We start from the raw sequence: 42,740 nt of genomic DNA, 5'->3' as shown, positions 1-42,740 counted from the left end.
TTCCGAACAGAGAAGTTAAGCCCACTTGCGCCGATGGTACTGCAATGCAATGCGGGAGAGTAGGTAGCCGCCTCCTTTTTTCATCAAGGCCTCAGGTTTCGAAAGATTCCTGAGGCTTTTTTGTTTTTCCACCCTGTTCACGCTGATGCTGCAATTCACGATAATGAAGCAGCTCTTGTTGATAATGCAGTTCTTGCACGTATCTCTTGCTGACAAGGTTGCTCGCGCCGCTTTCGCTTATAGCACATAGTCTTTCCATCATTGTTCTTTTCAAGTTCATGCAGGTGATTTCTGATTCATTCATTTTCTATTCATCAGTGACTATTTTTATAATTTATCTATGAAAAGTTGATTGATTTAAGTCAAAGAATAGTGTTATAAAGTGTTTAAGAATTTAAATTACCGCTGATAATCAGTGAATTACTTGTGAGATTCTTTTTTTTTTCGTATCTTTGCAAACGATAAGAATAAGGATAACAGTTTCTTATGTTTTTTCGTATAGACTGGTATCCGTTAAGGTATCTAACGGAACTGAGATGAGCAACCGTTCTTTTTCTCAAAAGTTGCCATCGCGAAATCACTGATGTTGTAGTTCAGCTTTTCAGGTTCCATAAAATAATTAATATGAAGAGAATAACAATGTTGATGGTCAGCATTCTCATGCTGACGCTGAATGTAGACGCAGCATCGGCTGCAACGATGTCTAAACAAAATGTTTCCTCTAATGAGTTTGATTGGAATCCAGTGATGGAGGCGATAATTCAGGTAGAGAGTGAAGGAAATCCAAGAGCAAAGAGTGGTAATTCTGTTGGCGTGATGCAGATAACTCCAATCTTGGTAGCAGAATGCAATAAGATCTTGAAACGTAAGAATAGTAAGAAGCGTTACAAGTTGTCTGATAGATACAGTATCTCTAAGTCTAAGGAGATGTTCCTGTTGATGCAGTCTGTTTACAATCCTCTGAATAGTATTGAGCAGGCCATCCGTGCCTGGAATGGTGGTAACCATTACAGCGTCAAGAGAACGCAGCGCTATTTTGAGAAAGTAATGAAGCTATTGAAAAAATGAAATGGTTTTATACTATCCGGTTATTCCAATGGAGTAACCGGATTTTTTGTTTTATAACTTGTTCTTTCTGTAATGTTTTTCTGAGATTGCTGAAATTGCCGAATGATTCGTCTTTTAGTGCTTTTTCATGGGTTTAAATAGCGACCTCGCCATTCCCTTTATCGTCTGGATCCGTCCTTATTTAAATGAAAAATCGGATAAGAATGTTGAAAATCAACTTCTTACCCGATATTAGTTGCGGCGGCAGGACTCGAACATGCGACCTCCAGGTTATGAGCCTGGCGAGCTACCAACTGCTCCACACCGCGATATAATAAACTCATTTCTGAATTGCGAGTGCAAAGGTACTAACTTTTCTTGAAATGACCAAATGTTTTCTGTATATTATTACCGTTTTAACGGATTTTAAAGTTTATTATTTGCTTATATCGAATTAAAGCACTAAATTTGCACACAGATAATTTATTGTGCAACTAATAATAACAGGGGGACTTTGATATGTCAATATCCAAAACTCGACAGAAACTGGTAGACGTTGCTCGGCAACTTTTTGCAAAGAATGGTATAGCCAACACGACGATGAATGACATTGCTGTGGCTTCGGGCAAGGGAAGACGAACGCTGTATACTTATTTTAGTAGGAAAGAAGATGTATACTATGCGGTTATAGAATCAGAGTTGGAACGTCTTTCCGACAAGTTGGATGAGGTGGCCGCATGTAAGATTCGCCCCCAAGATAAGATTATCGAATTGATTTATACCCATTTGAGTATGATCAAAGAAACCGTGGTTCGAAACGGTAACCTTCGAGCAGAGTTTTTCCGTAATATCTGGATGGTAGAAAAGGCTCGCAAGAACTTTGATGAAGACGAGATTGAACTTTTCAGAAAGGTTTATACTGAAGGAAAGGAAGACGGTGAGTTTGACATAGAGAACGTAGATTTGGTTGCCGATATCACCCACTATTGTATCAAAGGTTTGGAGGTACCCTTCATCTATGGTCGTCTGGGACATGGCTTGACTGAAGAGAGCAGCAAGCCTTTAGTTGCCAAGGTGGTGTATGGTGCTTTAGGAAAGTCTGGACTAAAATTGTAAACCGAAATTTATATTTAATGTTGTCAATGTCGAACATGCTATATATAATAAGGTGTATAGTCAGACTCTAAGCAGAAAGTATTCAATATATCCAAGTAGATAAATTTATAAACACATCATAAACTATAAAACAAAACAAAATGGGATTATTAACAGGTAAGACAGCCCTTGTAACAGGAGCTGCCCGCGGCATCGGAAAGGCTGTCGCAATGAAATTCGCCTCAGAGGGCGCTAACATCGCATTTACAGACCTCGTTCTTAACGATGACATGGCTGCCGGTTTGGAGGCAACACGCAAGGAAATCGAGGCTCTTGGTGTTACTTGTCGTGCTTATGCAGGCAATGCTGCCGATTTCGAGGAGACAGAGAAGACAGTTAAGCAGGTACAGGCAGACTTTGGTTCTATCGATATCTTGGTAAACAATGCTGGTATTACCAAGGATGGTTTGATGCTTCGTATGTCAGAGGCTCAGTGGGATGCAGTTCTGAATGTAAATTTGAAGTCTGCGTTCAACTTTATCCATGCTTGTTCTCCTATCATGCTCCGTCAGCGCAGTGGCTCTATCATCAACATGGCTTCTGTAGTAGGTGTTCATGGTAATGCTGGTCAGTGTAACTATGCTGCTTCTAAGGCAGGTATGATTGCTTTGGCTAAGTCTATTGCCCAGGAGTTGGGTCCTAAGGGTGTACGTGCTAATGCTGTAGCTCCAGGTTTCATCGAGACAGCTATGACAGCTCAGTTGCCAGAGGATATCCGCAAGGACTGGATGAAGAAGATTCCTTTGCGTCGTGGTGGTCAGACTGAGGATATTGCAAATGTTTGTCTCTTCCTCGCCTCTGATATGTCCAGCTACGTTAGTGGTCAGGTTATCCAGATTGATGGTGGTATGAATATGTAATCTATCTGTATTAGAACGTGCAAGTAGTTTACGAAGATAATCATATAATTATTGTCTCAAAGAGAAGTGGTGAAATCGTGCAGGGCGATAAGACCGGCGACGAGCCTCTCTCTGAGACGGTAAAACAATATATCAAGGCGAAGTATCAGAAACCGGGAAATGTGTTCCTGGGTGTGGTACATCGCCTTGATCGTCCTGTATCAGGACTTGTTGTTTTTGCCAAGACTTCCAAGGCGCTCAGCAGATTGAACAATATGTTCAGAGACGGCGAGGTGCACAAGACCTATTGGGCCATAGTGAAGAATAAGCCCCGTTTGGAAGAGGCTGAGCTGGTGAATTGGATTGTGAGAAACGAGAAGCAGAACAAGAGCTACGCCTATGATCATGAGGTGAAAAATTCGAAGAAGGCGATTCTGCGTTACAAGATGATAGGTTCTTCCGACCATTACTCATTGCTTGAGGTGAATCTGTTGACAGGACGTCATCACCAGATAAGATGCCAGTTGGCAAAGATGGGATGTCCTATCAAGGGAGATTTAAAGTATGGTGCTCCTCGCAGCAATCCCGACGGCAGCATTTCATTGTTGTCGCATAGGGTTGAGTTCGTTCATCCTGTATCTAAGGAGACTATCGTCGTAGAGGCTCCTTTGCCCGATGACAATCTATGGAAGGCGATAGCGCCATAACCGATAGAATCCATATCACTGATACCATAGGCGATGGTTAGTAAGAAATTGACTTCAGTTTTACAATATAAAACTTAGAATCCATGTCTACAAAGAAAAAATGCGGAATTTGGGCAGCAGTTATCGTATTTACCCCGATATTGCTGATAGCTTTGCTGACTTTGTTGCTTTATCTGCCACCTGTGCAGAACTGGGCAGTGAAGCGCGTGGCTGCCTATGCTTCCGAGTCTACAGGCATGGATATTACAGTAAAGCACGTGGAACTGGTCTTTCCACTGCGATTGGGTGTTGAGGGTGTGAAGGCGCTTCAGCCCATCGATTCGTTGAAAAACAGTAATGATGTAACTCTCAGAAATAAAAAAGATACAGTTGCTGATATAGAAAAAATGGTAGTTGACATTCAGTTGATGCCTTTATTCAAGCAGCAGGTAATGGTGGACGAGTTGGACTTCAGACGTATGAAGGTCAACACCACCAACTGGATACACGAGGCGCGTATCAAGGGTGATGTCGGGCAGATGGCATTGCGTGCCCATGGCATCGACCTGAGCAAGGAACTTGTCCATGTAGATGACGCCTTGTTGTCGGATGCCCGTCTGTCGGTAGAACTGAGTGATACCGTACCTCCCGATACTACGCCAAAGACCAACAAGTGGAAGGTGAATATCCAGAAGCTCAAGTTGAAAAACACAGCTTTGGCGCTTCACATGCCAGGAGATACTCTCAGGGTAAATGCCTATATGGGTGATGCTACGGCTCATGGTACCTACCTCGATCTCTTCAAAGGACTTTATCAAGTGCGTGCCCTCGACTGGCGAAAGGGCAGGGTAACTTACGACAATTATCAGACAGAAATGCTGGCTGGTAAGAATATCTCTGTGCTTCGTCCGGCAGAAGGTCTGGACTTCAACCACATTGCCTTGTTGGATATGACCTTGAAGGCAGACTCATTCTATTTCTGTGACTCGAAGATAGATGTAAAGATTCGTCAGGCACAGTTCAGAGAACGCTGTGGTCTGAACGTACAGCAGATGTATGGCCGGTTTGTGATGGATTCATTGAAGTTGCAGTTGCCTGACCTCTGTCTGCGAACTCCTTCCTCCACTCTTCAGACCATGGTCGACATGGACATGAATGCCTTTGCCGACAGCGCTCCTGGCAAGTTGACTGCTATGATACGAGGCAGTATCGGCAGAGAAGACCTCATGCTTTTTGCCGGTGCATACATGCCTCAAAAGATGCGTCGGAACTGGCCTTATTATCCTATGGAGGTTGCCGGTACAGTAAAGGGAAACATGCAGCATCTTAGCTATTCGGGTTTGAAACTCAATTTGCCTTCAGCCTTCCAGTTGTCCTCCGATGGTTGGTTGGCACATCTCAACGATATGTCTCAGATGAAGGCGAAAATACATTTTGATGCGCGTACCTATCATTTGGGATTTGTTACAGCGATGCTTGATCCGGCTCTAATGAAGGATGTGCGTATCCCTAATGGCTTGATTCTGAAGGGAGATGTCGCAGTGGACGGCTCTAAGTATGCCACCAAGATGACCTTGTGGGAGGGTCGTGGACGAATGAATGTAGAAGCATCTGTTGTTACTCATACAAAGAAAGACGGAAGTCTCGACATGAACCACCTGGCCTATCGTGCCAAGGTGCAAGCCCATCAGATACAGGTGAGTCATTTCCTGCCTCATCAGGAACTTTACTCTTTTACAGGATCGATGGAAGCCCAGGGCGTGGGCACTGATTTCTTGTCCAACCATACTCGACTCAACGCCAAGGCAAAGGTGGTACAGCTGCATTATGGCAAGTATCACATCAACAACCTGTTGGCTGTTGCCCATGTAGCAAATGGTAAAGTACATGCAGATATCGACAGCAATAATCAGTTGCTCAAGGGATTGGTGAGCTTGGATGCGCTGACCAACAGCAAGAATCTGGAAGGAACAGTAGTAGCTGATGTCAGGAATGTGGACCTTTACCTCATGGGACTCACCAAGGTGCCTATGAGAGCAACTGCCTGTGGACAGGTAGACCTGAAGACCAACCTGAAGGAGGACCACTACCTGCAGGCTATGTTGGGCAGTATCGTCATCAAGACTCAGCAGAAAGAATATCGTCCCGTGGATATTGTTGCCGACGTGTTGACTCGTCGCGATACAACCCATGCCGTACTCAATTGTGGTGACTTCCATCTTCGTATGGACACCCATGGAGGTTATAAAAAGTTGCTGTCAAGACTTGATGAACTGCAAGGCGAGGTGATGAGTCAACTCAAGAACCGACGTATCGACCAGGTGGCTATCCGTCGCGAGTTCCCCTTGGGTCGCATCACTCTTACCACAGGAAAAGACAATTTCATCTCCCGTTTTATCGAGTACAACGGCTATCATTTCAAGACGGTGGACATGGATCTTCGTACCTCACCCATATCAGGTCTGAACGGTCATCTTAATATCGACTCTTTGGTGGCACAAGGTGTACGGTTGGATACGGTTCGTGCCAACGTGATGACCCAGGGCGACACCATCCGGTATACGGCGAGGATTGTGAACAACAAGAAGAATCCGCAATACGTATTCCAGGCATTGGTGGATGGAGAGTTGGCAGAGCGAGGCTCCGATATCGCTGCCCGCATCTATGATGCCAACGGCAAGTTGGGCGTGCGTGTAGGTTTGGCGGCAATGATGCAGGAAAACGGCATCAAGGTGAGTCTTACCGATACTCATCCTATATTGGGATATAAGAAATTTACAGCCAACGATGACAACTATCTGATGCTGGGACGCGATATGCGTATCTCTGCCAAGCTTCAGCTGGAGGCCAGCAAGGGAATGGGTGTGCGTATCTACTCTAACGACGACAATGAGGATGCCCTGCAGGACATCACTATCGGCATGACCCGTTTTGATTTGGACAAGGTACTGAGTGTCATACCTTATATGCCTGATGTCTCAGGTATCATGAATGGCGATTTCCATGTCGTGCAGACCAAGGAGGCCTTGTCTGTATCGTCCAATCTATCGGTCGACAACTTGGTTTACGAGAATTGCCCGATGGGTAATGTCGGCTCCGAGTTCGTGTATATGCCTATGAGCGATGGCACTCATGCCGTCGACGGAATACTGAAATACAACGGTGAGGACGTAGCTACCATCAAAGGTACTTACCAGTCGGAGGGCGAGGGCTATCTCGACGCTACTGTCGGCATGGACAAACTGCCGCTCCACTTCATCAATGGATTTGTGCCCGACCAGCTTGTTGGTCTGGAAGGTTGTGGTGAGGGAAGTCTTACCGTCAAGGGCTCGTTGAGCAAGCCACAGGTAGACGGCGAGATATACATGGACTCTGTTTATTTAGTGAGTGTGCCTTACGGACTGAGGATGCGTTTCGACAACGACCCAGTGAGGATAGCCGGCAGTAAGTTGCTCTTCGAGAACTTCATGATGTATGCCAACAATGAGAGTCCGCTCAACATACAGGGCTATCTGGATTTCTCCAATCTCGATAAGATGATGCTTGATGTCAGGATGCGTGCCCAGAACTTCCTCCTGGTAGATGCTAAGGAGAATGCCCGTTCCGAGGCTTTCGGTAAGGCGTATGTCAACTTTTTGGGAAGTATGCGTGGCGCCTTGTCTAATCTGAAGATGCGAGGTAAGCTCGACGTGCTGGGTAATACCGACATGACTTATATCCTGCGAGAGTCGGAACTCACCACTGATACTCAGCTTGAGGAGTTGGTGAAGTTTACCGATTTCAAAGACAGTAAGCAAGAGACGGTGGTGCGTCCAAAACTCGAAGGCTTCGATATGCTCTTGGGTATGTCGATAGATGAGTCTGCCCGTATTCTTTGTGCGCTGAATGCCGACAAGTCCAATTATATTGACCTTGTGGGTGGAGGCGACTTGCGTATGACTTACAATCCTGCCGATAATCTGCGTCTGTCGGGTAAGTATACATTGAGTAATGGCGAGATGAAATACTCCTTGCCTGTCATTCCACTGAAGACCTTTACCATTCAGGACGGAAGTTATATCGAGTTTACGGGCGATCCTTTCAATCCTACGCTCAACATCACGGCTACTGAGAAGATCAAGTCGACCGTGAATGAAGGGCAGGGTACAGGCCGATCGGTAGATTTCGAGTGTGGGGTGAAACTGTCGCAGACACTGAATAAACCTGGTATACAGTTTATCATCTCAGCACCTTCCGACATGAACGTCCAGGATGAGTTGAACACGATGAGTGTGGATGAACGTGGCAAGGTGGCTATCACCATGCTGGCTTCGGGCATGTATCTTGCCAACGGCAATACCAATTCGTTCTCGATGAACAGTGCCCTCAGCTCGTTCCTCAATTCCGAAATCAACAACATTGCAGGAACCGCCATGCGCTCCATGGGACTTGATATAGGCATGACTGTCGACAACTCTCTCAATGCTGCCGGTGCATTGCATACTGACTACAATTTCAAGTTTGCCAAGCGATTCTTCAACAATCGTCTGAGCTTCAGTGTGGGCGGTCAGGTTTCTTCGGGAGCCGAGATGGAGAATGCTGTCAACAACGATACCTTCTTTAATAATGTGGAGATACAATATCGACTCAACGATGGAGCCAGTCAGTATATCCGAGGTTTCTACAACAACAACATCTACGACTGGTTAGAGGGTCAGATCGGCGAGTATGGTGTTGGTTTCATGTGGCGCAGAAAATTGCAGCGCTTCAGTGACATCTTCCGCTTTAAGACCGAGAAACAGGCTTTGCCACGTGCTGCAGCCGACACCCTGAAGGCTGTGCCTGCAGCTGTTCAACAAAAATGAAAAAGCAAATGATGAAAAACAGAAAGTGCATTCCCTATAATCATTCCCGCGGCTTCCGCCTGTTGGCTATGGTATTTGTTGCCATAGTGGTGGTTGCCGCAGGTACATCTTGTTCTTCCACGAGTGCTCTCAAGGAAGGCGAGCAGCTCTTCACGGGTCTGAAGAAAATAGAATATACCGATTATGAGCCAGGCGGTTATGCCGATTCTACGATTCTCGAAATGGAGTCGGTACTGGCTTCTGCCCCTAATGGAGCCCTCTTCGGCAGCAGTTATTATCGCACGCCTTTCCCTGTTCGCCTTTGGGTTTGGAATGCTTTCTCGCAGTCGGATGGCGCCATAGCCAAGTGGATTACCAAGGCATTCGGCTCACGTCCTAAATTGATGGGCAATGTGAATCCACGATTGCGTGCACAGGTAGCAGAGAACCAGCTTGCCAAGTATGGCTATTTTCATGGCAAGGTAAACTACGAGATTCTGACCCGGAAAAATCCCAAGAAGGCCAAGTTGGCTTATCATGTGTCTTTGGGTCCGTTGATGACCATTGATACGTTGCAGTATGTCAATTTCCCATCAGTAGTCTCTGCTTTGATTGATTCCACCCGTCAGGAGGCTTTGGTACATACGGGCAGCCCATTCAATGTACCTCGCCTGGAAGGTGAGCGTCAGCGCCTTACCCGTCTGTTCCGCAACAATGGCTATTATTTTTATCAGAATGGCTATGTCTCCTATCTTGCAGATACCTTAGATGTGCCAGGCAAGGCAAGCATGAAGATGATCATGGCCGACAGCCTCGACTCGCAGGTCACCCGCCAGTGGTATCTCGGCAATATCAATATCAACTTCCGCAAGCAGTTTACAGAAGAGCTTACCGATTCTTTCTGTCGCCGTTACCTCAATATCCGTTATCATGGCAAGAAGATGCCTATCCGTGCGGGTGTGGTGTTGCGCGACTTGAACTTGCGTCCCCGACAGCTATACAGGGTAGAGAACGAGGAGAAGGCGCGCCAGCATTTGCAGTCGATGGGAGTCTTCAACTATACCAGCCTTCAGTTTACTCCTCGTGACACCACAGCTCAGTGCGATACCTTGGATGCCACACTCGACTTGATTTTCGACAAGCCTTATGATTTCTATATAGAGACCAATGTCAAGGGCAAAACCACAGGCCGTGTAGGTCCCGAGTTGGTTGTAGGTTTTACCAAGCGCAATGCCTTCCGTGGAGGCGAGAAGCTCGATATCAATCTGCATGGCTCTTACGAGTGGCAGACAGGCGAGAAAGGCAACGGAGCCAGCTCCAACCATATCAATTCCTATGAGTATGGTACGGATGTGTCACTCTCGTTCCCAAGCATCGTCACCCCGTTCAATCTATTTACGACCATGGCACAGCGTGAGCGCCGTTTCCGCAAAGGTCATATTCCGCGTTCATTCTATGGCGTTCCTTCCACCACAGTGAAGGCCTCGATGAATGTGCTCAACAGGGCAGGTTATTTCCGTCGCCATGTGGTGTCGGGTGAACTTACCTACGACTGGGCTACCTCAGCCAAGCATCGCCATTCGTTCAGTCCTTTAGTGTTGTCGTATGAGTTTATGAACAGCCGTACCGCAGCCTTCGATGAGGCCATCTCTGAGAGTCCTTATCTGCAGATAGCCATGCGCGACCAGTTTGTACCCAAGATGAGCTACACCTATACTTATACCAGTCCGGCGAAATACCGTCATCCCATCATCTGGTCGACGACTGTCAGCGAGGCAGGCAACATCCTGTCGTTGGGTTATCTCTGTACTGGCAAGAAGTGGAACGACGAGGACAAGGAGATGTTCCGCAATCCTTATTCCCAGTTCCTGAAGTTGGAGACTGATTTTGTGAAGTACTGGCGCATCGCCGAGCATTCCACCTTGGTGGGTCACCTCAATGCGGGTGTGGTATGGAGTTATGGCAACAGCGAGAAGGCGCCTTATTACGAGCAGTTCTACATTGGCGGTGCCAATAGTGTGCGTGCTTTCAATGTGCGAAGCATTGGCCCCGGTCAGTATCTGCCTACAGGCAGCAAGTATTCCTATATCGACCAGACAGGCGACATTAAGTTTCTTGCCAATATTGAGTATCGTCCTCGCATCTGGGGCGACCTGTATGGAGCCTTGTTCCTTGATGCCGGCAACGTGTGGACACTTCGCAGCGAGGAGCACAGTCCGCAGGGACAGTTCAAGTTCCGAAAGTTCTTCAAGCAGATGGCTGTGGGCACGGGTGTGGGTGTGCGCTATGATATGGGTATGTTCGTCATCCGTGTAGACTGGGGTGTGGGGCTTCATGTGCCTTACGAAACCAGCAAGAAGGGCTTCTACAATATCGATTCCTTCAAAAACTCGCATAGCCTCCATCTGACTGTGGGTTATCCTTTCTGATTTTTGCCGGTAGTCGCATAGATGTAGACGAATGAAATATAAATCGCCAAAAAAAAGTGATAAAAATTGTGCAGCAGTCATTTTTTTTATTACTTTTGCATACTGTTAGATAAAATCAACTATTAAACAAATAAAATATGAAACCTACATTATTGCTTTTGGCGGCTGGTATGGGTAGCCGCTATGGTGGTTTGAAACAGCTCGATGGTCTGGGTCCTAACGGCGAGACCATTATGGACTACAGTATTTACGATGCCATTCAGGCAGGATTTGGCAAGATTGTCTTTGTCATCCGTAAGGATTTTGAAGACCAGTTCCGAGAGAAGATACTTGCCAAGTATGAGGGACATATCCCAGCAGAACTCTGCTTCCAGTCACTCGACGCTCTTCCTGAAGGATTCTCAGTTCCCGAGGGTCGTGAGAAGCCATGGGGTACCAACCATGCTGTATTGATGGCAAAGGACATTATCAAGGAGCCTTTCTGTGTCATCAACTGTGATGACTTCTACAATCGTGACTGTTTCAAGGTCATAGGCAAGTTCCTTTCCGAACTTCCAGAGGGCAGCAAGAACAACTATGCCATGGTAGGTTTCCGTGTAGGCAACACCTTGAGCGAGAATGGTACTGTGGCTCGTGGCATCTGCTCAAAGGACGATGCTGAGAATCTGACCACAGTCGTGGAGCGTACAGAGATTATGCGCGTAGACGGCAAGGTGTCTTACAAAGACGAGGAAGGCAAGTGGGTAGCTGTTGAGGACAACACTCCTGTATCTATGAACGTATGGGGCTTCACTCCCGACTATTTTGAGTACAGCGAGGCTTACTTCAAGGAGTTCCTCAGCGATCCTAAGAATATGGAGAACCTAAAAGCTGAGTTCTTCATTCCATTGATGGTCAACAAGCTGATCAACGACGGCACAGCTACCGTCAAGGTACTCGACACCACAAGCAAGTGGTTTGGTGTCACTTATGCTGCCGACCGTCCATCAGTAGTAGCAAGAATTCAGAGTCTGATAGACGAAGGCGTTTATCCAAGCAAACTCTTCTAAATGAACGTAAATATATTGAGTTCACAAGAAGCCGCTACCCTCCAGGAGATGATAGCGGCTTCTCAGCATATTGTGATATGTTGTCATAAGTCGCCCGACGGAGATGCCATCGGCTCTTCTTTGGGATGGCGTGGCTTTTTGCTCTCGCAGGGCAAGCAGGCACAGGTATGTATGCCCGACATGATGCCCGACTATCTGCAGTGGCTGCCCGACAGTCAGACCATTCTGCGTTATGACAAGCATCCTGCCGAGGTGCAGCGTGCTTTCGATGAGGCCGATTTGGTGTTCTGTCTCGACTTCAATGGCGCTGGTCGTCTCGACGAGATGCAGGATGTGCTTACCGGCTGTCGTGCCCGTAAGGTGATGATCGACCATCATCTGGCACCCTGTATGGATGTCGATCTTCAGATTTCTCAGCCCCACATGAGCAGTGCCAGCGAGTTGGTGTTCCGCATCGTGTGGCAGTTGGGAGGCTTCGGGCAGATGGACCGCAAGTGGGCTGCCTGTGTATATTGTGGCATGATGACCGATACGGGCGGTTTTACCTACAATTCCACCGATCCTACCATCTATTTTATTATCAGCCAGCTGCTTACCAAGGGCATCGATAAAGACAAGATCTATCGCAATGTATTCAATAACAGCAGCCTTTCTGCCATCCGTTTTCGCGGTTATCTGATGAGCGAGAAGCTCCGTGTGGTGGAGGGCTTGCATGCATCTTATTATTGTGTCACCCGTCAGGATATGAAGCGATTCCATTTCATCAAGGGCGACCTCGAAGGTTTGGTCAACGAACCACTGCGTATCAAGGGACATAAGTTTTCCATCTCCTTGCGCGAAGATACCGAGCGCGACAATCTGATATTGGTGAGTCTTCGTTCGGTCGACGACTTCCCGTGCAACAAGGTTTCCGAGCAGTTTTTCAATGGCGGAGGCCATCTCAATGCCTCGGGAGGCAAGTTGTTCTGCAGCATGGCAGAGGCAGAGGTGGTAGCCCAAAAAGCCATCAAGGCGTTCGAGGCATTGCTGAAATAAGAAAGATAAGTGATAAATAATAATAAAATAGGACTGCCAACATTGGCAGTCCTGTTTTTTTTTTGTACCTTTGCGCCATATTTGTATAAAAATTACGAACTTAAAGAATGAAGAAACTATTATTAGCAATGATAGCAGTAGCGGCTTTGATCTCATTTGCCGCGTGTGACCATAATGAGACATATGCAGACCAGCGCGACAGAGAGCTGGACTCTATCAATGCATTCTTGCGCAATGAGAATATCAAAGTCATCAATGAGGCCGAGTTTGAAAAACGTTTCGAAGCCCGTAAGGCTGGTGACAAGACGGTCAAGTTGACTGATACCGATCCCAACAACAACGAGTATGTGCTCTTCGAGAGCAATGGTATCTATATGCAGGTCATCAACGATGGTTGTGGCGACTATATCGCCAAGGGTAAAACCAAGAATGTGTTGTGCCGATTCACGGAGTATTGTCTTGCCAAGCGTGCCAAGATATGCGACGATGCCATCACACTGACCAATGATGTGCCTACTTATGCGGCAATGACCGATGAGATAAGCGTAACCAATACGTCAGGAACGTTTGAAGGCTCTTTTGTCGACATCAAAAAAAGTCTCTTGGCAAATACCTACAATTCCTCTTATTATGGTACCGTGAGTGCCACGGTTCCATCAGGCTGGTTGATTCCTTTCACTTGGATCAAGGTGGGGCGTCTCATTACTGCCGACGATGAACTGGCGCATGTGCGCCTGTTGGTACCTCATACTTATGGAACTACCTCTGCTTCAGCGAGTGTGTATGCCTGTCTGTATGACATTCGCTTCCAGGCTGCCCGTTAAGGGAGTGGTTTCTTTTCCTCTGAACATTCATCAAGCATTAACGTCTTAATAAGAATATTATGACTCTAATCAAATCTATTTCTGGTATCCGCGGAACTATAGGCGGACCAGCGGGCGATACTCTTAATCCGCTCGACATCGTCAAGTTTACTTCAGCTTACGCTACCTTTATTCGTCGTAGCGGACAGTCTTCAAGCAATACTATCGTAGTGGGCCGCGATGCCCGCATCTCTGGCGAGATGGTCAAGAATGTAGTATGTGGCACCTTGATGGGCATGGGTTATGATGTGCTCAACATAGGTCTGGCTACTACTCCTACCACCGAACTCGCTGTCACCATGAGTGGGGCAGCAGGTGGTATTATCATCACAGCCTCTCACAATCCTCGTCAGTGGAACGCCCTCAAGCTTCTCAATGAGAAGGGAGAGTTCCTGACAGCCGCCAACGGCAATGAGGTGCTTGCCATCGCCGAGAAGGAAGACTTCGAATATGCCGATGTCGATCATTTAGGCAAATATACTGAGGACAATAGCTTCAACAAGCGCCATATCGATTCTGTGCTTGCTTTGAAACTCGTTGATGTGGAGGCTATCCGTAAGGCACATTTCAAGGTTTGTGTCGACTCCATCAACTCAGTGGGTGGTGTCATCCTTCCAGAGTTGCTCGATGCGTTAGGAGTGGAGTATACCTTCCTGAACGGTGAGCCTACTGGCGACTTCGCTCACAATCCTGAGCCATTGGAGAAGAACCTCGGTGGCATCATGGACGAGTTGAAGAAGGGTGGCTACAACATGGGTATCGTTGTTGACCCTGATGTTGACCGCTTGGCTTTCATCTGCGAGGACGGCAAGATGTTTGGCGAGGAATATACCTTGGTGAGCGTGGCCGATTATGTGCTGAGCCATACTCCTGGCAATACTGTCAGCAACCTGTCTTCTACCCGTGCTCTCCGTGATGTGACCGAGAAGCATGGCGGCAAATATACAGCTGCTGCAGTAGGCGAGGTGAATGTCACCACCAAGATGAAGGACGTTCATGCCGTGATAGGTGGCGAGGGTAATGGCGGTGTCATCTATCCAGAGAGCCACTATGGCCGTGATGCCCTCGTAGGTATTGCCCTTTTCCTGAGCAGTCTGGCACATAGGGGTTGCAAGGTGAGCGAGCTTCGTGCCACTTTCCCCAACTACTTCATCGCCAAGAATCGTATCGACCTGACACCTTCTACTGATGTGGATGCTATCCTCGTGAAGGTAAAGGAGATGTATGGCAAGGAGAAGGATGTGACCGTAACAGATATCGATGGCGTGAAACTCGACTTCCCAGACAAGTGGGTTCACCTTCGCAAGAGTAATACCGAGCCCATCATCCGCGTATATAGCGAGGCTTCCACCATGGAGCAGGCTGACGAACTCGGCAAGAAGCTCATGCAGGTGGTTTATGATATGCAGTAGATGCTACGAAAAATTGCAGGAATATGGGTGAAATGTTCTTGCAGAATATAAGTTAATAAAACCGCCCAACAGCTGATGTGCACTTGCACAATAGCTGTTGGGCGGTTGTCTTTCTGGTGTTGTGCGGTTGCACAACACGAGTAGTGAAGTTTTCTTTTTACTCTTCGGCGAGTTCTTTCATCGTGTCGTTGAGAGTATTGAAGAGTACATTGATGTTTTCTTCTTCCTCCTTGCACGCCTCTTTGAAGAGCGCCACAGGGTCTTCGCTGCTGCTTTTCAGCGGTGTCTCGTTGAGCAGTATGTTCACGTTGTTGAGCAGCATGCCGTGGATAGTTGGCATGTGCAACTGTGGCAGTTTGCCCTCCTTGCTTCCACATTTCAGTCCGGCGGCATAAGCCTTCACGATAATCCTTACCAGCAGGTGCACAGCCATGGGCTCGTCGGCCAGACTGATGAGGATGCCGTGGGTATAGTCGCGTACATGCTCCTCAAGGGTAGTGAACTTGCCCTGCAGAAGCCAGGTGAAGTTGCGCTTGTATTCAGCCTCCATCGCCTTGTACAGCTGTGGACTCTTGCAGGCAATGCGCAGGTAGTCGAGCATGGTAGGCTCGAAGGTTGGGTCGGCTTTCTTCATACTGTCGAAGTTCTTGTGCATGCGCTCGTTGGCTTCCTCGGCAGTCTTGTAGTTCAGACGTACCAAGGTAGAGAACATGATGTCAAAGTAATATTGGTTTACCTTGCCATAGTGTTCCAGCATCATCTGCTTGATTTCCTTTGGATCGTTCTTCTTCTCGAAGTCGTTGCCCTCTATGACAGCATCGATGATGCCACGTGCGTAAGCCTCGAAGAAACCTCTTACGAAACTTGCCACAGCCTGATAGCTGTTTATTCTTTTCTTCATTTATTTGAATATCTTGAATTCGTAGCCCTGTTCCTGAAGCCATTCTATAGCCTTCGGAAGGGCAGTCTTCAATTTGTCTATGCTCTTCAGCGAGTCGTGGAATGTAATGATACTTCCGTTGCGGGCGTATCGTTTCACATTGTCTACCACGTCCTCTGCCGTCAGCCACTTGGAGTAGTCGCGTGTTACCACATCCCACATGATTACCTCGTAGGTGCGGTGCAACCACCAGTACTCGCTGGGTCTCATCCATCCGTGTGGCGGACGGAATAGGTGGGCGTGGATGATTTCGTTGGCCTTGTTGGTGTTGAGCACATAGGAGATCACACGATGCTTGAAGGCTCCAATGTGGTTGAATGTATGGTTGCCTATCTGATGGCCCTCTGCCACAATCTGGTTGTAGAGGTCATGATTGCGCAACACGTTTTCTCCCACCATGAAGAATGTCGCCTTGATGTTGTATTTCCTCAGCGTCTCAAGGATAAAAGGTGTAGATTCGGGTATGGGTCCGTCGTCGAACGTCAGGTAAACAGAGTGTTCCTTCGGATCCATCCTCCAAATTGCCTTCGGATACAGCCATCTCAGCCATTTGGCTGGTTGCTCGATAAACATAGACGAGTTCTTTTTAAATGTTTAATATTCAGAAGCTAAAGGAGTTAAGGAGTTATCGCTCCCTTCGGTCGCTGAGGAGTTAACTCCTTAACTGCTCATTTTAGTACCCCTCAGGCATACGTCCTCCACGTCCGTGATAGAGAGTGTAGAGGGCGTTGAGCTGCTTGGCATACAGTGCTTCCAATTTAGGACTTACCATGCCTGCCACCTCTGCTGCGCTCTGCATGATCATAATCTGGCGTATGCAGTCGCTCTGTGCCTGTGCGAATCGGTCGGCGTTGAGCGAGAGGTAGTAGTTGAGATACTGTGTGGCGTTGGTCCATACCTTCTTGAGGTATTCCTCACCCTTGGCCTTCTGACCGGTGAGGAGCCATCCTCGTGCCATGTCGAGACCGCCGCTCATATAGTCGACAGGAACATTATAATAAGGTATCTCCACGTCGGCTTTCTTCAGAATGTCGATGGCTTTCTTGTCCTTGTGCTCAGCGATGAGCGCCAGGGCTGTCTGAGCCAGCAGGCGACGGTGAGTGTAGCACATACGCATAGTGGTCTCGTCCACATACAGACCTTTCTGCTTCAGGTTGCCAAACTTGAAGCGGGTCATGATGTTGTGGTATGCCTTCTCCGTATCAAAGTTCTTGGCTCCAGGCTTGTTGGTGGTGAAAGGAGTGATACGGTTGACGAGTCCCTCCTGTACGAAGTTGTCACCCAAGTTCATATAGTTCTCCTCACCTACGGTGAGTGCCACATAGAGCGGACGTTTCCAGTTGCATTGTGCCAGCATCTCGAGCATCATGAGGTCGCCCTTGTAGAGCGCGTGTTTTCCTGCCAATGAGATAACCATTTTGTCTGGTATGCTGTCGGCTGCCATCATCATACCGCTCTGCTTTACTGCCTCCTTGTCGATAGTGAGGTAGAGGGTGTCGGTAGGAATCATGTGCAGGTCGGGGTTCTTGCTGCGTACCCAGTATTTCAGCACATTCTTCAGCTCGAATGGATCCTCGCCCAACTGCTTCTTGGCTGTCTCGGGATCCTGCTTGTAGAAGTCGAGAATCTGCTGCTTGGCCTCTGGCTCTACCGTCACATACTCATTGGTTCCTGAACAGAAGTCGAGTCGTGGCCAGGTGATAGGAACGGAAGGTGAATTGTATGCAGGACGTTTCATCTGGTCGATATACCAGTCGGTCTGCAGATAGCTCAGGTTGCAAACTCGTGCGTCTGTGCCTACACCTTCCACTTCCTGGTTGTACCAGAGTGGGAAGGTATCGTTGTCACCGTTGGTAAAGATGATAGGATTGCCCTTCTCCTGGAGCGACATCAGATAGTTCTGACCAAAGTCGCGGCAGGTGTATCGGTTGCTGCGGTCGTGGTCATCCCATGTCTGCGAAGCCATTTGTATAGGTACAAGGAGTGTGATGACTGCCACGATGGCTGCTACGGCAGTACCGCTCAATTTGGCATGCTCTTTCAGCAGGTCGAGGATAGCCAGTACGCCCAGGCCACACCAGATGGCAAAGGCATAGAACGAGCCGGCATAGGCGTAGTCGCGCTCACGAGGCTGCATAGGCACCTGGTTCAGATAAATCACGATGGCAAGACCTGTCATGAAGAAGAGGAAGAACACCACCCAGAACTGCTGGATACCGATAGGCAGCAACTCCTCTGTCTCCTTTCCGTTCTTCACCACCTTGCGCTTGCGGGTGTACCATGCTTGCCAGAAGAGACCGATGAGACCCAATATCAGAGGCATGCAGTAGAACACGTTGTGTCCCTTATTCTCCTTTAGGTCATCAGGCAACTTGCTCTGGTCGCCCAACATGGCGTTGTCGATAAACGGAATGCCCGTAATCCAGTTGCCATGCTCAGGCTCGCCGTTGCCCTGGATGTCGTTCTGTCGTCCGGCAAAGTTCCACATGAAGTAGCGCCAGTACATGAAGTTGCACTGGTAGGAGAGGAAGAAGCGTATGTTGTCCCACTGTGATGGAACCTTTACTGTCATGTTCTCACCGCAACGGTCGAAAGGAACTTCTGTTCCGTTGACGCCACCCATCCAGTCTTCGTATGCCTGTGCGTGAGCGGCATCATACATACGTGGGAAGAACATATTCTGCGCATACTTATATTTATTCTTGTGGCTCACCACGAAATATGAGTCCTTCTCGTCCTTGCTGGCTTTCTCCTTGCGCTGGTATACGGGAGCACCCTCGGTCATCACCGGCTTGCACATGTCGCCATCTACCTCGAGTGCCACCTGTGAGGTATAGGCCTGTCCGTAGAACAGAGGACGGTCGCCATACTGGTCACGGCTCAGATAGCTGCCAAGGGTGAAGATATCTTCTGGCGAGTTCTGGTCCATAGGAGGGTTGGCAGCCGAGCGGATCACGATGAGGGCATAGCTTGAGTAACCTATCATCAGCATCAGCATGCACAGCAGGGCTGTGTTCTTCACGCGGGCTGAGATGAGAGGCAGGAGCTGCACTTTGGTCTTGGTGAGTCCGGTAGTCTCGTCGTTCTTAACCACAACTTCCTTCTTGCGCTTGTAACCCAGTACAAACCACAGTACGATGAGCACCGCGATACCTGTGATGGCAGCGCTCCATCCATATCCGTAGAAGGGGATTCCGAGCATGCCGAAGCCCAAGACGAAGGCAAGGTTCTGTCGCTTCTCGTTCTTGTCAGTGGCATTGTAGGTCTCGTAGATACCCCAGATGACCGAAGCCACCAAGCAGATGATATATACGATCTCACCCGTATTGAATGGGCAGCCTAAGGCGTTGACGAAGAACAGCTCAAACCATCCGCCCACGGTGATGATACCAGGCACCACTCCATAGAGCACGGCAACGACTACCAGGAAAGAAACGAACAGCGCCAGGAGCGAGCCCTTGAGGTTGGCATGTGGCACCTTCTTGTAGTAATATACCAATACGATGGCAGGGATGCAGAGCAGGTTGAGAAGGTGAACACCGATGCTGAGGCCTGTCATATAGGCGATGAGTACCAGCCATCGGTCGCTGTGAGGCTCGTCGGCATGGTCTTCCCATTTCAGGATAAGCCAGAAAACCACGGCAGTAAAGGCAGATGAGAAAGCATATACCTCACCCTCTACAGCCGAGAACCAGAAGGTATCGCTGAAGGTATAGATGAGTGCTCCCACCATACCCGATGCCTCGATGCCTACCATCTTGGCGGTGGTCATCTCTTTCCAGTCGCCGATGATGAGCTTGCGTGCCAAGTGGGTGATGGTCCAGAAGAGGAACATGATGCAGACGGCACTCAGCAGAGCGCTCATCGTGTTCACCATCTTGGCGACTTGTGTGGTATCGCTGGCAAAATGAGTAAAGAAATTACCTAAGAGCATGAAGAAAGGTGCCCCAGGAGGGTGACCGATTTCCTGCTTGTAGGCAGTTGTGATAAACTCTGGACAGTCCCAGAAACTGGCTGTCGGCTCAATTGTGGAGCAATACACGAAGGCCGCAATAAGGAAAGCGACCCATCCGAAGATATTGTCCACCAATTTGTACTGTTTCATTATTGTTTTAAAACTTAAATGTATGATTTTACTTTCTTTACGATGCCTCAGGGCATAATTCGCTGCAAAGATACTAAAAAGAGAAGAAAAGAGCGAAGTTTGCTGTTTTTTTTAGATAATATTATATTTCTCAGAAAGCCCCTACCATGAAGCGATTGTGGAACAGGTTCTGTTCATCATCGTCAGTCTTGCCAAAGCCATCCTCATCACGATAATACATACCATCAGGATTAACCTCCCATCTCACTTTGGCTATGCCATCCTCATAATCATAGATATTTTGCAACAAAAATTAAAGGATTTGGGTTAAATAGGCCTTTATCTTAATATTTAAGCCGTAGCGAAATCATAAACTCACGACCACGCAGCGGTACGCGGTAGTATTGAAAATTGGCTCTTTGATAAAGCGAAACTTCGTAGTCTTTGCGGTTAAACAGATTGTTGATATTTGCGCTTGCAGACCAGCGAGAATTGAAATCGTAGCGCATACCGGCATTCAAAAAACTGTTAATAGAGTAATGGTTACGGACTATTTCGAAGACCGATTGCGAAAAGTCGGCATACAGCCGGAGTTTACTTATAGGATAGAAATCCATTGTTAAGGAATAATAGGCATTTTTCAGCAGATTGTCAGTTGCGGAGAAGACATCAGGCTTTTTCCAACTGATATTTCCGGCCATGGTGAGTTTGGGCTGGAACCATGTCAGTCCGCTCCATTGCGCCGTGACTGAAGCATGCAAGGCATGATAGCGCAGATAATCTTCCACCTCGTTTTGAGACACAAACTCCTTATTATATGAATAATTGGTCTGTCCGCTCAAATTGATGTGGGCATCGCGAAAGTTCTTACGACATGACAGTGCCATGCTCCAGGTAGTTTTCGTGCGGTCGTTCCACACTGGAACAAAGAGCGTATAATCGGGCATATAAAGACTTTTAAGATAATGGTCGGAAGTACTGCGCGTCCAGCCGACATAAACATTCCACGAAAAGAGCGTGATGGTGTTCAGATACGACAGACGGAGATTCGCCAACGCGACACGCTGCACCGAAAGGCTGTCGATGCCTGTCGTAAATGTACGGTAGTTGTTCATCATCGTTCCATTGAACCAAGGATCGGCGTCTGAAGCATTTTGGTTATAGGCTACCGAGGTTTCCATTCGCAATAGATAACTAATTTGTTGAGTGAAATCGAGCGAAGGAGAGAATAGAACTTTTTGTTCTTTTTCTTTCCGCCAGCCACAGTGGTAAATGGTATATTCCACAGGAAGAAGTAGTTCGACGTTTCCACTGCTCCACTGAATTTGATACGATGGTTCGAGTGTGTGCAGCCAATAGGACGAAGTAGCCGTCTGTTGGGTATCGTGTAGTCGGTTGTGCTTGTATTCTATAATGTAACCCAACGTCAAGGGATTGCCCGCTATATCGAAAGCCGTGGAAAGCCGGTGGCGCATAAACCAATGGTTCAGATAATAGCTCTGCCGTTTGTATTCGTTATCTGCTGTCCAATAATCAGAAAGTCGCTCGCGCGTCTGATAGGTACGCACAATGGAAGCCAAACTATAGACACGACTTGGAGTGGTCAGGTTGACATTGGCGACATTCTGAATAAAATAAGGTTTGCGATGTATGTCCTCTCCCAAAGAGCCTAAATTGGATACATTTTGATTATAGGAGCTGACATCCTGCCATTGCCCCGAAAGGACGTTCTCCACGTACACCTTCTTGCCATTCAATTCGTAACGCACCTGTCCTTTTACTACATCTTCACAGCTCTTTTGCCTATTGTTTTCGTAAATACTGATTGTGTCGCCCGCATAATACTCGCATCGGGTGCTATCCTCACGGTTTTCTCCTTCGTGGTTGTAAAGCAGATTGAAACGTAAAGTGGAATAAGGAGTGAAAGCGTGCATATAATTCAGTCCGGCAAAATAGGAACGGTTGTTCAAGTAATAAATAGGTGAAATGGGTGGACGGCGGGTTGTAGTAGAATAGAGGAAAGGAGCTGGCAATTGCTCTTGTGCATAAATGCCCGTAAAGTTCGACATGCCATTTTGCAAGTTGCGCAATGAGGCACCTCTGTTGTTTAAGGCTCCGGTAAATAATACTTGATTTTTCTTTGCCACTTGAATCCCTATCAGACTACCGTCCCATATAGCAGGCGTTCCTCCGGCTCCCACTTCTGTGTCACCAAAAGGGCGCATTTTATAGTTCTTTTTTAATCTTATATTGAGTGTCGCATGATTACTATGAATTTTTCCTTCCAAGGCACGGATGGGCTGATTATTTTCCATAACCTGAATCGTAGATACGGCCTCAGCTGGCATATTCTGAGTGGCTTGGTTATATTGATCACCCATAAGGTCTAATCCCTCAATGTTCAGTTTATTGATGCTGCTACCCTGATACAGAATTTGTCCTGAATTCGTCACTTCAATACCCGGCATGCGTTTGAGCACATCCTCAATGCTATAGTCCTCTTTCTGACGAAAAGACTCTACATAATAGTCAAGCGTATCTTTTTTACGAATTATAGGGGCCTCTTTCACTACAACTTCATCAAGCTCATAAGGTTTTTTTTCTAACTGAACGGTATATTGATATTTATCCTTTTGAACTGAAATAATTTGTGTGGCATAGCCCATTTTCGAGAATGTCAGTTTATTTACATTCTTCTTGTATTGCAAATGAAATTGTCCGTTGTTTTGGGTGATACCATACGCCAGTAAAGAATCCGTGGCACTTAATGCCTTACATAATACATTAGCAATGCCGATGCCTTCTGTATTCGTAACAATACCCTTAAAAACGACTTCTGTTTCCTGTGCCCATACAGACAAAGGAAACAGAAATAGCATAAATAATATTTTAAAAATCTTTACCATTGTAATTCAAGCATATTACTGGGACGTTTCGGATTGTTGGCTTCCGGAGTAACCATTTGGCCGTTCTTTTCAACCCTTACCTTGAAAATCTCAATACTCAGATTATCAAAATCCTCAATGTCATTCCGATAACCGGTCAGGGCTTTCTCGCGTGTGGTTACAATCAAATCTTTGATATACCTTTTTTTATAAAGATACATGTCACTGTATTGAGGCATCTTTCCGACCCCGTTATTTGTAAAAATCCAGTTGCGACCTTCATCATGGATTTCCATGATCAGCCCAGGCAATCCTGTAAAAAGATAAGGTCCGTAAGGAAGTGCTATCGTTTCAGTGTACCATGCAATATAATTTCGACCGGCAAAAGAACAAATGGCCTTTTTGCAAGCTCTTTGATTTATTATAGAATCCCCGGATACCAATTGCCAGTCCATTTGAGGCGTTGGGTAAGTGTACTCGTAGCTTCGCAATACATCGTAAGTCTGTACCGTGGTTTTTTGTTCTTCTAAATCAGTTAGCGTAACAAAGAAAAAAGTCCATTTTTTAATAGCTTGTATCCATTCTTCACGAGCCTTTTGGTCCTTTTTATTTTGTTTGCTACTGGCTAAATAGTCATTTATTGAATCTAATGCCAATCGATTATAATCACTAAAAAGTAAGTGCTTATCTGAAACCATCAATACTGTTTGCGCTTCAGTATAATCATCCAACTTGGTAGAATCTTTGCGGAACTTTAATTCATAAAATACTCCCAACTTGGCATGATCAACAACACTCCTCTTTGATTTCTCATAAAAATCGCCACTCTCACTATATAGCCTTTGAGCCTTAATCGTGTTCGAACATAATAATATCGTAATAAATAAAACAAGGAATCTCATTCTGTTAATTTTAATGAATTCAAAAACTTCATGTGTTCCGTCGGGTAAAGTCACATGATACTTGTAAGCTGAAGCAGTCTGAGGAGCAATAAAACTACTAAGAGCAACCTATTGCTGCCAAGGAAAATAATCTTGCCTTTTTCATAGTTAAGGAGATTTAGTTACAACCGACTTCTCAAAGGTTGTATTATTTATTTTTTGATGCAGTTGGGAAGTTTGTACAATGTGTATAAACTGCATAGCCGTTGCAAAAGGTGATATAGCCAGATCTAAAACTATTACATCATTTTACTTGCAGCCACAGCAAAAATAACAAAATTTCTTCAAAACAAGCAAGGTTTGCTTGGATTTTCTGCCACTACTGTCCGATTTTAACATTTGAATAGCAGCTATTGCTGTATATAAAAGTATAAAAAGTGTGACATCGCCATCTAAAGCCTTGTAACATCAAGCAAATATTCATCCTTAAACATTGATATTGTTTTCATTGATTGCCTGATGTCTGGTATCGCTTTCGGAAAATTGTTAGGCATATTGCCTTGATGGTGATATAGATCATCTGATAAGTATTTCCGTAATACGTACTTGTTCCAATGATGCAAGTTCACTTGATGTATATAGTAGATACGCTCATCTAAAGTGGTAGTTTTATGCAAAATTTCCATATGATGAGTAAAACTAATGCCCACGAAATCTTCTATACGCAAGTCTGCTAACTCTATAGGTCTGTTAATACAAAGGAGTGTCTTTTCTCCTATTTCAACACCTTCTTCTATTTTATTTTCAAGCTGTTGTAATTGGTTCGCCATTGGCGAACCAATTGAAAGGCATTGCCATTCCTCATAGAAGATACGCATTTTCTTCAAGTTACCAGAAGAAAAACCTCTTAATCCTGGTAATTCATGTTGCAGCCTGTCACTAATAGTATCAAGAGCCTTTGCGCCCCAATGTGCTTGCTGTAAATTGATAGACACATAACGTCCTATACCATAATATAAAGACAATTGTATGGCATTACTTGACTGGCTCGCCTGTGCTTGAGCTCGCAAAATAGCCCCTTTTATGGTTTGGACAGCTTTATCTACTGTTATATTGCTTCCTTCCATTATACTCTATTTTGATATTATTTGCAAAGGTAGTGCTTTTAGCCTTTAAGCCACTATTACACAAACCCTATTTTAAAAAGAACGTAAAATCAATAGTATTATTGCGATGATTGTACTTTTAGTAATCGCTTCACTCGTTGTACGGTACTTACCCCTTTACCACTTAACTTCGCCACATCCCGAATGGAATACCCCTTGCGGAGTAAACTTACTATTATATTCTGCGGCACAGGAGAAATGATGTAGATTCAATTATAATAGAAGAACTTGCTTATTATTGTTTTTTCAGCCATTTTTTTACACACCTTATAGCTCTGATTTGTTCGCTTTCGCTAAACTTAGAATCGTCATTCGTTTCATTTCCTTCCAGAACAGCTTCATAAAGAACAAGAAAATAAAAATCGCAAGGGTTTATCATTCGTTCCATAATTAGTGGAACTATTTGTTTTCCCATTGATTTGAGAGGAATGAACTCAGGCAATTTTGCATATGAATGTATGCTTGCACTGTATAGTGTCTTAGGGTTATGGTCTATTGCAAAATTCCATTTATCCACTAAAACTGCAAAACGATTTCTTATGCTATCTGGTACTTGTGAAGCCAATTCTTTTATTTTCTCTTTCTCTGTATTTGTTAGAAAATCCCTTGCTGATAGGCTGTCTTGTTTGTTGTCAGCATTGGAATTCCAAATGTTCTCTGGTTCATGTACAGTTTGCAATGGTACTTTAACAATAGAGTCAGAAGCCACTTTCTCATAGTCATTTGGTGAGTGATTGGTTTGCTCTACAAAGGTTTTAAATAGAAAATTTCTTCCCCAACCATTACCAAATATAACATCTAATGGTTCCCCTGTATCTTTCCATATTCTGACTCTTGCTGCAAATCCAAAATCAAATTTAACGGCAGTACTATCATATGTAAAAGTTACAGTATAGTACTTTCTTCCTATCTGTTTTTTTATTTCAGGAAAGCTGTCCCCATAATCCTCCTTTTGGAAAACTTGAACATCCGATACGTTAGCCTCTTTAAAAAATGGAACATACGCAGGACCAAAGGTCAAAGCCACGTTTCTTGCGCTATTTACAAGAGTACTATTGTCTAAGACCTCTGGTCGCTTGCATGAACTCAAGAATAGTGTACATAATACCGCTATTCCCCAAACTACAATTATTATAGATGTTTTATTTTTCATTGTTTGATTTGATACAATTAAAACTCTCTACTACACATTTCCCTTTGCCATTTTTTGACACCACTTTTATAAGAGTATAGTCATAGCTTGATCCATCTGCTGGTGGATTGGCATATATGGTCTTCGTAGCCAAAAGTTCGTACTCGTATCCTTTCTCGTATGTAAAGCCTTCAATTCCGTTGAACTCGCATGGCTCCCAAGTCTTTTCTCCCTTTTCTTTTATCAACATACATTCGTGTGGTGTACCCGTCATACCGGTACATTCTCCTGTTGTGGCAGAAACATATAGAGTTACAGTCTTCTGCTTGTCTTTAGGTTCATCGTCATCATTTAAACAGCTTGCAAACATTGTAAATACTGTTAACAAAATGAAGAGAATCCCGATTCTTGTTTTGATTTTTTTCATAATTTGAAATTTTTAATGTTTATATATGTGTGAAAATATAATTATAATTGACTGTTTGAATGCAATCTTTAATTTGCATTTCGCATGAACATGTTACCAATGACTTGATTATGTCTTTGCCTTCTTATTTTAAGATTGCACTTTCACTATTTTGATGTTTGTAATCTGGTGACTTTGATGTCTTCTTGCCATAGTCAAAACTATAAACAATTTTCAGATTTGCATACTGATTATAACTACGACTTTGATCTATTTGTTTGAAAGAATAATATGATGCAGATAATTCATTTACAATGTTATTCTTCATCATGAATAAATTGTTTGCATTAGCTTCGATAGCCCAATTCCCATGATTCCACATTGCCGATAGTTGATACCGCCAAAATGTCTTTCTGTTAATCTGGCTGTCTATCAAATCTCTTGATGGTGACGCTATGGATGCACCAAAAGAAAAATCCCCAACATAGTAGTTTATCATAGCAGTCCCAGAGAATGCAGACAAATTACGATGCTCAGCTCCTCCTCGAACTAAATGTCCAACCCATTGACCGGATAACTTCATATTAAGTGTACCAGAAGGTTTATAGGTTATAGACATATCTGCACTGGGACGATGATAGACACAGTCATCTCTAAAAGTGCTAATAAGATGCCCATCTCGAATATAGTAATCCGAAATAATCGAATGATTTTGATAAAAGTATGACACTCCCGTTTGCAAAGCGAATTTGTTAAGGTTCAATGTATGGCTTAATCTCGGATTCAAAAGAATTGAATTGTCCATCTTAGGATTACCTTTGAGAATGATTATAGGGTCAATCTGCTGTTCTACATTGTTAATCGTATTTATTCTCGGATAAGTATTTCCCAAAGCGAACATAAATTGAAGTTGCTGTACTTTATCTATCTTATATGTAGCTCTTGCCTGAAGTCTCGGTGTAAGATGATTGATAGACTTCATCCCCTCCAAACGATATGTTAGAAATGACAGTCCAGGATTAATATCAAAGAAAAAACTCCCTAAACGTTGGGAATAGTCTGCAAAAAGGATGGTTTCGGACGAATGCAAATTTTGATTATATGCAGAAGTCCCAATGTATTCGGAATCACTAATTCTCATGAACTCGTATAAACTGAAAGCCAATCTATTTCTATGACTGAACGCCATAGAATAGTTTACATTCGCTTTGATGTAATAATAATCTTCCTTGACAAGTGAACGAAAAGACACATTATCATCGTTATAGAGACGGTCATAATCGTTTCGAGAATAATATCCATCAAAAACATAATCCAACGATTTTGTGTTAGAAAATGTGTGCAATCCGTAAAAATAGACACTTGGACGATAAGATTTGTTTCGAGTGTTAATGTCCAAAATGCTACCGTTCTTGATTGCTGCATCAGTTTTCCAATACTCCGTCATTCCATTATTGACACCGTTTTTTGAGGCATTCCATGCCATACCACCTCTAAGCATCCAAATATATTTTCTTCCTCGGTTGCTGATTGATGCCTGTACATATTCTTCCGTTTGCCTATTGTCAGCATTATTGTAATGCTGCAGTCTATTCAGTTGATAATCAGGGAAAATAAAAGTCTCATTCTCGTCCATAGACGATTTTGGATTTTCCAAAGAATATCCAGCCCAAAGGTTCAAACTTTTGGTTCCTGTGACAAATTTCGAAATAAGATTGTAATCACCATAGAGATAGCCTACATTCTGAGACGCATCAAGTTGCGTGTAGCCACCATTGTTGAGTGGTTTCATAATTATGTTTATAGCATATGCGTCTTTTGCATATTTACCAGTCGGCACATCAAAATATTCCACTCGAGAAACGTCCTTCGGTCTTAAAGACTGTACCTCTCGAAAATCAACTTCACGCCCATCTATATAGAGAGTCGCAGCCCCATTGGGAGTCGTCACACTTCCAGTCGAACGCTCGACAGACACTCCCGGAATCATGAGATTGCTCAACAGGTCATAACCAGTTACAGCATGTTTACGTTGCTCTTTTGTAGGAATAGCAAGGATATGATCACCTTCTCTTGTAAGATAAGATGACTTTACAACAACTTCACCAAGTTCTTTGCCTTGAATAAAAGTTTTGGTTGTATCTGGTTTTTGTGCATAAGTTACGTGTAGGCACAAACTCATTATGATGACTAACAATGCTTTCATCTATTTCTTCCCTATTTTCCAAGAGACTTGAACTTCTTGGAATGCACTTTTTATTTCTATATTTACATGCTAAAAGTTATACCATTCTCAGTGTCCCATGCGCGAGGTATCTACCTCCTTGACCGTCTTCTCCTTGTAGCCACCAAACTTATAGATAACTGCGAAGGTGACAGATGCCCAGTTGTAGTTGATCTTCATACGGTAGTCTTGGTTGCCTTGCACGGAACGGGTGTCGTATAGGTTGTTGAAGATGTTGTTGCCATTAAGGCGCAATCCCCATCTTCCATCATGCGACGACCATTGCAGTTTGGCATTCATTCTGAAGATAGGACTTATGTCGTAGACTCCTTGTATGGCTTTCGACTGAAAGAAAGGGTTGAGTATGAGGCGCAAGTCTTGAGTGTTGCATAGTTTTACAGATGCCGTGCCTCCAAGTATAACAGAGAGTTTCTTGCGATTGAATGGCAAGTCGAAGAAATTACTGCTCTTGTCGTGCTTGTAGGTTCCTACAGCAAACACATTGCCATTGAGCCATTTGCCTGCACTGAATATGGCTGATGCTTGCAATCCAAAGCTATTGGAATAGTCGAAGTTGGTTTCCTTCATTATCACTGCCATGCGGTCTGTGGTTTGATATGGCAACTGCACAGAATAATCAGGTTTCAGACTTGCAAAAGCCATCAGCGTATAACGTCGCTTTATCTGCCACATCAGATTGACATTATAATAAGAGAAGGGTTTCAAATCGGGATTGCCATGTATCTCGGTGTATGTGGACGAGTAGAACACATTGCTCATAGTGGACCAATAACTCGGGAACTCAGAGTTGGAACTGAATGATAGATTGAGCAAATGGTTGTCGTTGACGTTCCACAAAGCATTGAGCGTAGGATATACGCGCCATTTATCCCATATGGGAGAGTGATATTGCTCGGCAGCAACAGATGCTTCAAGACTAATAGCCTTGTTTATCTGCTTGCTGAAACCTGCATATATGTTCCATATACGCTCGTTGAGGTCCACGCTGCTTGTCCCATCGGGCAAAACGCTCCCATCCTTGTCTATTGTGGTCTGATAACTCTTGTTACTTGTGAATTGCCCTTTCACGCCATACGACAATCCCCAGCCATGTGACAAAGAATGGGTTTGGTCGGCTGTGAACATCCATTTGTTGATGGTCTGCTCGCTGCCACTTGTCAGGTTGCGTTCAGTTTCATTTTTGTTTTCCGTAGTTATCGTACCATCGAGGGCTTGTTGCTGAGGCGTGCGATAGTAAGTGTACGAACCGCTAAGGGTTAGTCCGAAAGGAAGCGCGTAGTTAACATCCACATTGTGCAGATATTCATGACTGTCACGATGCATTCCGCTTATGCTTGAACCTGTCGTGCGGCTGTTTGAGTTTGTCTTGTCCCATTGTCCCGTATAGGCTACGTCAAGACGATTGTTCTTGCTAAAGGTGTAATTCATCCCCAGTCGGTAGTCGTGTGTAATGCCAAACGACTTCTGCCCGGTTTCATCATTATAGTGTATACGATTGTTGCCAAGCGGATGATTGGCTTTGCGTGAAGACTCACCGTATGAATTGCCGTTTACATTTTTATATTGTGCGTCAAGTCCAAACTTGCCTCTTTGCAAGGAAAGATATAAATTACCAAACTCATTGGCGTATTTGTTTTGCCGCATGCCACCAATGATTTGTCCCGAAAGCTGATTGGTACCGGCGTAGTCTTTCGTGACGATGTTGATAGCCATGCCACGCACATGATAGCGAGCAGGGGCAGACAGCATCACCTCGGCTTTTGACAACTGTGCGGCTGGCATTGCCTTCAAGCGTTCAGTAAGTTGCTCTTGCGTCAATGTGGTGGCTTGTCCGTTGATAATCAACGTTACTTCATTGCCCGAGAAAGATATGCTGCCTGTAGCATCGCTGACACCAGGTATGCGTGTCAATGCCTCGTAAGCGTTGTCGGCAGGCAATTGTTTTAAGAGTAGCGGCATATTGTACGACAGCATACCCCGCTCTGCCTTGACAATGGGGCGAGTACCTTTTACCATCACTTCTGGAAGATTGTGCAACATTGTCTCCATTGTGAGCGAATCCGTTTGCGTCCGAGTTTGAGCTTTCACGTTAGCAACAGAAAGCAAAAATAATCCTAAAAAAAATATCTTGTTGGTCATATTTTATCTTTTTAAGTTATCTTTTTCTATGTTATTCAAAAGTACGAAAAACAATCCACAAACGAGAATGTTCTGCTATACGTATTATAGTAGTGTATTACCCTTTGTTGATTCGTTCTACCAATTCGCAGTGAAAGCATATGAACGAACTGTTGAGTGCTTCAAACTATTGAACCGGTCACAATTTGTGACCAGTTCTGCCATTTCCTCCTTAGTTAGTTGAAAACGGAAACGTTCAGGAAATCTCTCCATATTACGTTTAACAGCTTGATTTTACACCTTAGTTTCCACTCCGTAAAGTTCAGCCAAGTCTCTGTCTATCATAATCTGCTATTTTTAGTGTTCTTTATATTCAAAGACGAAAGAATGATAAAAGGGTAAACTACTTTTTCCAATATTTTTCAGCCATAGGCTGCAACCTTTCCTTTATAACTTCCATAACAGTCTTGAAATCAAGAGTTTCTTTCCATTGAATCTTTTTCAGAAATGCTTTCCAGCGAACTATACGTGCTGCGTCTGTCGCAAAACTTTCTGTAAACAACTGCAATTCGGGATTGTATGTAAGCCCTCTATTATCGAAAGTCGCCTTAATCGCATCATATAATGTGTCATCAGACAAGTCTCTCTTTGTCAGGAGTTGGTAACAGTCGAAGAAATCTTTCATGCGACTGTTGAGCACATCTCGGTCTATCATCGTATGGAATTTCTCGGCAACAACAGTCTCCAAGGAATATGCCTGTATGTTCACAGATGGAATGTCAGGCAAAAGCAATGGGAAGTCAATAGTTGTTGGATATGGAGTTACAACATCACCAAAGCCAATGTCAACAGACATGTTATAAGAAATGGTATCCATGTGGGCAGTAAAATAGAATCGGGTGCCAGGATATTTCTTTTCGACGGTGATAGGTTCTAACTTGATGCTGTCAACATCAAACGATACTCCATCCTCATCGCATACAATGCCCAAAAATTCCTGGAACACATGCGCAAGGAAATCCCTATCACGGCTAATTCTATCTGCCATGAAATCAACATCTACTGTAGGACGTGCCTCAAGTCCGTTCATAGCATAAAGCAAAGAGCCACCTTTCAGCAAAAAATTGTCCTTGTATTGACTAACAGATACTCTGTAAAGCAACCTTTCGTTGAAATATCTTGCCAAGAGATACATATATTTATAGCCAGTCTCATTCATCAGATTGAGCAAGCGGGTCTTAACAGACTTACCGTAGTTTTTCTTTCCCATCTTATTCTATAGCTATTTCAAGATAATTTTTCAATGTATTAAACACTCTGAGGCGTTGGGCGTAATCCTGCAAACGAGTGAGATTGCGATTGGGCTTTCTCAAATAAGAACGAATCACTTCCGCACAAACATCAAGCCCCAATTTGTTTCTGTATTTCACTGCATCACAAACACTTCGCTCCAAGTCGGTTATGCGAACATGAAAACCGGATATTTCTGCTTCCATAATGCCAAACTTCAAGTTCTCCTTCTTCCAATAATACAGCTCTATCGGAAGCGTATCTGGTATCACCACCTTCCGCTTGTTGGCGATGGCTATACAAAAAGCAGGTGGAACAGTTGTCGAAAGCTGATGGTAAGCCCACGCATTGTACAGGCATACAATACCATTAGGTACAATCCGTTCCACATCAATCATTGTATTAAGCAAAGCATCGGGAACGGCATATATGCCATGACGCAACTTTATCAAGTCGCCACGCTCCTTAGCTCTCAACAGTCGTTTATACTCTGACAGATGAGATATATCAGTAGTGGAGATAGTGCCACCAAGTGCTGCTACTTTGCAAACTATATTGCTCATTTCACCTCTTATTAAATGTCATTACAACTGCAAAAATACAATAAATTTCGAGAATACGGTAAGATTCTACGGATAATTTCATAAAATACCGCACATTTTTGCATATTTTCAGAGTCCTAATTATATTTGAGATGATAATAAACTCTAAAAAACATGCAACAATGCAGTATTCTAAATTTAAAATTGTATTTTTGCCACCAAGATGACAAAGAGTTGTTTGACAATCAAACGTATGCAAATTGTAGAAATTAGAACCGTTGCTAAATCATTACCTCCATTGAGGTGAAAAACTCATAAATCGCTCATTCTAAGCTATTCGGCAGATTTTAGCGTAATTTTTTTCAAAAAAAAATCGTAAATTTGCAGCGAGAAATAAAAACTTGAAGAATAAACAACATAAAAATGAACTTATGAAGAAAATCTCGTTGATAGTGATGAGCTGCATAATAGCTTGCGGACTGCTCGCCAACCACGGCATCGTGAAGGGCGGAGAAATGTCGCCTAAGGTAGAGGACACGGTATCGATTGACAAGAAAATCACTGATAGTCAATGGCTATCGAACAACTCCGACACGTTGGAAGTGGACACAGCTGGCGAAGACTCGGTGGTGAATGTGGTGGCCTACTTCTGCAAGGGCGACACCTGCGAATACTGGATATATGAGAATGAGTGGAAGGTGAACGGCAAGGACACGGTGAAGACGCTCGACGTATCCACCCAGGTGCGCCTCGTGGTAAACGATTCCACCAGCAAGGGCTATAAGATGAGCTACACCTTCCTGGACGTAAAGGCCGATTCGGTGGGCGACAACTTCCTGGACAAGATGATGACCATGGTAGCGGAGCGCACCGCCAAGAGCGTGATAGGCACCACCATCAACTTTGAGACCGATGAATACGGTCGCATCACCAAGATTACCAATCTCTCGCAAATCAAGAAGCAGGCAAAGGCTCTCTTCAAGGCGAGCATGAAGGACATCGCCGCTATGCCCATCATGCAGGAAATGAAGAAGGCGATAGGTCTTGACTTCATGAAGATAGGCAACCAGGCTAACACCGACGAGGTGGTGGAGGGCTACCTGGAGGAGCTGAAACTGCTCTTCGCCTACCACGGAGGCCAATATGCCGTGGGCGAGCATCACGAGCACGAGGATGCCACTAAGGATAGCTACGCCAACGACACTTATATCAATGCCAGCATAGAGAAGAATGGCAACTACACAATCTCCTGCGAGGTGGTCAGCGTGATACCAAAGGAGACCGTGAAGGAGGTGATGGGTGGACTGATGGGTGCCTTCATGGAAGGACTGAAGGGCAAGAAGACCGCGGACGGCAAGGATCATGATGGCAACATCAAGGACTTGGACGACGAGTTTAAGAAGGAGATAGACAAGGCAGTTGACCAAGATGCCCAGACCTCGGAGTATCTCAGTGTGACCTGCTTCGAGGATGGCTGGCCTAACAGCGTGTTGAAGCAAAATAAAACTGTGATGGCTGGCCGTGGCAAGCTGAAGCAGAAACTCATCGAGGCTTGCCGATTCGCACAGCGCGAGAAATGATGAACTATTTCGACCTGTACAGATTGAAAGTTTTCTAACTGTACGGTTGAAACGGGCTGAAAGCCCAAAAGCTCTTAGCCCAGGGCATCGCCCTGGGTATAAATGTATTATTTCGGTGTGAGGCCTTATGCGGCACAGGACAAAATGATTCAGGTATTGATTCTATCAAGCTTGAAGAATATACGGCAGTTTTGGGAAATAGAGTCAGCTTGGATTCCATAGCTGGAACTTATATCGGTTGAGGATATATTTTTGCAAATATGACCTACAATATACTCTATCGGAGTAAAAAGCTCAATAACATTATTCTCAACTAAATCTTCTATTGAAGATTTTACAAATTCCCAAAGCCTGGATGCCTCATATTCTTCATATGGATGTTTCATTCTTTAATTATTTCATTTTCTGTTTCAATGATGATATTGACCTATCAAATAAGGCGACATTTATTTTCGACACATTATAATAGCCTACACTTATATCTTTCAATAGAATATCCTTCCACATTAATTGATTTTCTTGAATTCCCTTCAATTTAATAGTATCTGGTTTTATAGGAATTTTGTTCTTTGTAAGAAGCTCGTTAATTTCTTTAATTAGTTTCGAGTTTTGAAAACGAAGATTATATATACTATCCCCTAAAAGACTTATATTTCGTTCATTTTTACAATAAAAGAAACCACTTAAATAGATACATGAAGAATCTTGATATTTAAACAAATATTCGATTTCTTCTGTTGTATAGTTGATTGACAACATGTATCCTTTAGGTACACAGAGTTCGAAAGTTTTATTATTTAATTGTAACTTGACTTTTTTGAGTTTCTCCTTAGGCAAATTATAATTTGCAATTGCAGAAAATGTTACTAATAATAAAAATAATAATAATGTAAACTTTATTTTCATCTGTCCTATATTTTTAATAACAACATGTTCGTACGATGAAATATGTAACCAATTTCATCGTACGAATTATTTTACTTTTTATACCAATATAGCGAAATTGGAGTATTTTTGTCTGCTAAAATATGATTTTAGACTTACTCTTCTGTAAATATTTTCACCTAATCATTCCATTCCTTTAACAATTTATTGTTGACATATCCAGAAAAGATTTTTTCACAAACTATATATGTAGAATCATTCATCATACGCATATAATAGTGTTCCTGTCCCAAAGTATGTGTCTTAAAAAATACTAATTTGTAGCTTCCGTTTAATGGATGTGATAGAGCTTGGATTTTTACAGAATCTTTTGAACTGTACAATTCCCATGTTCCATTAGATTCTTTTATAGACTTTTGATAATAATACCAATCTTTTTTAAGAGAATCTTCATCTATGTCTTCATCTAACAATGTTTTACCTTTAAAATCTATCTCTGGTGTTCTGAGCAAAGGAAGTTCAACATTCTTATTAGAAAAATTAAAGTTTATGCTACTAAACTCAATTTTTGTATTTCTATTTATAACAAGACTGTCAAGAACCATATTCCAATACCCATATAAACGAATTTCCACTTTTGTATGCGAAAATGTACTTGTCATATATGCAATAGTTAGAATAACCACAGCAATGATAAGAAGGAATCGTTTTCTACTCTTCAATAAGAGGTTTGTATCTTTTATTTTTTGCATCATATCTTCCCATTCTTTTTAATATTTGATTTCCAAGAATTTGTATATTCTTGTCTCTTGTTGAATTATTGCATTCAAAGGTAGTGCTTTTAACCTTTAAGCAACTATCACACAACCCCTTTCTTTGAAAAGAACGTAAAATCAATAGTATTATTGCGATGATTGTACTTTTAGTAATCGCTTAACTCGTTGTACGGTACTTACCCCTTTACCACACCACTTTGCCACATCCCGAATGGAATATCCCTTGCGAAGCAGACTTATTACTTCCCTATATTCGGCTTTCATCTGTTCTTCCCTATTTTCCAAGAGACTTGAACATCTTGGTGATGCACTTTTTCTTCTGTTCCATGTTTGGGTGAACATAGAGATTAAGGGTTGTTGTGATGTTGGCATGACCGAGCAGTACGCTTACGGTCTTGTAGTCGCAGTTGCTTTCAATGCAGCGTGTCGCAAAGTTGTGATGCGCAGTGTACCATTAATCAGGTGAAACAAGAGCTGAATGCCACATCAAAAAATGTGCAGGACTGACTTCACACAATGGGTAAGAATCCTCAAAAGAAGATTGTCACCCATCGCTTCGAGCCAACTTCAAAGTATGTTCTTCTTTTCATTGGAGGCTTGGCTCTATCTCTTGTCATCTCCATTTGGGGCAACCTAACCCAATGGCGAGAGCATCAAGCTTGGGAGGTAGCAGACTTGAAATATCGGGCATTGAAGATGGTTCTTCCATCTGACGACCCCAATGTTCGATACATCGAAAGTCACAATATGACTTGGCAAGAAACATGTCTTATTTGGTTTCATATATGAATTCTATTGTTTCATAGTGTTTTCTATATTCTTTTTTTAATTTTACGACCCTATTATTCTTATCATAAGTAAAGACACATGTATATGAAATAATGACGTCAGACATGTTTGGCTTATATGTATAACTATATTGAGTAATAAGACAATCCTTGACTATAATTTCAATACTTAACACATAGTCAACACTGGCATCAAGATATGTGTAATACTTATTGATATTTTGTATAGAAATCTTTTTTTGTTCCCCTATTGGCTTTGTAAATGACAAGATTTCGCTTGGGTCATAACTTGATAAAATATCAGCAATAACACATGCATCCTTATATATGACCTCGGGATATTTTAGCTTTATTCCATAATCTGTTAGGCTATTAGATTGATTTAAAAATATCTTTTGACGCGTTTTGTCATCTGTGGACAATTTAATCAATCTACCCTTTTTATTATATACCCCGATTTTTTTCCCGTGTAGAAATAAACTTCTCTCTAACTTATAACCATTACTTAAAATGTTTACAACAGTCTGTGATTTCAATTCCAAACTGTTTAGAATTGAAATCACAGAAAGTATTAATATCGCGCAAAATCTCATTACTAATTTTTATTTAGTTCCTTGCTTTAGAATTTCTGTTCCAAGTTCAATACTTAACATTATGCAATTTTTTGCATAATACTTCCATACTGCGAAAGTACGGAAGCATTTGTATGGGGGAAAAGACAAGGAGTTATTTCAGGCTTTTGTCAAGGATTTCAAGAAGAATGGTAGGGTCCTCGTGGATTTGCTCAGCAGTGAGTCCTCTCTTTTCCACTTCTTCAGCGACGGCAGGATAGTCCTTGAATTTATCCTTTATCTTTTTCAACAGTTTCTTTTGAGAGTATTTTTCTCTTTTGGAATTAATTTTTTTATCCTCAAATAACATCCAATAGTAAACATGCTTGCCGCTATCAACCATATAGTGATATGCCCTACAGTCTAAATAAACGGTAATATTTGTCCATATACCAGTAAACGACCTGCTGTGGGTGGAATTGTCAAAAGCAAATGGTTCCATATAGCCAGTGACATGTTTTCCCTTGAAAACTTCAGTTGCCAAAAATGGAAATTTAGGGTCGTCATCTATAAGGATGAAAGTGCGTTTCTTGCCGTCTTGGAGAGCATTATCCACCTCAAGGGATTTAATGTCTACGATTTTGTATTTTACATCCTTACCATTTTGTGTTTCACTGAAATAGATGTTTTTTTTCATGAAGTGGATGTCGTTCTGCAAATAGCCGTTGAGCACAGTGCCGTCTTTGAGCGTCAGCACGGCCTTAGACCATACGACTTTGGGTTTCTTGGCGTTTGCCGTTATCGCAAACGAGAAAGCCATGAGGAAGATGATGAAAAATAGTTTCTTCATAAGCGAATAATTTTATGGTTTTTAATGCGCCAAATTTAATACTTTTTTTCTTAACAAGCAAATGTTTGAGGTCTTTTTTTTAGAAGAATCAATCTCGTTATATAATGAAAAATCAAAGTGTGAAAATGCTTCCATACTGCGAAAGTACGGAAGCATTTGTATGGGGGAAAAGCCAAGATTATTTTATAACATAACGGAAGATGTCAAAGCGAGAAAAGCCAATGCTTTCGAGAATCTCCCTACTTTTGATTTGATTGCTTTTATTGTTGTAGTTTTTTATGAGAGGAATTCTGATAATGGTCTTATCTGCATACCCATTGTCTACAAGCCATTTGAGATTGGCTAATACAAAAGAGTTGTCCTTGCCTGTGTATTGCTTGTAAATAAACTCGTCCATATCTTTGATGTCAATCACTAAAAGGTCAGCAAATTGAGCAACTTTAAAGATATTTTTGTTCGGTACATTCAATGAAGATTCTATGGTGATTTTCCATTCCTCTGGCATTTTTCGAGTAAACTCACTTATAAAATCAGCGTACAGCAGTGGCTCACCACCACCAAAAGTAACTCCTCCACCCGTAGCCAAAAAATAAATATTGTCAGGCATCAAGCGTTCTATCAGTTTATCAACAGTAAGCTTACATTCTGGAGATTCTTTGAAGCATTGGGCGTTTATGCAATATGCACATCTAAGTGGACATTCATGAAATGCAACGAGAGTAGTGATGCCGTCACCGTCTGTAGCCAAGCGGTGACGGTCAATTCCTATCAATGGTGCTTCTAATGGTGGCATAAGTTACTTTAGCATAATATCTATTGGTATCATAATTTTCGCACATGTCGGCTTGCCGTCTTTTAAGGCTGGCTTCCATTTAGGCATCGCTTTAACAAGTCGTAACACTTCCTCTTTCATCTCTTGAGGACAAATTGTTATGACTTTAACATCGGCAAGACTGCCATCCCCCAACACATAGAAAGAAACATTTATGCGCTGCTGATATGCTCCTTGTAAAGTTTCAGGTACACATAAATTTTGTTCTACAAAATGTAGCAGGGCACTGTTGCCGCCAGGATAGAATGGCCCTGTGTCAAAATCTTTATTTTCAACAACCATTTTTCCTTCCTGTTTTTTCTTGCGACGCTTCTTCGTTTTAGGCTTTTGTGGTGCAACTACAACCTCTCCTAAAATATTATCGTCTGCTTCCGTTAGGCAAAGCGTGTTAAAGCCTTTCAAGTCCAGTTCGCTGAATGAATAGACCTTGTTTTTATAACCAATATATTCCAATCGTAGCGTGGAATCCCTTGGAAAGGTAACAGAAAAGTTTCCGTCAATGTCTGTAATGCTGCCGGGTCGTTTGTTTCCTGCAACAATAATTACACCAACAATAGGAGTTCCGTCAGCTTCTTTCACACATCCATTGATTGTAACTTGTGCTCTTGCTGGCAGAGAGTCTGCTGCGATTACTTCATTACCAATAGGTACAGACGGTGACGAAGTTTGGGCATATACATTGTATGGGGGCGCCAAAATGCCAATGGCAACACCTGTAACACAAACAGCCTCTCCCATGCGTTTGCGTAAAGACAATTCCGACTCTATATATTTTCTTTCAGTCTCGCATGCTGGACATGTTCCACTGCAATGTCCTTTGAAGTGGCAAACTCTTGGCTCGTATGCAATGCCATTCATGTCAGCAATCTTTTTTCTGACAGCTTTCAGTACGTCGCAAATTTTTCTACCCCTATCCATAATATTACTAAATTTAACCTCACAAAGTTACACCATAAAAACGGCAATTCCCTCGTTTTATTGCATTATCTCACCCCTCCCACGCAAATTGGGTATAAATCATGCTGTGGAAACTTCTCGCAGCCGATATAGAGCGTGTCGAAGGCATCGGTGCCATCGGTGCGGTGTTGTTTTTGACTTCTTCTTGTTTCTTTTCAATTATCATATCTGTAATCCTTTCGACTCCAGATAATTTTAATTTGTTCCTTCCTTTAGGATTTCTGTTCCAAGTTCAATACTTAACATTATGCAATCTTTTGCATAATCATATTATTTTTCACTTACGACGAAGCTTTATATACAAGCCCAAAAATATTATCGTATTTATGGCAAACCAAATAAAATTTATAGTAACACCAGTATCGAATATCTGGTAAACCATATTTATGATAGCATCATTATCTATAGTTTCTACCTCGTATTTTATACTAACATACGCATTTACCACAAAGATAGCATAAACAAAAACCATTAGAAATGATATAATCAAGTAAATTATTAACAGTTTCTTCATAAACAATCATCTATTAAAATCCTGACTACTACTATTGCTTCCACTTCCAAAAGAACCAAAACCATTCCCACTTGAAGAAGAACGTGTATTTGAATTGCCTTTTTTATTGGACAGTAGTGAATTATGATAAATCGAGTTATTTCATTAAAATTGATTTATTATTGTAGCCATAGCCGATAATCTTGACATCTACTTTTGAATGGATTAAAGTTGGTGAACCTTGTATCTTGTATTGGAAGTAGATTGTATCTATTTTCTCTGTTGTGGCTATTTTGAGAGTTTTAACTTGATTGAATATTTCCATTGTTATCTTTTTGAATTTTTTATTGTCGCAAATAACCACTCTTTTTTTTACAATATATCCTCGTTGGTCTGTCTTGTACTCAATAGCAACGTATGCCTCCAAATTATTTTTTTGAAACTCAATAGGATATTTACATTTTCTTTTCAATTCGTTTATAAACAACTCTTTATTTCTATAGTCAGGATTACTTGTGCTTACTTGGCATACATCAAATAGTTGCGGAGATGTTCCCACAAGAGACACATTAGTATTGGAGTTGCATGAACCAAATACTACCAAAACTGTCAATAATATAATACCCACTAATTCTTTCATCTTTATTCTATATGATTTTATCTATGACTCCACTTTAAAAAGTGGATTAAATTTGAATTAAACATATGCCTTGGAAAGCCTTTATGCAATCCTCGGCGTTAACTAACTCTGGCAACCAGTTGGCGAACGAGTTGTTTATGCAACGTGAAAATGCCTCCTGTAGCCTAAATATAGCCCCAAAGTGGGGCGATTCGCTCTTTGAACTATTTGTTGCCATCTTGGAGAAACCAAAACACTTTTTGCCTAAGTCCTTAATGGATGCACCTATGTGATATACACAGTTCGCTGCTCTCCTTTTTTTCTATTTTATTTGTCATATTTATATTCATTTTTCCAATATCACAAATTGTGACTTTGAACATTACCATATTTAACAGCATTCAAAGGTAGTGCTTTTAGCCTTTAAACTACTATCACACAACCTTTTTTTTTGAAAAGAACGTAAAATCAATAGTATTATTGCGATGATTGTACTTTTAGTAATCGCTTCACTCGTTGCACCGTACTTACTCCTTTACCACTCAACTTTGCCACATCCCGAATTGAATATCCCTTGCGGAGCAGACTTATTACTTCCCTATATTCGGCTTTCATCTGTTCTTCCGTTTTTACAGAGCCTACCTTGCGTCCGAGTTTTCCACCTTTCTCTATATACCGCTTCCTTCCTGACTGCAATCGGAAGAAGATATTATCACGCTCCAATTGCGCACAGGCTCCTTCAAACGGATTTCCTTCTTCTTTCGTCCCATTTTATTTCCTTTCTTTTCTGATATATATCCTTTTGTCACTGATTATCAAGTATTTAACTTGCGATACAAAGATAATACAGCGAGGGACAAAAACGAGACAAAAGTGGGTAAACAGCTAATCAATTTCAAGAAGCACTTCATGGCGATTTAACGAAGCGCTTTCTTAGCTGCTGACGAAGCGCTTCTTTAGAGTGTAACGAAGCGCTTCATTAAGGTGTAACGAAGCGCTTCGTTAGGTCATGTGATAAACGACACTCTGCGACACTCTTCGACATCTTCCTTGTCTGCATTTCGTATCTTTGCGCGCGCGTACCTTTATATATTATAGAACTTCCGCATGTTTGCCCCACACGCCCTGAAGTGTCAAAGCTCTGATAAGCAGCATGCCCTGAAGTGTCAGGAGCTCTAATAAGCAGCACGCCCTGAAAGGGCAGAAGCTCTTAGCCCAGGGCAACGCCCTGGGTATAAAGGCACTCAGCAAGGCGCCCTGTAAGGTAGGGTGTTCAAAATTCGAATCAAAAATCCGGTATAAAAAATGGTGTTATTTTGGTGCAGCTAAGTTACTGATTTTTAACACTTTAATATACGAAATAGTTCTTTGAAAATTTGCAT

Annotated in this window: 33 protein-coding genes, 1 tRNA gene, 1 rRNA gene and 6 pseudogenes; 13 read left to right on the top strand and 28 right to left on the bottom strand. The window is 43.1% G+C overall.

What is annotated here, in order from left to right; translation table 11 throughout:
- A 5S ribosomal RNA gene (rrf, locus tag P3T48_RS14440) occupies nucleotides 1–76 on the top strand; the annotation flags it as partial.
- Between the two features lie 15 nt (nucleotides 77–91).
- Here the strand turns inward: rrf and P3T48_RS13350 are convergent.
- Nucleotides 92–304: a hypothetical protein gene (locus tag P3T48_RS13350; protein ID WP_276507006.1), complete on the bottom strand. Its 213-nt coding sequence runs from the start codon at nucleotides 302–304 to the stop codon at nucleotides 92–94.
- A 320-nt stretch (nucleotides 305–624) separates the two neighbouring features.
- Between P3T48_RS13350 and P3T48_RS13345 the strand changes: the two genes are divergently transcribed.
- On the top strand, nucleotides 625–1,068 hold the full coding sequence (locus P3T48_RS13345; RefSeq protein ID WP_158463047.1) for a lytic transglycosylase domain-containing protein: 444 nt from the start codon (nucleotides 625–627) through the stop codon (nucleotides 1,066–1,068).
- Between the two features lie 235 nt (nucleotides 1,069–1,303).
- Here P3T48_RS13345 and P3T48_RS13340 read toward each other — a convergent pair.
- Nucleotides 1,304–1,376 (bottom strand) — tRNA-Met (locus P3T48_RS13340).
- 190 nt (nucleotides 1,377–1,566) lie between these two features.
- On the opposite strand from P3T48_RS13340, the gene P3T48_RS13335 reads away from it, so the two are divergent.
- The 9 genes from P3T48_RS13335 to glmM all read left to right on the top strand — a co-directional run bounded on the left by P3T48_RS13335 (nucleotide 1,567) and on the right by glmM (nucleotide 15,338).
- On the top strand, nucleotides 1,567–2,163 hold the full coding sequence (locus P3T48_RS13335) for a TetR/AcrR family transcriptional regulator (protein WP_022252892.1): 597 nt from the start codon (nucleotides 1,567–1,569) through the stop codon (nucleotides 2,161–2,163).
- A gap of 140 nt (nucleotides 2,164–2,303) precedes the next feature.
- Nucleotides 2,304–3,062, top strand: a complete 759-nt coding sequence (fabG, locus tag P3T48_RS13330; protein WP_158463046.1) for a 3-oxoacyl-[acyl-carrier-protein] reductase — start codon at nucleotides 2,304–2,306, stop codon at nucleotides 3,060–3,062.
- A gap of 17 nt (nucleotides 3,063–3,079) precedes the next feature.
- The gene (locus P3T48_RS13325) at nucleotides 3,080–3,748 is read left to right on the top strand and encodes an RluA family pseudouridine synthase (RefSeq protein ID WP_217757379.1); all 669 of its coding nucleotides are present in this window, start codon (nucleotides 3,080–3,082) and stop codon (nucleotides 3,746–3,748) included.
- An 83-nt stretch (nucleotides 3,749–3,831) separates the two neighbouring features.
- Nucleotides 3,832–8,571: a translocation/assembly module TamB domain-containing protein gene (locus tag P3T48_RS13320; protein ID WP_276507005.1), complete on the top strand. Its 4,740-nt coding sequence runs from the start codon at nucleotides 3,832–3,834 to the stop codon at nucleotides 8,569–8,571.
- An 8-nt stretch (nucleotides 8,572–8,579) separates the two neighbouring features.
- Nucleotides 8,580–10,979 (top strand): translocation and assembly module lipoprotein TamL, encoded by a 2,400-nt coding sequence (tamL, locus tag P3T48_RS13315; protein WP_443217199.1) that lies wholly within the window; start codon nucleotides 8,580–8,582, stop codon nucleotides 10,977–10,979.
- A gap of 137 nt (nucleotides 10,980–11,116) precedes the next feature.
- Nucleotides 11,117–12,028, top strand: coding sequence for a glycosyltransferase family protein (locus P3T48_RS13310; RefSeq protein WP_022252887.1), 912 nt, complete (start codon nucleotides 11,117–11,119; stop codon nucleotides 12,026–12,028).
- On the top strand, nucleotides 12,029–13,063 hold the full coding sequence (locus tag P3T48_RS13305; protein ID WP_022252886.1) for a DHH family phosphoesterase: 1,035 nt from the start codon (nucleotides 12,029–12,031) through the stop codon (nucleotides 13,061–13,063). It begins immediately after the preceding gene.
- Nucleotides 13,064–13,170: 107 nt separating this feature from the next.
- Entirely contained in the window at nucleotides 13,171–13,887 is a 717-nt protein-coding gene (gene bamK / locus P3T48_RS13300; RefSeq protein ID WP_276507004.1) for a BamK family beta-barrel-assembly machinery protein, read from the top strand.
- A 59-nt stretch (nucleotides 13,888–13,946) separates the two neighbouring features.
- Nucleotides 13,947–15,338, top strand: a complete 1,392-nt coding sequence (gene glmM / locus P3T48_RS13295; RefSeq protein WP_276507003.1) for a phosphoglucosamine mutase — start codon at nucleotides 13,947–13,949, stop codon at nucleotides 15,336–15,338.
- A 157-nt stretch (nucleotides 15,339–15,495) separates the two neighbouring features.
- Here glmM and P3T48_RS13290 read toward each other — a convergent pair whose 3' ends face one another.
- The 15 genes and pseudogenes from P3T48_RS13290 to P3T48_RS13220 form a co-directional block, all read right to left on the bottom strand.
- Nucleotides 15,496–16,239, bottom strand: coding sequence for a hypothetical protein (locus P3T48_RS13290; RefSeq protein WP_276507002.1), 744 nt, complete (start codon nucleotides 16,237–16,239; stop codon nucleotides 15,496–15,498).
- Nucleotides 16,240–16,851: a polysaccharide deacetylase family protein gene (locus tag P3T48_RS13285; protein ID WP_022252882.1), complete on the bottom strand. Its 612-nt coding sequence runs from the start codon at nucleotides 16,849–16,851 to the stop codon at nucleotides 16,240–16,242.
- A gap of 100 nt (nucleotides 16,852–16,951) precedes the next feature.
- A complete protein-coding gene (locus tag P3T48_RS13280; RefSeq protein ID WP_276507001.1) occupies nucleotides 16,952–20,383 on the bottom strand; it encodes a glycosyltransferase family 117 protein in 3,432 nt (1,143 codons plus the stop codon).
- A 130-nt stretch (nucleotides 20,384–20,513) separates the two neighbouring features.
- Complete coding sequence (locus tag P3T48_RS13275) at nucleotides 20,514–20,672, bottom strand: hypothetical protein (protein WP_276507000.1); 159 nt, start codon at nucleotides 20,670–20,672, stop codon at nucleotides 20,514–20,516.
- A 34-nt stretch (nucleotides 20,673–20,706) separates the two neighbouring features.
- The gene (locus P3T48_RS13270) at nucleotides 20,707–22,743 is read right to left on the bottom strand and encodes a porin family protein (protein ID WP_276506999.1); all 2,037 of its coding nucleotides are present in this window, start codon (nucleotides 22,741–22,743) and stop codon (nucleotides 20,707–20,709) included.
- Between the two features lie 518 nt (nucleotides 22,744–23,261).
- Nucleotides 23,262–24,149, bottom strand: a complete 888-nt coding sequence (locus P3T48_RS13265; protein ID WP_276506998.1) for a GLPGLI family protein — start codon at nucleotides 24,147–24,149, stop codon at nucleotides 23,262–23,264.
- Nucleotides 24,150–24,580: 431 nt separating this feature from the next.
- Nucleotides 24,581–25,255 (bottom strand): DUF1016 N-terminal domain-containing protein, encoded by a 675-nt coding sequence (locus P3T48_RS13260; RefSeq protein ID WP_276506997.1) that lies wholly within the window; start codon nucleotides 25,253–25,255, stop codon nucleotides 24,581–24,583.
- A gap of 98 nt (nucleotides 25,256–25,353) precedes the next feature.
- Nucleotides 25,354–25,467 (bottom strand): annotated as a pseudogene (locus P3T48_RS13255) (recombinase family protein); the annotation flags it as partial.
- Between the two features lie 62 nt (nucleotides 25,468–25,529).
- Complete coding sequence (locus tag P3T48_RS13250) at nucleotides 25,530–26,447, bottom strand: hypothetical protein (RefSeq protein WP_276506996.1); 918 nt, start codon at nucleotides 26,445–26,447, stop codon at nucleotides 25,530–25,532.
- A complete protein-coding gene (locus tag P3T48_RS13245; protein WP_276506995.1) occupies nucleotides 26,437–26,853 on the bottom strand; it encodes a DUF4377 domain-containing protein in 417 nt (138 codons plus the stop codon). The genes P3T48_RS13250 and P3T48_RS13245 overlap by 11 nt, the downstream gene beginning before the upstream one ends.
- 124 nt (nucleotides 26,854–26,977) lie before the next feature.
- On the bottom strand, nucleotides 26,978–29,038 hold the full coding sequence (locus tag P3T48_RS13240; RefSeq protein WP_276506994.1) for a TonB-dependent receptor: 2,061 nt from the start codon (nucleotides 29,036–29,038) through the stop codon (nucleotides 26,978–26,980).
- 87 nt (nucleotides 29,039–29,125) lie between these two features.
- Nucleotides 29,126–31,216, bottom strand: a complete 2,091-nt coding sequence (locus tag P3T48_RS13235) for an outer membrane beta-barrel protein (protein ID WP_443217198.1) — start codon at nucleotides 31,214–31,216, stop codon at nucleotides 29,126–29,128.
- Nucleotides 31,217–31,333: 117 nt separating this feature from the next.
- Nucleotides 31,334–31,477: pseudogene (locus P3T48_RS13230) on the bottom strand (ORF6N domain-containing protein); the annotation flags it as partial.
- Between the two features lie 121 nt (nucleotides 31,478–31,598).
- On the bottom strand, nucleotides 31,599–32,465 hold the full coding sequence (locus P3T48_RS13225) for a nucleotidyl transferase AbiEii/AbiGii toxin family protein (protein ID WP_276506992.1): 867 nt from the start codon (nucleotides 32,463–32,465) through the stop codon (nucleotides 31,599–31,601).
- Nucleotide 32,466: 1 nt separating this feature from the next.
- Complete coding sequence (locus P3T48_RS13220; protein WP_276506991.1) at nucleotides 32,467–33,048, bottom strand: type IV toxin-antitoxin system AbiEi family antitoxin domain-containing protein; 582 nt, start codon at nucleotides 33,046–33,048, stop codon at nucleotides 32,467–32,469.
- A 410-nt stretch (nucleotides 33,049–33,458) separates the two neighbouring features.
- On the opposite strand from P3T48_RS13220, the gene P3T48_RS13215 reads away from it, so the two are divergent.
- Entirely contained in the window at nucleotides 33,459–34,607 is a 1,149-nt protein-coding gene (locus P3T48_RS13215; protein WP_276506990.1) for a hypothetical protein, read from the top strand.
- Nucleotides 34,608–34,756: 149 nt separating this feature from the next.
- Here P3T48_RS13215 and P3T48_RS13210 read toward each other — a convergent pair whose 3' ends face one another.
- The 5 genes and pseudogenes from P3T48_RS13210 to P3T48_RS13190 form a co-directional block, all read right to left on the bottom strand.
- On the bottom strand, nucleotides 34,757–34,993 hold the full coding sequence (locus P3T48_RS13210) for a hypothetical protein (protein ID WP_276506989.1): 237 nt from the start codon (nucleotides 34,991–34,993) through the stop codon (nucleotides 34,757–34,759).
- A 7-nt stretch (nucleotides 34,994–35,000) separates the two neighbouring features.
- The gene (locus tag P3T48_RS13205) at nucleotides 35,001–35,513 is read right to left on the bottom strand and encodes a hypothetical protein (RefSeq protein WP_276506988.1); all 513 of its coding nucleotides are present in this window, start codon (nucleotides 35,511–35,513) and stop codon (nucleotides 35,001–35,003) included.
- Between the two features lie 158 nt (nucleotides 35,514–35,671).
- On the bottom strand, nucleotides 35,672–36,247 hold the full coding sequence (locus tag P3T48_RS13200; RefSeq protein WP_276506987.1) for a hypothetical protein: 576 nt from the start codon (nucleotides 36,245–36,247) through the stop codon (nucleotides 35,672–35,674).
- A gap of 147 nt (nucleotides 36,248–36,394) precedes the next feature.
- Nucleotides 36,395–36,538 (bottom strand): annotated as a pseudogene (locus P3T48_RS13195) (helix-turn-helix domain-containing protein); the annotation flags it as partial.
- Between the two features lie 4 nt (nucleotides 36,539–36,542).
- A pseudogene (locus P3T48_RS13190) lies at nucleotides 36,543–36,707 on the bottom strand (tyrosine-type recombinase/integrase); the annotation flags it as partial.
- Between the two features lie 11 nt (nucleotides 36,708–36,718).
- On the opposite strand from P3T48_RS13190, the pseudogene P3T48_RS13185 reads away from it, so the two are divergent.
- Nucleotides 36,719–37,012, top strand: a pseudogene (locus P3T48_RS13185) (hypothetical protein); the annotation flags it as partial.
- Nucleotides 37,013–37,037: 25 nt separating this feature from the next.
- Here the strand turns inward: P3T48_RS13185 and P3T48_RS13180 are convergent.
- From P3T48_RS13180 to P3T48_RS13155, 6 genes and pseudogenes are all read right to left on the bottom strand, one after another.
- Nucleotides 37,038–37,598 carry a hypothetical protein gene (locus P3T48_RS13180; RefSeq protein WP_237472415.1) on the bottom strand — a complete coding sequence of 187 codons (561 nt, stop codon included), beginning with the start codon at nucleotides 37,596–37,598 and terminating at the stop codon, nucleotides 37,038–37,040.
- 184 nt (nucleotides 37,599–37,782) lie between these two features.
- Nucleotides 37,783–38,457, bottom strand: coding sequence for a hypothetical protein (locus P3T48_RS13175; RefSeq protein ID WP_276506986.1), 675 nt, complete (start codon nucleotides 38,455–38,457; stop codon nucleotides 37,783–37,785).
- Between the two features lie 178 nt (nucleotides 38,458–38,635).
- On the bottom strand, nucleotides 38,636–39,250 hold the full coding sequence (locus P3T48_RS13170) for a radical SAM protein (RefSeq protein ID WP_276506985.1): 615 nt from the start codon (nucleotides 39,248–39,250) through the stop codon (nucleotides 38,636–38,638).
- A 3-nt stretch (nucleotides 39,251–39,253) separates the two neighbouring features.
- Nucleotides 39,254–40,147, bottom strand: coding sequence for a carboxypeptidase-like regulatory domain-containing protein (locus P3T48_RS13165; protein ID WP_276506984.1), 894 nt, complete (start codon nucleotides 40,145–40,147; stop codon nucleotides 39,254–39,256).
- 749 nt (nucleotides 40,148–40,896) lie between these two features.
- On the bottom strand, nucleotides 40,897–41,379 hold the full coding sequence (locus P3T48_RS13160) for an energy transducer TonB (protein WP_276506983.1): 483 nt from the start codon (nucleotides 41,377–41,379) through the stop codon (nucleotides 40,897–40,899).
- A 456-nt stretch (nucleotides 41,380–41,835) separates the two neighbouring features.
- A pseudogene (locus P3T48_RS13155) lies at nucleotides 41,836–42,090 on the bottom strand (helix-turn-helix domain-containing protein); the annotation flags it as partial.
- Nucleotides 42,091–42,740: the final 650 nt, after the last annotated feature.

It is taken from the genome of Segatella intestinalis, assembly GCF_029348455.1.
Taxonomy (GTDB): domain Bacteria; phylum Bacteroidota; class Bacteroidia; order Bacteroidales; family Bacteroidaceae; genus Prevotella.
Note: the sequence above shows the minus strand (reverse complement) of the source record. Positions and strands in the feature narration are given on the sequence as shown.

Coding starts and splice junctions, on each gene's coding strand:
- P3T48_RS13350 (WP_276507006.1), bottom strand. CDS start 304: ATGAATGAATCAGAAATCACCTGCATGAACTTGAAAAGAACAATGATG.
- P3T48_RS13345 (WP_158463047.1), top strand. CDS start 625: ATGAAGAGAATAACAATGTTGATGGTCAGCATTCTCATGCTGACGCTG.
- P3T48_RS13335 (WP_022252892.1), top strand. CDS start 1,567: ATGTCAATATCCAAAACTCGACAGAAACTGGTAGACGTTGCTCGGCAA.
- fabG (WP_158463046.1), top strand. CDS start 2,304: ATGGGATTATTAACAGGTAAGACAGCCCTTGTAACAGGAGCTGCCCGC.
- P3T48_RS13320 (WP_276507005.1), top strand. CDS start 3,832: ATGTCTACAAAGAAAAAATGCGGAATTTGGGCAGCAGTTATCGTATTT.
- tamL (WP_443217199.1), top strand. CDS start 8,580: ATGATGAAAAACAGAAAGTGCATTCCCTATAATCATTCCCGCGGCTTC.
- P3T48_RS13310 (WP_022252887.1), top strand. CDS start 11,117: ATGAAACCTACATTATTGCTTTTGGCGGCTGGTATGGGTAGCCGCTAT.
- P3T48_RS13305 (WP_022252886.1), top strand. CDS start 12,029: ATGAACGTAAATATATTGAGTTCACAAGAAGCCGCTACCCTCCAGGAG.
- bamK (WP_276507004.1), top strand. CDS start 13,171: ATGAAGAAACTATTATTAGCAATGATAGCAGTAGCGGCTTTGATCTCA.
- glmM (WP_276507003.1), top strand. CDS start 13,947: ATGACTCTAATCAAATCTATTTCTGGTATCCGCGGAACTATAGGCGGA.
- P3T48_RS13290 (WP_276507002.1), bottom strand. CDS start 16,239: ATGAAGAAAAGAATAAACAGCTATCAGGCTGTGGCAAGTTTCGTAAGA.
- P3T48_RS13285 (WP_022252882.1), bottom strand. CDS start 16,851: ATGTTTATCGAGCAACCAGCCAAATGGCTGAGATGGCTGTATCCGAAG.
- P3T48_RS13280 (WP_276507001.1), bottom strand. CDS start 20,383: ATGAAACAGTACAAATTGGTGGACAATATCTTCGGATGGGTCGCTTTC.
- P3T48_RS13270 (WP_276506999.1), bottom strand. CDS start 22,743: ATGGGTGATCAATATAACCAAGCCACTCAGAATATGCCAGCTGAGGCC.
- P3T48_RS13265 (WP_276506998.1), bottom strand. CDS start 24,149: ATGAGATTCCTTGTTTTATTTATTACGATATTATTATGTTCGAACACG.
- P3T48_RS13260 (WP_276506997.1), bottom strand. CDS start 25,255: ATGGAAGGAAGCAATATAACAGTAGATAAAGCTGTCCAAACCATAAAA.
- P3T48_RS13250 (WP_276506996.1), bottom strand. CDS start 26,447: ATGAAAAATAAAACATCTATAATAATTGTAGTTTGGGGAATAGCGGTA.
- P3T48_RS13245 (WP_276506995.1), bottom strand. CDS start 26,853: ATGAAAAAAATCAAAACAAGAATCGGGATTCTCTTCATTTTGTTAACA.
- P3T48_RS13240 (WP_276506994.1), bottom strand. CDS start 29,038: ATGAAAGCATTGTTAGTCATCATAATGAGTTTGTGCCTACACGTAACT.
- P3T48_RS13235 (WP_443217198.1), bottom strand. CDS start 31,216: ATGACCAACAAGATATTTTTTTTAGGATTATTTTTGCTTTCTGTTGCT.
- P3T48_RS13225 (WP_276506992.1), bottom strand. CDS start 32,465: ATGGGAAAGAAAAACTACGGTAAGTCTGTTAAGACCCGCTTGCTCAAT.
- P3T48_RS13220 (WP_276506991.1), bottom strand. CDS start 33,048: ATGAGCAATATAGTTTGCAAAGTAGCAGCACTTGGTGGCACTATCTCC.
- P3T48_RS13215 (WP_276506990.1), top strand. CDS start 33,459: ATGAAGAAAATCTCGTTGATAGTGATGAGCTGCATAATAGCTTGCGGA.
- P3T48_RS13210 (WP_276506989.1), bottom strand. CDS start 34,993: ATGAAACATCCATATGAAGAATATGAGGCATCCAGGCTTTGGGAATTT.
- P3T48_RS13205 (WP_276506988.1), bottom strand. CDS start 35,513: ATGAAAATAAAGTTTACATTATTATTATTTTTATTATTAGTAACATTT.
- P3T48_RS13200 (WP_276506987.1), bottom strand. CDS start 36,247: ATGATGCAAAAAATAAAAGATACAAACCTCTTATTGAAGAGTAGAAAA.
- P3T48_RS13175 (WP_276506986.1), bottom strand. CDS start 38,457: ATGAAGAAACTATTTTTCATCATCTTCCTCATGGCTTTCTCGTTTGCG.
- P3T48_RS13170 (WP_276506985.1), bottom strand. CDS start 39,250: ATGCCACCATTAGAAGCACCATTGATAGGAATTGACCGTCACCGCTTG.
- P3T48_RS13165 (WP_276506984.1), bottom strand. CDS start 40,147: ATGAATGGCATTGCATACGAGCCAAGAGTTTGCCACTTCAAAGGACAT.
- P3T48_RS13160 (WP_276506983.1), bottom strand. CDS start 41,379: ATGAAAGAATTAGTGGGTATTATATTATTGACAGTTTTGGTAGTATTT.